54 protein-coding genes (1 of these 54 only partly in view) are annotated in these 56,276 nt (G+C 64.1%); 37 read left to right on the plus strand and 17 right to left on the minus strand.

The window, feature by feature from the left end; genetic code table 11:
* Positions 1-1,048: the 3' portion of a M6 family metalloprotease domain-containing protein gene (locus tag C7G41_RS07600; RefSeq protein ID WP_158267995.1), read on the plus strand. Its footprint begins 458 nt before the window's first position; only the last 1,048 of its 1,506 coding nucleotides appear in the window; the start codon falls outside the window, past its left edge; the stop codon is at positions 1,046-1,048.
* Positions 1,049-1,097: 49 nt separating this feature from the next.
* Here C7G41_RS07600 and C7G41_RS07605 read toward each other — a convergent pair whose 3' ends face one another.
* Positions 1,098-2,762: a PAS domain-containing methyl-accepting chemotaxis protein gene (locus C7G41_RS07605; protein WP_106941960.1), complete on the minus strand. Its 1,665-nt coding sequence runs from the start codon at positions 2,760-2,762 to the stop codon at positions 1,098-1,100.
* Between the two features lie 317 nt (positions 2,763-3,079).
* Between C7G41_RS07605 and C7G41_RS07610 the strand changes: the two genes are divergently transcribed.
* From C7G41_RS07610 to C7G41_RS07630, 5 genes are all read left to right on the plus strand, one after another.
* Complete coding sequence (locus tag C7G41_RS07610) at positions 3,080-3,442, plus strand: nuclear transport factor 2 family protein (protein ID WP_106941961.1); 363 nt, start codon at positions 3,080-3,082, stop codon at positions 3,440-3,442.
* Between the two features lie 161 nt (positions 3,443-3,603).
* Entirely contained in the window at positions 3,604-4,008 is a 405-nt protein-coding gene (locus C7G41_RS07615; protein ID WP_106942193.1) for a YciI family protein, read from the plus strand.
* A gap of 38 nt (positions 4,009-4,046) precedes the next feature.
* Positions 4,047-4,409, plus strand: a complete 363-nt coding sequence (locus tag C7G41_RS07620) for a hypothetical protein (protein ID WP_106941962.1) — start codon at positions 4,047-4,049, stop codon at positions 4,407-4,409.
* 95 nt (positions 4,410-4,504) lie between these two features.
* Positions 4,505-5,245: a TetR/AcrR family transcriptional regulator gene (locus C7G41_RS07625; protein WP_063994768.1), complete on the plus strand. Its 741-nt coding sequence runs from the start codon at positions 4,505-4,507 to the stop codon at positions 5,243-5,245.
* A 120-nt stretch (positions 5,246-5,365) separates the two neighbouring features.
* Entirely contained in the window at positions 5,366-5,851 is a 486-nt protein-coding gene (locus C7G41_RS07630; RefSeq protein WP_106941963.1) for a DUF2852 domain-containing protein, read from the plus strand.
* Between the two features lie 156 nt (positions 5,852-6,007).
* On the opposite strand, the gene C7G41_RS07635 is transcribed toward C7G41_RS07630, so the two are convergent.
* Positions 6,008-7,171: an acyl-CoA desaturase gene (locus C7G41_RS07635; protein WP_106941964.1), complete on the minus strand. Its 1,164-nt coding sequence runs from the start codon at positions 7,169-7,171 to the stop codon at positions 6,008-6,010.
* 313 nt (positions 7,172-7,484) lie between these two features.
* Here C7G41_RS07635 and C7G41_RS07640 point away from each other — a divergent pair, with 313 nt between their 5' ends.
* The 13 genes from C7G41_RS07640 to C7G41_RS07700 all read left to right on the plus strand — a co-directional run bounded on the left by C7G41_RS07640 (position 7,485) and on the right by C7G41_RS07700 (position 22,849).
* Positions 7,485-8,252, plus strand: a complete 768-nt coding sequence (locus tag C7G41_RS07640; RefSeq protein WP_106941965.1) for a serine acetyltransferase — start codon at positions 7,485-7,487, stop codon at positions 8,250-8,252.
* Positions 8,253-8,672: 420 nt separating this feature from the next.
* Complete coding sequence (gene tolQ / locus C7G41_RS07645; protein ID WP_007596319.1) at positions 8,673-9,389, plus strand: protein TolQ; 717 nt, start codon at positions 8,673-8,675, stop codon at positions 9,387-9,389.
* 43 nt (positions 9,390-9,432) lie between these two features.
* Entirely contained in the window at positions 9,433-9,882 is a 450-nt protein-coding gene (gene tolR, locus C7G41_RS07650) for a protein TolR (protein ID WP_018453789.1), read from the plus strand.
* A gap of 3 nt (positions 9,883-9,885) precedes the next feature.
* Entirely contained in the window at positions 9,886-10,857 is a 972-nt protein-coding gene (locus tag C7G41_RS07655) for a protein TolA (protein ID WP_106941966.1), read from the plus strand.
* Positions 10,858-10,898: 41 nt separating this feature from the next.
* Entirely contained in the window at positions 10,899-12,245 is a 1,347-nt protein-coding gene (gene tolB / locus C7G41_RS07660) for a Tol-Pal system beta propeller repeat protein TolB (RefSeq protein WP_106942194.1), read from the plus strand.
* A 243-nt stretch (positions 12,246-12,488) separates the two neighbouring features.
* Positions 12,489-14,819, plus strand: coding sequence for a bifunctional diguanylate cyclase/phosphodiesterase (locus C7G41_RS07665; RefSeq protein WP_106941967.1), 2,331 nt, complete (start codon positions 12,489-12,491; stop codon positions 14,817-14,819).
* Positions 14,820-14,979: 160 nt separating this feature from the next.
* A complete protein-coding gene (locus C7G41_RS07670) occupies positions 14,980-15,744 on the plus strand; it encodes a hypothetical protein (protein WP_007596306.1) in 765 nt (254 codons plus the stop codon).
* A gap of 271 nt (positions 15,745-16,015) precedes the next feature.
* Positions 16,016-16,504: a peptidoglycan-associated lipoprotein Pal gene (pal, locus tag C7G41_RS07675; RefSeq protein WP_026232595.1), complete on the plus strand. Its 489-nt coding sequence runs from the start codon at positions 16,016-16,018 to the stop codon at positions 16,502-16,504.
* 187 nt (positions 16,505-16,691) lie between these two features.
* Positions 16,692-17,750, plus strand: coding sequence for a tol-pal system protein YbgF (gene ybgF / locus C7G41_RS07680; RefSeq protein ID WP_199198242.1), 1,059 nt, complete (start codon positions 16,692-16,694; stop codon positions 17,748-17,750).
* Between the two features lie 76 nt (positions 17,751-17,826).
* A complete protein-coding gene (tilS, locus tag C7G41_RS07685) occupies positions 17,827-18,879 on the plus strand; it encodes a tRNA lysidine(34) synthetase TilS (RefSeq protein ID WP_106941969.1) in 1,053 nt (350 codons plus the stop codon).
* Positions 18,880-19,145: 266 nt separating this feature from the next.
* The gene (gene ftsH / locus C7G41_RS07690) at positions 19,146-21,068 is read left to right on the plus strand and encodes an ATP-dependent zinc metalloprotease FtsH (RefSeq protein ID WP_007596301.1); all 1,923 of its coding nucleotides are present in this window, start codon (positions 19,146-19,148) and stop codon (positions 21,066-21,068) included.
* A 13-nt stretch (positions 21,069-21,081) separates the two neighbouring features.
* Positions 21,082-21,501 carry a DUF3052 family protein gene (locus tag C7G41_RS07695; protein ID WP_106941970.1) on the plus strand — a complete coding sequence of 140 codons (420 nt, stop codon included), beginning with the start codon at positions 21,082-21,084 and terminating at the stop codon, positions 21,499-21,501.
* Positions 21,502-21,634: 133 nt separating this feature from the next.
* Positions 21,635-22,849 (plus strand): ABC transporter substrate-binding protein, encoded by a 1,215-nt coding sequence (locus C7G41_RS07700; protein ID WP_106941971.1) that lies wholly within the window; start codon positions 21,635-21,637, stop codon positions 22,847-22,849.
* Positions 22,850-22,904: 55 nt separating this feature from the next.
* Here the strand turns inward: C7G41_RS07700 and C7G41_RS07705 are convergent, their stop codons facing one another.
* Both C7G41_RS07705 and C7G41_RS07710 read right to left on the minus strand, forming a co-directional pair.
* The gene (locus C7G41_RS07705; RefSeq protein WP_146159753.1) at positions 22,905-23,183 is read right to left on the minus strand and encodes a hypothetical protein; all 279 of its coding nucleotides are present in this window, start codon (positions 23,181-23,183) and stop codon (positions 22,905-22,907) included.
* A 236-nt stretch (positions 23,184-23,419) separates the two neighbouring features.
* On the minus strand, positions 23,420-24,901 hold the full coding sequence (locus tag C7G41_RS07710; protein WP_106941973.1) for a hypothetical protein: 1,482 nt from the start codon (positions 24,899-24,901) through the stop codon (positions 23,420-23,422).
* 299 nt (positions 24,902-25,200) lie between these two features.
* Here C7G41_RS07710 and C7G41_RS07715 point away from each other — a divergent pair, with 299 nt between their 5' ends.
* Entirely contained in the window at positions 25,201-25,365 is a 165-nt protein-coding gene (locus C7G41_RS07715) for a Flp family type IVb pilin (RefSeq protein WP_106941974.1), read from the plus strand.
* A 236-nt stretch (positions 25,366-25,601) separates the two neighbouring features.
* Here C7G41_RS07715 and C7G41_RS07720 read toward each other — a convergent pair whose 3' ends face one another.
* On the minus strand, positions 25,602-26,585 hold the full coding sequence (locus C7G41_RS07720; protein ID WP_106941975.1) for a phosphatase PAP2 family protein: 984 nt from the start codon (positions 26,583-26,585) through the stop codon (positions 25,602-25,604).
* Between the two features lie 269 nt (positions 26,586-26,854).
* On the opposite strand from C7G41_RS07720, the gene C7G41_RS07725 reads away from it, so the two are divergent.
* Positions 26,855-27,535, plus strand: coding sequence for a TetR/AcrR family transcriptional regulator (locus C7G41_RS07725; protein WP_106941976.1), 681 nt, complete (start codon positions 26,855-26,857; stop codon positions 27,533-27,535).
* A 152-nt stretch (positions 27,536-27,687) separates the two neighbouring features.
* Here C7G41_RS07725 and pyk read toward each other — a convergent pair whose 3' ends face one another.
* Entirely contained in the window at positions 27,688-29,124 is a 1,437-nt protein-coding gene (gene pyk, locus C7G41_RS07730) for a pyruvate kinase (protein ID WP_106941977.1), read from the minus strand.
* Complete coding sequence (locus C7G41_RS07735) at positions 29,121-29,714, minus strand: DUF1036 domain-containing protein (protein ID WP_106941978.1); 594 nt, start codon at positions 29,712-29,714, stop codon at positions 29,121-29,123. Before C7G41_RS07735 ends, pyk begins: the two co-directional genes overlap by 4 nt.
* A 177-nt stretch (positions 29,715-29,891) precedes the next feature.
* On the opposite strand from C7G41_RS07735, the gene C7G41_RS07740 reads away from it, so the two are divergent.
* The 3 genes from C7G41_RS07740 (at position 29,892) to C7G41_RS07750 (ending at position 31,162) form a co-directional block, all read left to right on the plus strand.
* A complete protein-coding gene (locus C7G41_RS07740) occupies positions 29,892-30,194 on the plus strand; it encodes a DUF1244 domain-containing protein (RefSeq protein ID WP_007596287.1) in 303 nt (100 codons plus the stop codon).
* A 209-nt stretch (positions 30,195-30,403) separates the two neighbouring features.
* Positions 30,404-30,676, plus strand: coding sequence for a DUF2312 domain-containing protein (locus tag C7G41_RS07745; protein WP_007596286.1), 273 nt, complete (start codon positions 30,404-30,406; stop codon positions 30,674-30,676).
* A gap of 60 nt (positions 30,677-30,736) precedes the next feature.
* Positions 30,737-31,162: a hypothetical protein gene (locus C7G41_RS07750; RefSeq protein ID WP_106941979.1), complete on the plus strand. Its 426-nt coding sequence runs from the start codon at positions 30,737-30,739 to the stop codon at positions 31,160-31,162.
* 19 nt (positions 31,163-31,181) lie between these two features.
* Here C7G41_RS07750 and C7G41_RS07755 read toward each other — a convergent pair whose 3' ends face one another.
* The 3 genes from C7G41_RS07755 to C7G41_RS07765 form a co-directional block, all read right to left on the minus strand.
* On the minus strand, positions 31,182-32,804 hold the full coding sequence (locus C7G41_RS07755; protein ID WP_245446463.1) for a DUF882 domain-containing protein: 1,623 nt from the start codon (positions 32,802-32,804) through the stop codon (positions 31,182-31,184).
* 289 nt (positions 32,805-33,093) lie between these two features.
* A complete protein-coding gene (locus tag C7G41_RS07760; protein WP_106941981.1) occupies positions 33,094-35,250 on the minus strand; it encodes a murein L,D-transpeptidase in 2,157 nt (718 codons plus the stop codon).
* A 347-nt stretch (positions 35,251-35,597) separates the two neighbouring features.
* Entirely contained in the window at positions 35,598-37,091 is a 1,494-nt protein-coding gene (locus C7G41_RS07765; protein WP_106941982.1) for a sigma-54 dependent transcriptional regulator, read from the minus strand.
* 127 nt (positions 37,092-37,218) lie between these two features.
* Here C7G41_RS07765 and C7G41_RS07770 point away from each other — a divergent pair, with 127 nt between their 5' ends.
* The 11 genes from C7G41_RS07770 to C7G41_RS07820 all read left to right on the plus strand — a co-directional run bounded on the left by C7G41_RS07770 (position 37,219) and on the right by C7G41_RS07820 (position 50,665).
* Positions 37,219-39,141, plus strand: a complete 1,923-nt coding sequence (locus tag C7G41_RS07770) for a M3 family oligoendopeptidase (protein WP_106941983.1) — start codon at positions 37,219-37,221, stop codon at positions 39,139-39,141.
* 294 nt (positions 39,142-39,435) lie between these two features.
* Positions 39,436-42,402, plus strand: a complete 2,967-nt coding sequence (locus C7G41_RS07775; RefSeq protein WP_106941984.1) for a cell division protein — start codon at positions 39,436-39,438, stop codon at positions 42,400-42,402.
* A gap of 142 nt (positions 42,403-42,544) precedes the next feature.
* The gene (locus C7G41_RS07780) at positions 42,545-42,697 is read left to right on the plus strand and encodes an aa3-type cytochrome c oxidase subunit IV (RefSeq protein ID WP_007596280.1); all 153 of its coding nucleotides are present in this window, start codon (positions 42,545-42,547) and stop codon (positions 42,695-42,697) included.
* A gap of 137 nt (positions 42,698-42,834) precedes the next feature.
* Positions 42,835-43,962 (plus strand): Re/Si-specific NAD(P)(+) transhydrogenase subunit alpha, encoded by a 1,128-nt coding sequence (locus tag C7G41_RS07785; protein ID WP_106941985.1) that lies wholly within the window; start codon positions 42,835-42,837, stop codon positions 43,960-43,962.
* An 11-nt stretch (positions 43,963-43,973) separates the two neighbouring features.
* Entirely contained in the window at positions 43,974-44,291 is a 318-nt protein-coding gene (locus C7G41_RS07790; protein ID WP_018453812.1) for a proton-translocating transhydrogenase family protein, read from the plus strand.
* A 42-nt stretch (positions 44,292-44,333) separates the two neighbouring features.
* The gene (locus C7G41_RS07795; protein WP_106941986.1) at positions 44,334-45,731 is read left to right on the plus strand and encodes an NAD(P)(+) transhydrogenase (Re/Si-specific) subunit beta; all 1,398 of its coding nucleotides are present in this window, start codon (positions 44,334-44,336) and stop codon (positions 45,729-45,731) included.
* 162 nt (positions 45,732-45,893) lie between these two features.
* A complete protein-coding gene (locus C7G41_RS07800) occupies positions 45,894-46,691 on the plus strand; it encodes an alpha/beta hydrolase (RefSeq protein ID WP_106941987.1) in 798 nt (265 codons plus the stop codon).
* The gene (locus C7G41_RS07805; protein WP_106941988.1) at positions 46,645-48,126 is read left to right on the plus strand and encodes a sodium:proton antiporter; all 1,482 of its coding nucleotides are present in this window, start codon (positions 46,645-46,647) and stop codon (positions 48,124-48,126) included. The genes C7G41_RS07800 and C7G41_RS07805 overlap by 47 nt, the downstream gene beginning before the upstream one ends.
* 50 nt (positions 48,127-48,176) lie before the next feature.
* Entirely contained in the window at positions 48,177-49,274 is a 1,098-nt protein-coding gene (locus C7G41_RS07810) for a calcium:proton antiporter (RefSeq protein ID WP_106941989.1), read from the plus strand.
* A gap of 36 nt (positions 49,275-49,310) precedes the next feature.
* The gene (locus C7G41_RS07815; RefSeq protein ID WP_106941990.1) at positions 49,311-49,595 is read left to right on the plus strand and encodes a cupin domain-containing protein; all 285 of its coding nucleotides are present in this window, start codon (positions 49,311-49,313) and stop codon (positions 49,593-49,595) included.
* A 92-nt stretch (positions 49,596-49,687) separates the two neighbouring features.
* Complete coding sequence (locus C7G41_RS07820) at positions 49,688-50,665, plus strand: hypothetical protein (protein ID WP_106941991.1); 978 nt, start codon at positions 49,688-49,690, stop codon at positions 50,663-50,665.
* 27 nt (positions 50,666-50,692) lie between these two features.
* Here C7G41_RS07820 and C7G41_RS07825 read toward each other — a convergent pair whose 3' ends face one another.
* Entirely contained in the window at positions 50,693-51,343 is a 651-nt protein-coding gene (locus C7G41_RS07825; RefSeq protein WP_106941992.1) for a tetratricopeptide repeat protein, read from the minus strand.
* A 125-nt stretch (positions 51,344-51,468) separates the two neighbouring features.
* Positions 51,469-51,777, minus strand: coding sequence for a 30S ribosomal protein S21 (gene rpsU, locus C7G41_RS07830; protein ID WP_007596265.1), 309 nt, complete (start codon positions 51,775-51,777; stop codon positions 51,469-51,471).
* Positions 51,778-52,037: 260 nt separating this feature from the next.
* On the opposite strand from rpsU, the gene aqpZ reads away from it, so the two are divergent.
* Positions 52,038-52,760 carry an aquaporin Z gene (gene aqpZ, locus C7G41_RS07835; RefSeq protein ID WP_106941993.1) on the plus strand — a complete coding sequence of 241 codons (723 nt, stop codon included), beginning with the start codon at positions 52,038-52,040 and terminating at the stop codon, positions 52,758-52,760.
* Positions 52,761-52,796: 36 nt separating this feature from the next.
* On the opposite strand, the gene C7G41_RS07840 is transcribed toward aqpZ, so the two are convergent.
* Together C7G41_RS07840 and purE are read right to left on the minus strand one after the other, a co-directional pair.
* Complete coding sequence (locus C7G41_RS07840) at positions 52,797-53,903, minus strand: 5-(carboxyamino)imidazole ribonucleotide synthase (protein ID WP_106941994.1); 1,107 nt, start codon at positions 53,901-53,903, stop codon at positions 52,797-52,799.
* Positions 53,900-54,388: a 5-(carboxyamino)imidazole ribonucleotide mutase gene (gene purE, locus C7G41_RS07845; RefSeq protein WP_106941995.1), complete on the minus strand. Its 489-nt coding sequence runs from the start codon at positions 54,386-54,388 to the stop codon at positions 53,900-53,902. The genes C7G41_RS07840 and purE overlap by 4 nt, the downstream gene beginning before the upstream one ends.
* A 141-nt stretch (positions 54,389-54,529) precedes the next feature.
* Between purE and C7G41_RS07850 the strand changes: the two genes are divergently transcribed.
* Complete coding sequence (locus tag C7G41_RS07850) at positions 54,530-55,291, plus strand: GGDEF domain-containing protein (RefSeq protein ID WP_199198243.1); 762 nt, start codon at positions 54,530-54,532, stop codon at positions 55,289-55,291.
* Here C7G41_RS07850 and C7G41_RS07855 read toward each other — a convergent pair whose 3' ends face one another.
* The 3 genes from C7G41_RS07855 to C7G41_RS07865 form a co-directional block, all read right to left on the minus strand.
* On the minus strand, positions 55,292-55,543 hold the full coding sequence (locus C7G41_RS07855; RefSeq protein ID WP_106941997.1) for a hypothetical protein: 252 nt from the start codon (positions 55,541-55,543) through the stop codon (positions 55,292-55,294).
* Positions 55,544-55,566: 23 nt separating this feature from the next.
* Positions 55,567-55,785, minus strand: coding sequence for a hypothetical protein (locus tag C7G41_RS07860; RefSeq protein ID WP_106941998.1), 219 nt, complete (start codon positions 55,783-55,785; stop codon positions 55,567-55,569).
* 118 nt (positions 55,786-55,903) lie between these two features.
* A complete protein-coding gene (locus tag C7G41_RS07865) occupies positions 55,904-56,110 on the minus strand; it encodes a YdcH family protein (protein WP_027519980.1) in 207 nt (68 codons plus the stop codon).
* Positions 56,111-56,276 lie beyond the last annotated feature (166 nt).

The raw sequence follows: 56,276 nt of genomic DNA on the forward strand, positions 1-56,276 counted from the left end.
AGACGCGGTCAAGGTCGCGCTCGCCACTGGCGTGAAATTCGATTCATCGCTCGACAAGTTCAACCGCGGTATCATTACCGCGCTTTTTATCATTCATTCGGGTCGCGGCGCCGAGGAGATGCAGAGCGTCGCGCTCCAGGGCAAGCACATCTGGTCGCACAAATGGAATCTCAAGAATCCGATCGAGGTGGCGCAGGATTTATCCGCCACGATCTATTTGACGGTCCCCAACGATTGCAAGGTCGGGGTCTGCGCGCACGAGCTTGGGCACCTCGCCTTCGAATGGCAGGACTTCTACGATCCGAACTACAATGACGACGGAACCTATTGGGACGGGACCGGCATGTGGGATCTGATGGCGAGCGGATCCTATAACGGCAATGGGGCGCGTCCGGCGCATCCAGCGCCCCTGCATAAGTTGCAGCACGGATGGGTCAAGGCGTCGACCATTACTGCTTCGGCGAAGCTGACGATGAAGCCCTACACGGCGACAAGCGGAGAGATCGTCAAGGTCAAGAGCCCGAAGTTTCGGGACGAGCAATATCTGCTGCTCGAAAACAGGAAGAAGGTCGGCTTCGATTTTGACCTCCCCGGCGAAGGTCTGCTGGTCTGGAAGGTCGACGAGCGCAAGAAGATGAACAACAAGGATAAAGCCGGCCTTGTGCTCGTGCAGGCAGACGGCAGCAACGACCTCAACAATCCGAATGATGGAAATCAGGGTGATGCCGGCGATCCCTTTCCCGGTTCGGAGAACCACTTCGAGCTTTCCGACCTGGGCCTCGCCTCCACGTCTTTTCCCGGAACGCAATCCGGGATCAGTCTCAAGAACATCAAGTTGAACGATGACGGCGTGATCACGCTCGACATCAGCTTTGCCGGCGCTTCCAGCACGAAGAAGAAGCGTGTGAAGAAGACAAAGAAGTCAAAGAAGGCGAAGAAGTCAAAGAGCAAGCAGCCGAAGAAGTCCGGGGGAGTGAAGCCGGCAAGCGTGAGGGCAACCGCAAAGAAGGCGCGCGCCGGGAAAGCACGACGCGCACCAAAGCGGTAGGAGGGCGAGCCTCGGGGATGACGGAGATCGAGAAAGAGATGGACGGCGCCTAAGCCAGCTCCGCCGTGGCCCGCTGCATGTTGGCCGACATGTCGGCCGTCACGATGCTCTGTTCCTCGACCGCGGCGGCGGTGGAGGCGATGAATTCGTTGACGCCGGCGATCGCGACCTTGATTGCGGTCAGCGAGCTTGCAACGTCGCCGGAGATGGTGTTCAGCGCGTCGATTTCGGAGGTGATGGTGTCGGTCGCCTGCTTGGCCTGGTTGGCGAGGCTCTTTACCTCGGAGGCGACCACGGCGAAGCCGCGGCCGGCTTCGCCCGCGCGCGCCGATTCGATCGTGGCGTTGAGCGCGAGCAGGTTGATCTGGCCGGTGATGCCCGAGATCATCTCGACGATGCCGCTCATCGCCTGCGCCGCCGCGTTCAGCCGCTGCGCCTGGCCGTCGGCGGCCTCGACGCGGGTGGTCGCGACCTTCGAATTCTCGCGCGACTTCGCCATGGTCGCGGAGATCTCGCGAATCGAGGCGCTCATCTCTTCGCTGCCGGCCGCGACCGCTTCGATCAGACCGCGCGCGTTGTCGGCCTTCTTGCGGCCGATCGCCTGCGCGGTGATGTCGGTGGCATATTTCACCACCTTGTAGGGTTTTCCGTTGAGGTCGAGGATCGGGTTGTAGGACGCCTGGATCCAGATTTCGCGGCCGCCCTTGGCGATCCGCTTGTATTCGGCGGCCTGGTATTCACCGCGGTTGAGCGTCTCCCAGAACTGGCGGTAGGCCGCCGAATTCTTCTCGTTCGGCTCGACGAACATGGAGTGGTGCTGTCCCGTGATCTCCGCCAGCGAATATCCCATCGCCTTCAAGAAGTTCTCGTTGGCGGTGCGGATGGTGCCGTCCATATTGAACTCGATCACCGCCTGCGATTTCTGGATCGCGGCGAGCTGTCCGTCATTGTCGGCCGCCTTCATCTTCTGCGCGGTGACGTCGGTTGCGAACTTCACCACCTTGAACGGCTTGCCGGTCTCGTCGAGGATCGGGTTGTAGGTCGCGAGAATCCAGATTTCGCGTCCGCCCTTGCCGATTCGCTTGTATTCGGCGGCTTCGAACTGGCCGCGATTCAGCCGCGCCCAGAAGTCGGCATAGGCCGCGCTCGCACGATCTTCGGGCGTCACGAACATGCTGTGGTGCTTGCCCTGGATCTCGTCCAGCGCGTAGCCCACCGCGCCCAGGAAATTTTCGTTGGCGGTGACGATGGTGCCGTCCATGTTGAATTCAATCACGGCCTGAGCCCGGCTGATCGCGGCGATCTTGCCCGCATCCTCCATGGTCTTGACCTTGTATGCCGTGATGTCGGTGGCGAACTTGATGAAGCTGACCACCTTGCCGTTCTCGTCGCGCAGCGGCGCGTAGGAGGCGTGGACCCAGACTTCCTTGCCGTCCTTGCCGAAGCGCTTGTATTGCGTGGTCTGGAACTCGCCGCGGTTCAGGCTGGCCCAGAAGTCGCGGTAACGGGCGCTCTCGCGTTCAGTCGGGCTGACGAAGATGCTGTGATGCTTGCCCTTGATCTCCGAGAGCGCATATCCGCTCATCTTGAGGAGATTTTCGTTGGCATCGAGAATGGTGCCGTCGAGGCCGAATTCGATCACGGCCTGGGACCGGTCGAGCGCCTCGACCTCCGCGACCGCGTGCCTGACTTTCTTGCTCTGAAAATTGAACACGTAAGCTCCGCCTATTGCTGAGGGGCGAATCAGCCGAATTGTCATATCGTTTCGCTCAAGCCAAAAAGTTGCATGGTCTTCTTGAGCAACGGTAAATCCCTGCACGGGGTTGCACTCGTTCCGCCATTTCGACTCCGCGCGCCATGTTGCTCAAATTGCGTGCATTCTCGATCTATATGCACGGCGGAGTTCATAGAATGGGCCGTATTTGTACGGGCCGCCGCGTGCATTATTTTTCGCGTGGTTGCAACCGCGCCCGGTGTCGGCGGGGCCGTGCGTCAGTCGTCTTCAAGACGATGCTGACCACGGGACGTTCCATGACTGACCGCGAACACCTGATTCGAGACCTCTTCGCCGCCTATCTCGGCAACGACCGGCAACGGGTCGCCGACGCATTGGCCGATGATTTTCGCTTCACCAGCCCGTTCGACGACGACCTCGACAAGGCGGCCTATTTCGAGCGTTGCTGGAAGGACACCGGCTGGATCGCACGGCACGACATCGAGCGGATTTTCGTCCAAGGCGACGAGGCCTTCGTCACCTACCTCTGCCTGGCGACAGACGGCAGGAGCTTTCGCAACACCGAGTTCTTCACCTTCGCCGGCGGCAAGGTTCGCCGCATCGAGGTCTATTTCGGCGCTGCCCGGCAGGATGGGCGTTTCCTGCCGCAGCCGCGCTGACGCCAGCCAAGAATTTCCAGAATAATTTTCGTCACCTGTCGGTTCCGTCAGGGTTCCTTCGTCTTGGAGGTGAGGGCGGGCGGCCCGGCCGTCGCTCCCCGTCCTTCCGGAGTGGCGCCTCGCCGCGCAACCCGAACGACAGAAGCACGCAAGGAATGCTCATGCGATTCATGATGCTGATGATCCCGCTCGGCTACGATACCGCGCCGCCCGACGTTCAGCTCGATCCCGAGCGGGTCGCGGCGATGATGCGCTACAACGAAGCGCTGAAGGACGCCGGCGTGCTGATCACGCTCGATGGACTGCATCCGCCGTCGATGGGCGCGCGCGTCTCATTTGCGGCCGGCGAGGCTGTCGTGATCGATGGTCCCTTCGCCGAGGCCAAGGAAGTGCTCGGCGGGTACTGGATGATCGAGGTTGCCTCGCGCGCCGAGGCGATCGCCTGGGCCCGGCGATGTCCGGCCGCACCGAACGAAATCATCGAGATCCGTCAGGTGCAAGAGATCAGCGACTTTCCGCCTGACGTGCAGGAGGCCGCCGCCGGTTTCGGCGACCTAAAGATATAGCCGCAGCTTCGTCTATCCATCACCAAGGGAGAGAACCGATGAGCACCGACACCTATCTCGCCGTTTTCCTCGGCAGCAAGACCAGCTCCAAATGGGCCGCATGGAATGCGATGCCCGAGGCCGAGCGCAAGGCGAAGGAGCAGGAGGGCATGGCGGGTTGGAAAGGCTGGGTCGAAAAGCACCAGGGCGCGATTCAGGCCATGGGCGGCCCGCTCGGCAAGACCAAGAAGGTCGACGGCAAGGGCATCGCCGACATCACCAACGAGATGGGCGCATTCACCGTCGTGCGCGCAGCGTCCCATGAGGCCGCGGCGAAGATGTTCGAGAACCACCCGCACTTCACGATCTTCCCCGGCGAACGCGTCGAGATCATGCCGGTGCTGCCGATCCCCGGCGGCTAGCAGTTCGGCCGGCGCGCCGGACCGGGAAGAATACGGGCGATCGAACCCGTCGCGGCTAGTGACCTTCATGCCCGGCTCATGTAAAGGTCGTTCACATGAGCTGGCGCAAGGAGACGCGCCGCGCCGAGCGCGGCTATCATCACGGCAATCTGAAGGAAGCCCTGTTGCAGGCCGCCCTAGGGCTGATTGCCGAGAAGGGCGCGGCCGGCTTCACCTTTGCCGATGCCGCGCGGATGGCCGGCGTCAGTGCGGCGGCACCGTACCGGCATTTTCGCGACCGTGAAGAACTGCTGTCCTCGATCGCCCAGCGCGGCTTCGAGCAGTTCGAATCGCGCCTGACCGCGGCCTGGGACGACGGACGGCCTGACACCGTCACGGCGTTCGAGCGTGTCGGCAGGGCCTATCTCGCCTTCGCCCGCGAGGAGCCCGCGTTCTACAACGCGATGTTCGAATCGGGCGTGCCGGTGGATTCCAATCCGGCGCTCCAGGCTGCCAGCGAGCGTGCTTTCAACATCATTCGTGCCGCGGCGGAGCGGCTTGCCGCGCTGGCGCCGCCGGGCACGCCGCGGCCGCCGGCGATGATGATGGCACTGCACATCTGGTCGATGGCGCATGGCGTGGCCTCGCTGTTCTCCCGCGGCGACGCCGCGCGTCGAAAGCTGCCGATGTCGCCGGACGAGCTGCTCGAAGCTGAGGTGCTGATCTATCTGCGCGGTCTCGGCTTCCCCACCGATCGCCGTCCCCCGGCGAAAAGCGCCGAGCCGCCGCCCGTGCCCCCGGAGGCATCCTCCGGTTCTGGCGTGCCGCCCGGTGGTCCCTGGGGCAAGCCGAAATAAAGTTACCCAAATAATTCCCCCGCCCTGTCAGGCGGTCGGCTTGACAAAATCGCGGGATGATCTACCTATGTAAATGTTATTTACATTCACAACGGCGCTGATGCCGTCATGGAGAGGGAAATGGCCTACACCGCTGATGTCAATCGATGGCGCGGCCCTTCGGACCAACACTACGAGCGCCCCCATATGCTCAATACGCCCTGGCATCCCGGCTGGATCGCCGTGACCATCCTCGGTTTCATCTTCTGGTGGCCGATCGGACTTGCCCTTCTCTTTTTCACACTCGGGAGCAGAAGAATGTCGTGCTGGAGCAACCAGGATCGCTGGCAGAACAAGATGGAGCGGATGCAGTACAAGATGGACCGTATGCGCGGCCGCATGGAGCGCAGCGGTTTCGGCTTTGGCTTCGGCCCGCCCTCGAGCGGCAACCGCGCCTTTGACGAGTACCGCACCGAGACACTGCAGCGGCTCGAGGAGGAGCAGGTCGAGTTCAAGAACTTCCTCGACCGTCTGCGTCACGCCAAGGACAAGGAAGAGTTCGACCAGTTCATGGCGCAACACAAGACGCGCCCGACCCCGCCGCCGACCGACCAGCAGCAAGGTTGAGGTTGATCTCGGGATTGACGCCTCTCAAAGCCGTCAGGCGCATGCCCCCAAAGTCCTGATGGCCCCGAGCCGCCCGCCTGCGCAACCCGCAGGCGGGCGGTTTGGTTTCGGGAATGCGCGGCAGGCTGCCGCGACCGTCTGGATTGGATTGGTTGGTCAGCGCGCCGTGGCGAGCTGCGCGCGAACCGACTCCAGGAAGTGTTCGTAGGCGTAGTCCACGATCTCGTTGAGTGATCGCGTTCGCGCGAACATCGCCTTGGCCTCGGCGAGAAACTCGTCGCGGGTCGGAATCTTCGGCAAATGCAGATGCGTCAGCGCATCGACGCCTTCGTGCGCGCGACCCAGGATGTCGTGCAGCGTCGGCAGTTGCAACTGGGCCAAATCGGCTCGGCGGAGCGCCGACGAGATCGCGTGCGCCAGGGTCTGCGCATCGAAGCGTCCGGCAAGCTCGCGCGCCGCCCGGTTGATGACGCGTGCGCCGAGCGGCTGCTCGTTGCGCAGCACCTGCTCGGGCGGCGACTTCATGTTCCAGACGATTCCGAACCAGGACAGCATCTTCAGGATGTAATAGGTGACGTCGATTTCCCACCAGCGAAAACCTTGCCGCACGCTGCTCTGGTAGGCGTGGTGATTGTTGTGCCAGCCCTCACCGAGGGTGAACAAGGCCAGCAGCCAATTGTTGCGGGAATCATCGCCGGTCACGTACCGCTTGCGTCCGTGCACATGGGCGAGGGAGTTGATGCAGAAGGTCGCGTGATAGACCAGCACGGTGCTCCACAGGAAGCCGACGACGAGACCGGACCATCCGGCAACCAGGAAGCAGAGCGCAGCCAGCGTCACGGCCGGCAGAAGTTCCAGCCGATGCAGCCACATCAGCTCGGGATAGGCGGCGAAATCGCCGACTTTCACGAGATCGGTCCCATCGTGTTCCCGGTAGAAAATCCAGCCGAGATGACTGTAGAGGAAGCCTCGATGACGCGGCGAATGCACGTCGTCTTCGGTATCGGAATGCAGATGATGATGTCGATGCTTGGCCGCCCACCACAAAACGCTTTTCTGGGCGGTGCTTTGCGCGAGGCAGGCCAGGATGAACTGAAACACCCGGCCGGTCGCAAAGGCCCGATGGGAGAAATAGCGGTGGTAGCCTGCTCCGATTGCGAACATGCGCACGACATACAGTGAGGCGCAGATCGCGATGGCCTGCCAGGTAACGCCGGTCCAGATGGCCGCAATGCAGCCGAGATGGACCAGCAGGAACGGCAGTGCGGAGGGATACATGATGTCGTCGTGTTGGTCGTCGGCGGAGGCGTTGGGCGACATGTATTGGCGTGACCTTGGATGACGGGGATCCGGGCTTCGCTTCGGCAGCACTGAGGGCCGCTGTGTGCGACAAACCCGGGGATGGCGGACCACTGCGGGGCCTTGAACGAGATACTGCCTGAACAACCCGGGCCAGCGCGGCAGCACGAACCTGAGACCATAGCTTCGGCCGGGAACTCGACTGCCTCCATATATATGATCCGGGCCGCCTGGCATGCAAGCTCGTAGCCTCACGGGGCGCGTGGCGCGCGGGCCGCCGACGGTCTATATTCGACAGTGAAAAGGAAGCGTCAAAACACCGCAGGCGGCAACGATGACGGCAGCTGCGATCATGCCGAGCGAGAGCCTCTGGCAGACGATCCGCGACGAGGCGCAGCGCGCAGCGGCAGCCGACCCCATGTTCGGCAAGGCTCTTGTCGGTCTCATCCTCGCCCATGACGATTTTACCGCCGCACTGTCCGACCTGATCGGGCGCCGGCTTGGCGACGGCGCAGCCGAACGCGAGCGCTTCGCGACATTTTCCCGCGACGCCTTTGGTAGCCAGCCGGACCTGATCGAGACGGCCGGCCGCGACTTGCAAGCCATCGTGCTCCGCGATCCCGCCATCGCCGGAGTGCTGGCGCCGCTGCTGCATTTCAAGGGCTATGTCGCCTTGCAGGCCTGGCGTGTCTCGAACTGGCTCTGGCATCATGACCATCGCGACGCCGCGCTGCTGTTTCAGAACGAGGCGTCGAACGTCCTGCAGGTCAGCATTCATCCGGCGGCGAGCCTGGGATCGTCGGTGTATCTCGACCACGCCACCGGCATCGTGATCGGTGCCAATGTGGTGATCGGCGACGCGGCCACCATCCTTCAGAACGTCAGCATCGGTCGCGGCACGGAACTGCCGGCCCGCTCGCCTCGCATTGGTCGCGGCGTTTTCATCGGCTCCGGCGCGACCATTCTCGGCAACGTCCAGATCGGCGATTTTGCAAAGATCGGCGCCGACACCGTCGTGACGAGCGACGTGCCCCGGGGTTGCACCGCCATCGGTAATCCGGCGCGGCTGATCAATTGCCCCGAACCCGCCTCCGCGGCCTGACGCCCCTCGAAAAGGCGGGCGGCGTGGCGAACGCGGCGGGCAGCCGGTTCCGCGCGCTCAGTCTCCGCCGGCGGGGTCGGACCGCCGCGCCACCCATCCCCCTGCGCTGCCTACCTTTCCCGCACTCAAATTCGTCTGCGGTAACCTAGCATTAACCATCGCCGGGCTCTGGTAATTGCGGACAATCGCGCCCAAAGCCTGAAGTCTGAGCCTTGGGGTCGGGCCCATAGTTTTGACATCTTGGCAGGGAATGCAGGCGGCCGGCTTTGGACGAGCCCTGCACCCCAGAAAGACAAGGCTTTGAGCGGGCTTGCCGGCCGCGCCGGTTCTAGCGCGGCTATTGGGGAACCGGCGGCCATTTGCTGGCCGGGACATTAGGTCGGGACATCAGGTAACGATCGCCTTGAGAGGATACTGCTTATGAATCCGGCCGACGTGGCTCAGTCAGCCCTTCCGGTTGCCGCTTCCGCGGACGTGTCGCTGATCGCGCTGTTCTGGCAGGCTCACTGGATCGTGAAAGCGGTGATGCTGGGGCTTCTCGCCTGCTCGGTCTGGGTCTGGGCGATCGCCATCGACAAAATCTTCCTGTTTGCCCGCACCCGCCGCTCGATGGACCGTTTCGAGCAGGCCTTCTGGTCCGGCGAGTCGATCGAAGACCTCTATCGCACGCTCTCGGCCAAGCCGACGCATTCCATGGCGGCCTGCTTCGTCGCGGCGATGCGCGAATGGAAGCGTTCGTTCGAGAGCCAGGCCCGCTCGGTCGCAGGCCTTCAGATGCGCATCGACAAGGTCATGAATGTCTCGATCGCCCGCGAGGTCGAGCGGCTGGAACGCCGGCTGCTGGTGCTCGCCACCGTCGGCTCCGCAGGCCCCTTCGTCGGCCTGTTCGGCACCGTTTGGGGCATCATGTCGAGCTTCCAGTCGATCGCGGCGTCGAAAAATACCTCCCTGGCGGTGGTGGCCCCCGGTATCGCGGAGGCGCTGTTTGCGACCGCCGTCGGCCTTATCGCCGCCATTCCTGCCACTATTTTCTACAATAAGTTCACCTCCGAGGTGAACCGGCAGGCCCAGCGGCTCGAAGGCTTCGCCGATGAATTTTCAGCCATCCTGTCGCGCCAGATCGACGAGCGGGGCTGACGGACGGCATGTATAGTGTGAAGGGCAATTTGGGCACCAGACCATGGGCATGAACGTTGCGAGTTCGTCCGGAGGCGGTGGGCGCCGTGGCCGGCGCAAGCCGGTCGTGGCCGAGATCAACGTCACGCCGATGGTGGACGTGATGCTGGTGCTGCTCATCATCTTCATGGTGTCGGCGCCGATGCTGACGGTCGGCGTGCCGCTCGACCTGCCGCAGACCCAGGCCAAGAGCCTCGAAAACAACGACCAGAAGCCGATCCAGATGTCAGTGGACATCAAGGGCAAGGTGTTCATCAACGACGCCGAGATCGCGATCAACGAACTGATCCCGAAGCTGAAGGCGATCACGGACGCGCGCGGAGGGCTTGAGGAACGCATCTATCTGCGTGCCGACAAGAAGGCCGATTACGGGACGGTGGCCAAGGTGATGGGCCAGTTGTCCGGCGCAGGATTCAAGAAGCTGGCGCTCGTCACGGAAGCGGATCAGGGGTAGCCCGTGAAGGTGAAGGTCGACAAGACACTCGTTGCGTCGATTGCCCTCCACGTCCTCGTGCTGGGATGGGGGCTCGTCACCTTTAGCAGCAGGGCCTTCGTGCCGGCGGAAGAGTCGCTGCCGATCGACATCATCTCCACCGACCAGCTCGCGCAGATGATGTCGGGGCAGAAGACCGGCGACAAGAAAGAGCCGAAGCCGAAGGTCGAGAAGATCGCGGAAGCCAAGCCCGAGGAAGATGCCGTCGGCAAGGTCACCGAGAAGAAAGAGCTGATCAAGACCAACTCGACGCCTGAGCCGCCGCCGAAGCCGGTGGAGAAGCCGGTCGAGAAGAAGCCCGAGCCGCCGAAGCCCGTGGCTGAGGCGAAGCCCAAAGAAGAACCTAAGCAAGAGCCGAAGCCTCCGGAAAAGAAGCCTGATCCGGCCAAGGAAGATCCGATCGCCGAGCTCCAGAAGAAGCTGGAGACCAAGAAGCCGCCGCCCAAGCCGCCTGAGCAAAAGGTCGCGGCGGTGCAGCCGCCGCAGCAGCCGAAGCCCAAGGAGCGCAGCTTCGATCCCGCGCAGATCCAGCGTGATCTCGACAAGCGCGCCGCGACCCGGCACGAACTCGCCGGCTCGACGCTGAATGCGTCGGCCTCGCTGGGATCGACGACCGGAACGGCCGCCAACAACATTGCGACCTGGCGGGGGGCGTTCCAGGGGGCGGTGAAGCGCTGCTTCACGCCGACCTATAACGGGCAGGATGCAGATCAATACGAAGCCGACATCGACATTCCCATGAAGATCGACGGATCGCTCGCATCCGAGCCGATCGTCGTCGCGGTGAGGGGACCGTCGCGGTCGATCGCACAGGCGGTGGCGGAGAGTGCCAGACGCGCCATCGTGCAGTGTGCGGCCTATTCCTTCATGCCGAAGCAGCAATATGAGAGCTGGAAGCTCATTCCGATGACTTTCGGCCTGAAAGACATGTTGTGACATCCGAACAAAAGAATTTTGCGATGAATGACGTTCGATCGATGAACCGCCGCCGCTTCATGACCCTGACCGGATCGACGCTCGCGATGCTGGGGAGCGGACAGGCATTCGCCCAGCAGCCGCAGGGACGGCTCCGCATCGATCCCACCGAGTTTCGGCCGATTCCGATCGCGATCACCAATTTCGTGCCGGGCTCGCCGGCCGACGGCGAGGTCGGAAACGGCGTCACCCAGGTCATTACCAACAATCTGAAGCGCTCGGGCCTGTTCGCGCCCGTCGACCAGGCCGCCTTCATCGAGCGCATCAGCAACATCGACGTCGCGCCGCAATTCGAGAACTGGAAAACCCTCAACGCGCAGGCCCTCGTCACCGGCCGCATGACGCGGCAGCCGGACGGCCGCCTCAAGGCCGAATTCCGCTTGTGGGACGTGGTCACCGGCCAGCAGCTCGCCGGCCAACAATATTTCACCTCGCCGGAATATTGGCGCCGGATCGCCCACATCATCTCCGACCAAATCTATGAGAAGCTGACCGGCGAGAAGGGCTATTTCGACAGCCGCGTAGTGTTCGTGGACGAGACCGGGCCGAAGGAGCGCCGCGTCAAGCGGCTCGCGATGATGGACCAGGACGGCGCCAATGTGCGCTATCTGACCCGCGGCTCCGACCTCGTGCTGACGCCGCGCTTCTCGCCGAACTCGCAAGAGATCACCTACATGGAATTCGGCCAGGGCGATCCGAAGGTCTACCTGTTCAACATCGAGACCGGCCAGCGCGAGATCGTCGGCAACTTCCCGGGCATGACCTTTGCGCCGAGGTTCTCGCCGGACGGCCAGCGCGTCATCATGAGCCTGCAGCAGGGCGGCAATTCCAACCTGTTCGTGATGGATCTGCGCTCGCGCTCGACCACGCGCCTCACCGACACGCCCGCGATTGACACCTCTCCTTCCTACTCCCCGGACGGCACCCGCATCTGCTTCGAGTCCGATCGCGGCGGCAGATCGCAGATCTATGTCATGGCAGCGGGCGGCGGAGCGGCGCAGCGCATCTCCTTCTCGAAGGACGACAACAACGCCACCTATTCGACCCCGGTGTGGTCGCCGCGCGGCGATTACATCGCCTTCACCAGGCAAGGTGGCGGACAGTTCTCGATCGGCGTCATGAAGCCGGATGGCTCCGGCGAACGGCTTCTCACCTCCGGCTACCACAACGAAGGTCCGACCTTCTCGCCGAACGGCCGCGTGCTGATGTTCTTCCGCGATCCCGGCGGCAGCGGCGGGCCATCGCTGTTCTCCGTCGACATCTCGGGACGCAACGAGCTGAAGGTGCCGACGCCGGGCTTCGCCTCCGACCCGGCATGGTCGCCGCTCTTGTCCTCGACATCGGGCTAGCCCCCCGTCCTCGGTGCGCGATGATTTGACCGTGCGCCTTTTTCGAAAACTTGGCGCGATGTTTCCCCGCAATAATTGTTCTTTAAGGTTGCACTCGGCAAACTTTTCCCATGGGTTTGTTTCTATTGATGTATTTCGATTATTGGTCGCTCAAAACAACTCGACTTTAACGATGTTCCCTCAGAAAGACTTCATACCGGATCGGTAAAACTGCGCTCCAGACAGGACGCGCGTAAACACCAGATGCAGTTTGCAAGTCAGAGCGGAGAGCCGGAACAGCGGCCGCCGAAAACTTCGGCGGCGCAAATCGATTCGCTGTTCGAAGCGCCGGGTCCGTTGCTGGCCGGACTCATTTTCGTGTCGATCGGTGCGGCCCTCACCGCGCTGAGGACCGGCGAGCCGCTGATCTGGGCGTGTGTCGCGCTTCTTGTCCTGGCCGGGACCGCGCGGGCGATCGACCTGCGCCTCTATCAGGCACGTCAGGCGGTCATGACCGTCGGGGCGGCCGCACGCTGGCAGAAGCGCTATCAGATCGGGGCAAAGATCCAGGCGGCTGCGATCGGCATCTGGTGCGCCACTGCCCTGTTGGCCACGGACGACGCCGTAGCCCACATGATCGCCTTGTCGGTCACCACCGGAATCGCGGCGGGCGGCGCGGGCAGGGCATACGGCCGGCCTGCGATCTTCCACCTCCAGGCCGTGCTGATTTTCGGCCCGGCCGTGCTTGCCTTGGCGCTGCGTGGAACGCCCTACTATATCGCGATGGCGCTGGTCAGCGCCGCGTTCCTGATGGCAATCATGCAGCTCTCGGTGAATCTGCACCGAATCTTCATGGGAGCGGTCGTGGCGCGGGAGCGTGAAGCCGCGCTCGCCGGCCAGTTCGACACGGCGCTGAACAACATGCCGCACGGCCTCTGCATGTTCCGCGTCGACGGACAGCTGGCGGTCATGAACCACCGCTTCGGCGCAATGATGAATCTGCCGGAAGGCCTTGCGCAGCGCGGCATCAACGCCCGTGACATCGTCGCGGCGTGCGTGAGTGCCGGATCCATCTCAGCTGGGAGCGGCGAGCGGATCGTCGCGGACATCGAGAGTTCGCAAGCCACGGAGATCATCACCGCCGATCCCGATACGCAGCGAAACCGGTCGTTGTCCTGGACTGTCCAGCCGATGGCTGACGGTGGCGCGGTCGTGCTGCTCGAGGACATTACCGACCGTCGCAGCGCCGAAGCCAAAATTACGCATCTGGCGCGCTACGACGACCTCACAGCGCTCCCCAACCGCGTTCATTTCCGCGATGAGATCGAAAGGCTGCTGGCGATCTCGCACGACGCCGAGCGCCTGTCCGCGCTGCTGTTCGTCGACCTCGACCAGTTCAAGCAGGTGAACGATACGCTCGGCCATCCCTGCGGCGACCAGCTCCTGTGCGCGGTCGCCAACCGCCTGCGCGAGATGCTGCGCCCTGAGGATTTCGTCGCCCGCTTCGGCGGCGACGAATTCGTCGTGTTCCAGCAGAACATCAGTTCGGCCGAGGACGCCGCAAGTCTCGCCCGCCGCATCGTCGAGCGGCTGAGCGAGCGCTACCGCATCGATAATCATCTGGTCGAGATCGGCGCCAGCGTCGGCATCGCGTTGACCGCGCCGGAGGGCGTCAGCGCGGACACGCTGCTCAAGAACGCCGACATGGCGCTGTACCGGGCCAAGGCCGACGGTCGCGGCACCTTCTGCTTCTTCCGCGACGAGATGGCGGCCACCGTCGAGGCGCGCCGCATCCTCGAGCTCGATCTGCGCAAGGCGCTCGCCAACGAGGAGTTCGAGCTGTTTTACCAGCCGCTGGTCAATCTGAAGTCCGGCAAGATCACGACGTGCGAGGCGCTGCTGCGCTGGAATCATCCGGTGCGGGGCACGGTTTCGCCGGTCGACATCATCCCGGTCGCCGAGGACATGGGGCTGATCGTCGATCTCGGCCGCTGGATTCTGCGCCGCGCCTGCATGGAATGCATGAAATGGCCGGAGGGCGTCAGCGTCGCCGTGAACTTCTCGCCGCAGCAATTCCACCAGCGCGACGTCTTGAGCGAAATCCGCTATGCGCTCGAGGTTTCGGGGCTGCCGGCGCATCGGCTGGAGATCGAGATCACGGAATCCTCGCTGTTGCGCAACACCCAGCTCACGCACGACATCCTGTCGCAATTGCATGCGATCGGCGTGCGCATTTCGCTGGATGATTTCGGCACCGGCTATTCGAGCCTCAGCTACCTGCACAATTTCCCGATGCAGAAGGTGAAGATCGACCGCTCCTTCCTCGAAGGCATCGATGCCGATCGGCCGCTGACGCTGCTGCGCGGCGTGGCGCGGCTGTCGGCCGATCTCGGCATGGCGGTCGTGGTCGAGGGCATCGAGACCAATGATCAGCTCGAGCTGATCAGCGCCGACGGCACCGTGACCGAAGGGCAGGGCTATCTGTTCAGCCGGCCGGTGCCGGCAGTCCGGATTCGCCAGTTGCTCAATGCCTCGCATGGCCGTCGCGGGGCTGAGGACCAGCTCGTCATAGTGTCCTCGCGATCGATCGCCTGATCTTTCACCGCCCGCTTCTTCAACGCCTTTGGCTCTTGTTCGCCCGTGTTTTTGCGGGCCGCAAAGGTTAACCCTAACGTTTCTAAGCCTTTGCAATTCCGTTAATGAACCATTAATCTTGCTGCACTCGCAGAAGTTGCTTGGAGTGTAGGGATACTGGATGACGTCTGGAGCCGAACCGCAAACGGTGCTCCTTCCGCGGGGAGCCGCTCTGTTTGACCGCATCGATTACCGCCTCATCGAAACTCCTGAGGACCGAGACAACCTCTATCTGATGCGGTACCGGGCCTACCTGCACGCTGGGCTGATCGAGCCGTCCGAGTCGCGGCGCGTGACCGATCGCTTCGACGATGCGCCAAACACCTGGAATTTCGGGGTCTATGTCGATGGAGAGCTCTGCAGCTCCGTTCGCATTCACGTCCTGACGTCGGACTGGCGGATGTCCTACACCACCGAAGTGTTTGGCGACGTCCTGCATCCCCGCCTCGACCGCGGCGAAGTTCTCATCGATCCATGCCGGTTTGTTGCCGATCCCGAAAAGCACCAGCGTTTTCCGGAGCTGCCCTATCTGACGGTGCGGCTTGCTTTTGTGGCTTGCGATCATTTCAACGCCGACACCGGGCTGGCCATGATCCGGACCGACCATCAGGCGTTTTATCGCCGCATCTTCCTGCACGAGACCATTTCGCCGGAGCCCCGCGGGTTTCCGGGCTGGCCTACCAAGAAGGCCGTGCTGATGGCGTCCGATTTCCGGAACCAGCGGGAAAAGGTCCTGACGCGCTTTCCGATCATGCGCTCCAGCGCTTTTGAGCGGCGCATGTTGTTTCAACGCAGCGGCCCGCGCCAGGCGGCCCCGCGGCCGGTGTCGCTAGCCACCCAGCGGACCCCGGACGTAGCCGCCTCGGCAACGGGTTCTGCCCGCTAGGCCCCAGGGTCTGGCCTCAGGATCTGGTCCCAGGGTCTCCACGCCACGAGCCTAAAATTCCAGCAAAGGCCGCGGTTTTTGCCGGTCGGCGGCGCTTGCCTTCACCATCGCGCCACATTTACAACCCATTAACCATGACGTTTGCTTTTCGCTGGTTGGGGGCATTTGACCGGCTGTGGCAAGGTTCCATCAAGGTTGACGGAACGTTCGCTTAACCAACCCCCTGTAGACCGGACAGCAGTGGACGAAACGTGAGCGTGGAGGCTCCGGAATGAAACATCCTATGCGCATCCTCCAGGGATTGAAGCTGGCCGCGGTGCTTGCCGTCGCGTTGTCGATGGGTGCCTGCGCCAACAAGAACTCTGCCACGGATGCGATGGCCAACGCGGCGACGCCGGGCAGCCAGCAAGACTTCGTCGTCAATGTCGGCGACCGCGTGTTCTTCGAAAGCGACCAGACCGATCTGACCCCGCAAGCGATCGTGACCCTGGAGAAGCAGGCGCAGTGGCTCCAGAGCTATCCGCGCTACAGCTTCACCGTCGAAGGTCATGCCGACGAACGCGGCACCCGCGAATACAACATCGCGCTCGGTGCCCGCCGCGCCCAATCGGTGCGTTCGTTCCTCGCCTCGCGCGGCATCGATCCGAACCGCATGCGCACGATTTCGTACGGCAAGGAGCGGCCGGTGGCCGTTTGTAACGACATCTCCTGCTGGTCGCAGAATCGCCGCGCCGTCACCGTGCTGAACGCGAGCTCCTGACGATCGGTCAGGCGCCGTTCATCTTCAGAAACCGATTATGCCGGCGCCCTCTCGGGCGCCGGTTTCGTTTCAGCGATCTGTGACAGAAACCCCTTTGTTACAGTCACAGTTTTGGCGTACTCCCCTTCAATGTGTGGCGCGTCGAATGTTCGGTCGCAGGCCATTTCGCTTTCGTCGTCAGGGCAAGATGTCATCCAGCTTTAAGGTCTTCACCGGCACCGCGGCGATCGCCGCGCTGCTCTCGTTGTGCTCTCCCGCCCTCGCACAGACGGACGATGCAGATCCCGAGATGCGGATCGAGCGGCTGGAGAACCAGCTGCGCCAGCTCACCGGCCAGAACGAAGAGCTGCAATACCGCAACCGCCAGCTCGAAGAGCGGCTGCGAGCGATCGAGGGCGGCGCGCAAGGTGCGCCCGGCCAGGCGCCGGTCCAGCCCAATGTCGCGGCCATGCCGCCGGCCCAAGCCGCGCCGGCCTATCGCCAGCAGCCGCCGCACCAGCAAGCGGCCCAGCCGAATTACGAGCAGCCGCAGATCGCCTCTCCCGCGCCGATCGTTCAGGAGCAGCCTGCGCCCGGCGCGCCGGGCACGCGCCGCCGCGGCGATGCTTTTGACCCGAACCAGAGTCCGAATGCGCCGGGTGCGCCGCGTGCGCTCGGCGGCGGGCAGCAACCGATGCCTGCAGGTGCCCCGAGCGGTGCGCCCGGCGGCCGTGGCGCCGGCGAACCGCTTGATCTCGCCAACAGCGGCACCCGCTATCCGCAAGCGGCCGCGCCTCAGGCTGCGCAGCCCGGCTATCCGCCGGCCCCATCCGGCTCTCCCGCGCCATCAGGCGGCACGGGCCTTGCGACCCTTCCGCCTTCGGCAACGCCGCGCGACGAATTCGACCTCGGCATCGGCTACATGCAGCGCAAGGACTATGCGCTGGCCGAGCAGACCATGAAGAATTTCTCGCAGAAATATCCGAGCGACCCGCTGCTCGGCGACGCGCAATACTGGCTCGGCGAGAGCTTTTTCCAGCGCCAGCAATATCGCGACTCCGCGGAAGCCTTCCTCGCCGTCACCACCAAATACGACAAATCCGCCAAGGCGCCGGATGCCCTGCTGCGGCTCGGCCAGTCGCTGGCCGCGCTGAAGGAGAAGGAGGCCGCGTGTGCCGCCTTCGGCGAGGTCGGCCGCAAATATCCGCGCGCTTCTGCCGGTGTCAAAGCCGCGGTCGACCGCGAGCAGAAGCGGGTGAAGTGCTGACCCGCCGCGATTGATCCAGACAAGACGGATGGCGCTGCGCTAAACAGTCGGTCCATCCGCGGACGATTGCAGCGTCATGTCAGAGGACAATTCACCGATCTCGGCGCGTGAGGCCAAGCGCCTGTTCGCAGGCCTGAAAGGCGCGCAGGGACTGTTGCTCGCGGTCTCCGGCGGGCCCGACTCGGTTGCGCTGATGTGGCTTGCGGCGCGCTGGCACCGCAGCCTCGCGCGCGGCCCGCGTCTCACCGTCGTCACCATCGACCACGGCTTGCGGCCGGAGGCGGCGCGCGAGGCGCGCGAGGTCAAGCGTCTGGCGACCGGGCTTGGCTTGCCGCACCGGACCGTGCGCTGGCGCGGGGCAAAGCCGAAAACGGGACTGCCGGCCGCCGCGCGCGAAGCCCGCTACCGCCTGCTCGCGCAGGCCGCGCGTGTCGCCGGTGCGAGCCATGTGCTGACCGCCCACACCCGCGACGACCAGGCAGAGACCTTGCTGATGCGTCTTGTCCGCGGCAGCGGACTTGCCGGGCTGTCGGCGATGGCACGTCTCACCGAGCGCGACGGCGTCGTCCTTGCGCGTCCACTGCTCGATGTTCCGAAGTCGCAGCTGATCGCGACCTTGAAGCGGGCGAAGATCAGCTTTGCCGACGATCCCACCAACCACGACGCTGCCTTCACCCGGCCGCGGCTGCGTGTGCTGCTGCCGCAGCTCGCGGCGGAGGGCGGTGATGCCCGCAGCCTGGCTCGGCTCGCGGCAAGGCTGGCGCGCGCCAATGCGGCCGTCGAGGTGCTGACCGATGGAGCCGAGCGCTTCCTCCGTTTGCGGGATCGCGGCGATGCGCCGCAGGCCGGCGTTCGGAGCCTCGAGGCCTCCGCGTTTGCCGCCCTGCCGGAGGAGGTCCGGCTGCGGCTCTTGCTGCGGGCCATCAACGCGTGCGGGCATGAGGGACCGGCGGAACTCGGCAAGGTCGAATCCCTCCTGGCCGCACTCGATCAGGCCATTGCCGCACATCCCCGCGCCCCCGCAAATGGCCGGCCAGCCCTGAAGCAGACGCTTGCAGGAGCCTTGATCAGCCTTGCCGGGGCGCGTATCCGCGTCGGTCCGGCGCCGGCCCGGCGCAAGGGGGGATAAGGGCGGATCATGGCACCGGCTCGTTCGCGACCGCGCCGTGAGGACACCTTAACCAGGCAGGAAAAACCCCGATCCGGGCGCCATTATTTCAGCGGGAATCGGACTAAGATGGGCTAAATAGTCCCATCTCGTTCCCTTGGCAGCGACCGGAGCGACACCTAGATTGTATCCGTCTAACCGAGAGGATTCCTTGGGGATTTCCTCGCGCTGCCCAAATAACTGCCCAAGGCTCAGGCCGCGATCCGCGCGACCACGAAGGAAGATCGATGAACGCCAATCTGCGCAATTTCGCCCTCTGGGTCATCATTGTCCTGCTGCTGTTGGCGTTGTTCACGCTCTTCCAGAATCCGGGTCAGCGCGCCTCCTCGCAGGACATCGCCTTCTCCCAGCTCTTGAGCGAGGTTGACCGCGGCAATGTGCGCGACGTCGTGATCCAGGGGCCGGACATTCACGGCACCTTCACCAACGGCTCGAGCTTCCAGACCTATGCGCCGAGCGATCCGACGCTCGTGAAGCGCCTCTATGACAGCAAGGTGCAGATCACCGCGAAGCCGCCCGGCGACAACGTGCCGTGGTTCGTTTCGCTGCTTGTCTCCTGGCTGCCCTTCATCGCGCTGATCGGCGTCTGGATCTTCCTGTCGCGGCAGATGCAGGGCGGCGCCGGCAAGGCGATGGGCTTCGGCAAGTCGCGTGCGAAGATGCTGACCGAAGCGCACGGCCGCGTCACCTTCGAGGACGTCGCCGGCGTCGACGAAGCCAAGCAGGATCTGCAGGAGATCGTCGAATTCCTGCGCGACCCCGGCAAATTCCAGCGCCTCGGCGGCCGCATTCCGCGCGGTGTGCTGCTGGTCGGCCCTCCCGGCACCGGCAAGACCCTGATCGCGCGTGCGGTTGCGGGTGAAGCCAACGTGCCATTCTTCACCATTTCGGGTTCCGACTTCGTCGAGATGTTCGTCGGCGTCGGCGCCAGCCGCGTCCGCGATATGTTCGAGCAGGCCAAGAAGAACGCGCCCTGCATCATCTTCATCGACGAAATCGACGCCGTCGGTCGTCACCGTGGCGCTGGCCTCGGCGGCGGCAATGACGAGCGCGAGCAGACGCTGAACCAGTTGCTGGTCGAGATGGACGGCTTCGAGGCCAACGAGGGCGTGATCCTGATCGCGGCGACCAACCGTCCCGACGTGCTCGATCCCGCGCTGCTGCGTCCCGGTCGCTTCGACCGTCAGGTCGTGGTGCCCAATCCCGACGTCGTCGGCCGCGAACAGATCCTCAAGGTCCACGTCCGCAAGGTGCCCCTGGCGCCGGATATCAACCTCAAGACCATCGCGCGCGGCACCCCGGGTTTCTCCGGCGCCGACCTGATGAACCTCGTCAACGAAGCCGCGCTGACCGCCGCCCGCCGCAACAAGCGCATGGTGACCCAGGCCGAGTTCGAGGAAGCCAAGGACAAGGTGATGATGGGCGCCGAGCGCAAGTCGCTCGTCATGACCGAGGAAGAGAAGCTGCTGACGGCCTATCACGAGGGCGGCCACGCCATCGTCGGCCTCAACGTCGTCGCGACCGACCCGATCCACAAGGCGACCATCATTCCGCGCGGTCGTGCGCTGGGTATGGTCATGCAGCTGCCCGAGCGTGACAAGCTGTCGATGTCGCTGGAGCAGATGACATCGCGCCTAGCCATCATGATGGGTGGCCGCGTCGCCGAAGAGCTGATCTTCGGCCGCGAGAAGGTGACTTCGGGTGCGTCGTCCGACATCGAGCAGGCGACGCGTCTGGCGCGCATGATGGTGACGCGCTGGGGCCTGTCCGAGGCGCTCGGCACCGTGTCCTATGGCGAGAACCAGGACGAGGTTTTCCTCGGCATGTCGGTGTCGCGCACCCAGAACGCATCGGAAGCGACGGTTCAGAAGATCGATACCGAGATCCGGCGCTTCGTCGAAGAAGGCTACAACGAGGCGACGCGTATTCTCACCGAGAAGCGCGCCGATCTCGAAGCTCTCGCCAAGGGCCTGCTCGAATTCGAGACGCTCTCCGGCGACGAGATCATCGACCTGCTCAAGGGCAAGAAGCCGAACCGCGAATCGGTGCTCGAACCGACCACCCCGCGCGCCTCGGCCGTGCCGCCGGCCGGCAAGTCGCGCCCGCGACCCGATCCGGATCCCGGCCTGGAGCCGCAGCCGCAGGCGTAAAGCCTTTCGCGCCATGGCCGGCTATTCCGGCAAACCGCTAGTGCAAAAGCTCGGCATCAAGCCGGGCTTTTGTATTTTTGTGGACGGTCTCTCCGTCGGTTATGGCGACATCGTCGGCGACCTGCCCGACGGTGTGCGGATTATGCGCGTGGCCAAGGCGCCGCTCGACCTCGTGCATCTGTTCGCGACCGAGGCCAAAGCCCTCGCCGCCAGGCTGCGGAGCTACCGTAAGGCTATCGCACCTGATGGAATGATCTGGGCGTCGTGGCCGAAGAAGGCTTCGGGTGTCGCAACGGACGTGACGGAAACCGTGGTGCGCGCGACCGCGCTCGCCAATGGCCTCGTCGATATCAAGGTCTGCGCGGTCGACGATGTCTGGTCAGGCCTCAAGCTCGTGATCCCCGTGAAGGAGCGGGGCAAGCTCGCGAAATAGCCGCAAGGCCGGACCATCATAATTGCGGTTGGCGCTCGCCACGGCGCCATGTCATCCTCCCGTCCAGCCGGACAACGGCACGGTCGCGCCCTTTAAGGCGCGCGGCACGACAACAAAGAGGGAGGGGAAGTCGATGCGCTTGACGGCGGCATTGGGCGCGCTTGGCGCCGTTTCGCTCCTGACATTTTCGTTCCTGACCGCTCCATCCGCCGCCGCCGAAATGCGCGGCGTTACTGCGACCGAGATCAGGATTGGCCAGACCATGCCCTACAGCGGGCCCGTGTCGGCCTTCGGTGCGCTCGGCAAGGGCGAGGTCGGCTACTTCAAGATGCTGAACGAGAAGGGCGGCATCAACGGCCGCAAGATCAATCTGATCTCGCTCGACGACAGCTATGCGCCGCCGAAATCGGTCGAGCAGACGCGCAGGCTGGTGGAGAGCGACGAAGTCGCGCTGATCTTCTCCTCGATCGGCACCGCCCACAACACGGCGATCGCGAAATACCTCCAGTCCAAGAACGTGCCGCAGCTCTTCATCGGCTCCGGTGCCTCGAAATTCGCCGATGTCGCGCAATATCCACAGGCGACGATGGGCGTGCAGGCGCCGTTCCGCTACGAGGCGCGGCTCTATGCGCGCTATGCGCTGGCGAAGAATCCGAACGCGAAGTTCGCCGTGATCTCGCAGAACGACGATTACGGCCGCGACTATCTCGCCGGGCTGAAGGACGTGCTCGGCGAGAAATACGATAGCGTCGTCACCGGCGCGACCTACGAGATCCAGGACCCAACCATCGATTCCCAGATCGTGAAGCTCAAGGCGTCGGGCGCCGATGTCTTCGTGATCGCGGCGACGCCGAAATTCGCGGCACAGGCGATCCGCAAATCCTTCGAGATCGGCTGGCGGCCGATGACTTTCCTCTCCAACGTTGCGGTGTGGGTCTCGACGGTGATGGAGCCAGCAGGACTGGAAGCCGGCATCGGCATTCTCTCCACCGCTTACGTAAAGGACCCCGACGATCCCGCCTGGAAGGACGATTCCGGCGTCAAGGGCTGGCGCGAGTTCATGACCAAATATTTGCCGGAGGCCGACCAGCACGACACCAATTACGTCAACGCCTATAACAGCGCGATGGCGCTGGAGGCGGTGCTGAAAGCCTGCGGCGACGATCTGTCGACCGAGAACATCCTGAAGCAGGCTTTCGCGATCCGCGATCTCGAATTGCCGATGCTGCTGCCCGGCATCAAGGTCAATACCGGCACGACCGACCATGTCCCGGTCGACCAGATGCAGTTCATGCGCTTCAATGGCAGGAGCTGGGAGCGCTTCGGCGAACTGCAGACGGGCAATTGATGATTGATGAGGGATCGGCTTTTTGATCCCCAGCGCCTTCGCGGTCTTGCGGAAATTAGCGTGCGAATTTGTAGTGAGAGAACACCGCCGAAGCGACCGTAAGCAATGCCGAAGCAAACCAAATCGGGCCCAGCACAAAGATGGCTATCGCGCCCTGCCCACAGGCACCGCATGCAACCCAAAACAATGTTGGGCAGACACATAGTGGGATGACGACGGCAAATCCCGTACTGAGCCAAACTCCTCTCGCTCCCCATCGCGCACCAAACAACCATGGCACGGCGGGAAAGCCGAAAGAGAGAATAACCAAGAGGTTCATCAGAACGTCGAACATGATTGGCTCTTGGTCGTTGACACGCGGCAGATGGTTCAAACTCAAGCGAAACCGCGCGAGCCCTTTGTCCTCGCTGCTATCCTGACTGCGGGCGCATAAGTCGAATACCAACAATTGACATTGCCACTTGAGGACTGGTTCGGGTCAAACGGCGAAATCGCCGTAGCGGCTGCTCAAGTCTGCTTCACATTTGGAAGCGACATCTCATTCATGCCGCACGCCCTGGAGCTCCGTCCTCACTTTGACGGCGTTGCAGCCGCATCGTCCCGCACATGGATCACGGCGATGTTGTCGGCATAGAGCCGCTTCCAGCCCTTGATATGGTCCAGCACCTGGGCGGCCGGCGCATCCGCGACCATGAGCGTGGCGTCGATCTTGTACGCCTCGAGGAGCCGCGTCAGACTGTCGAGCTTCTTGAGCTCTACGGCCTTGAAGACGTCCATGGCGAAGGTTTCGCCGTAGAGCTCGGCGCGGCCGTCGATGAAGACAGGGATGTCGCGCGAGATCAGATAGCCGCCGAACTGGTAGGCGTTGAAGATGCGCTGGGCTTTTCGTTTCTCGAGCAGATCGACGGCGGCAACCGGTGTCTGATCCATCGTGAAGGTGAAGCGGTGATGCGACATGTAGAGCGAGGTCGAGGTCCAGCCGGCGGCCACGATCATCAGCGCGCCGGTCGCGGTGACGTAGCGGGCAGCCCAACTCGCGCTGCCTTGCATGCCAGGCCCCGGCAGCACAGACCGTTCGCCGAGGGGCTTGGCCAGCACCAGCGGCACCAGGAAGGCAAAGGCCTCGATGCTCCTGACGTGGGTGAGCGCCATCCAGGTCAGAAGCAGGATCAGAAGAATACGCGGTGGTGAGAGCGTCAGGCCGCGATACAGCCCGATTGCGATCAGGCCGAACAGCGCGCCTTCGAATGCGTTGAAGGACGCGAAGCTCGCGGGCGACCATTCGGAGATGATCGTCAGCAACTCGCCGAGATTGAGGATGTTGATCGCGCCGAGCAATGTGCGCCAGCCATAGGGCGTGACGCAGCTTGCAGCGAGTGCCGCAATACCGAACAGGAACCAGCGAGACAGCAGCCGGACCTGCTTGCCGGACTCCATGCCCCAGAGCGCCACAAACGACATAGGGCCGATCAGCGCCAGGCCCAGCACGAAGCCGCCATGCAGGTTCGACCACAGGGACATCAGCGGCAGCCAGTACCATGACGGGGCGCCCTTGCGGTCGGCTGCGGCCATCAACATGCCGACCCACGCGATCATCACGGGCAGCGCCAGGATGTGCGGTCGCGCCAGAATGTGGTGCAGCGACAGCAAGATCGCGAACATCGCGAACAGGACTGCACGCGGAATTTCCAGATGGGCCTCGAGCAGGTCGACCAGGATCGCCGCCGACAATGCGACCGCAAGCGCGGTGAGGATCACCGGGCCGGCCCAGTCCCATTGCGCATAGGAGAGAGCGAACAGCACCTGCGACAGCCACGACGTTGAAATCCACGGCGCGCCCGTCCGCGTGAAGGAATAGATGTCCGTGTACGGCATAGCGCCGTGATCGAGGATCCATTGTCCGATCTTGATCTGCCAGAACGAGTCGGAGTCCTGAAGCAGCGTGTTGCCGACATGCACGAAGAAGAGATAGGCGCCCGCACCGACGCACAGCGGCACCAGGGCTCGCGCACGCCTCTGCACCACGATGCTGTTGGCAAAGGAAAGGGACATGCCGCCTCGTCGTCCTGTTGTTTTTGTCGGGTTGCCGAGCGGACGGCATTGGACCACGGGTGGTCATAACTTCGGGTAAACCGGCATTGCCGGGCCGGCTTGATGTCTCGACAATTTAACGGGTTGTTTTAGATTTCGGTTTACCATCGGCGAATACACGCAAACCGCTCTGTGTTTCCGCAGTCGAATTAACTGCGGCGCAATTCTTTGCCACTACGTTCGATTCCATGGTCAAGCGGCGCTGGGAAGCCAAAAAGACCAGATCAGTTGTAGCCTCGTGTACTCATTTGGAGCTCTTTATGAAGAACCTCGTTGCGCGTTTCGCGAAGGATGAATCCGGCGCCACCGCCATTGAATACGGTCTGATTGCCGCCGGTATCGCGCTGGCGATCATCACTGTCGTCAATAACCTGGGCACCACGTTGAACGCCAAGTTCACCTCGATCTCGACCAGCCTCAAGTAAGGCCGGACGGATCACGAATTTAAAAGAGCCCCGTCCTTGACGGGGCTCTTTGCTTTTGCACGACGATTTCCGGATCTGGAAGGTCGTGAAGCTGTAGCAAGTTTGTGGGGCGGTAAAGCGTCTGCCGCAACTCCAGGAGCGCAGGCGAAAGCGCTCACACCGTCGAGAACATTGAACATTGAAAGTTGCTGGTGGGGACAGCGCTACGCGCGGACCCTAGGGCAACTTGCCGCCCGTCATTCCGCAAGGCCGGGTTGCCAGACCGCCGACGTAGCAGGCGCGGCAGACGTTTGCTGCGCGCGGCGGTGCGATTCGAGATAGAATTTCGCCGCCCAGATCGCCGCTGCGGCGACTGCGATGCCGCCGGCGACGTCGATGACGTAATGCGCGCCGATCACCGGTGTCGCCGCGATCATCAGCAAATTGAGCGCGGCCGCGATGCCGCCGAGGCCGCGCACCGGCCACAGCGCCCACATGTAGAGCACGGCGGATGCGGCGTGGAAGCTCGGAAACGAGACGATGCCGGCGAGGAAGAACAGCCGGAGCTCGTGCAGGCTACCGTCGCGAAGCGCGAGGATGTCGCGCAGCTGCCCGGCATAGATCGCGGTGTTGATTTCGGGAAAATGCGCGGCGGACAGCTGCAGCCCCCAATATGTACCGATCGCAGGCACGACGGCGGAGATCGCGATGGTGACCGCGAGCGCGAGGCTCATCGCGAGCATGAACAATTGCAGCCGCATATAGTGCGCCGTCAGTGCCAGCACGACGGGGATGCCGAGCAGCGGCAATTTGATCAGCCCGTATCCGCGAGCCAGACAGTCCGCGAGCCAGGGATGGTCGTTGACGTATCGCGCAATCGGTTCGGGATCGAGGCCGAGGGCACGGTCGATCGCAAGCAGCGCTTGGTCCTGCAACGGCCAGTTCAGCTTGGCCGCGACATAGCTGAGCGGTCCGACGATGGCGCACGTGAGAATGATCTGTCCGATCGTGCCGAGCGAAAACAGCAGCTTCGGGTCGGCAAGCTCCCCTTTGACGATGCGGTGGCCATAGGCGAGCGCGAGCAAGAGTGCAGCGACTGCCAGCGTCACGCCATAGGCGACCGGTTCGAGACTCAGGCCGGTGAAGGGGAGGCCCAGCGCCAGCAGGCTGCCCATGGCTGCGATGGGAAGCCAGTTCAGGTGGAAGAGCTGCCAGGCGGTCCGGGCGTCCGTGTCGACCATGCTGCACCGAGGTGGGATCGCAATACCGCAGCACAGTCGCGGAGCAGGTTTAAGATGGCGGTAACGATCGTGGTTACCCCTTCACCAAAGCAGTTCGCGAGGTTTTTAGCTGTTTGAGCTCACGCTTTTTTTGGCGTGACGCTTCATGCATTTGCACCTTGTCATCCACTCTGAATAGTTGTTCAGTCCTTGCGGGGCGATTTGCGACATCAGCGACGAAGCGTTCGGCCGCAGGGCGTGCGGCCGGCGTGTGGGACAGGAAGCGCGCCATGGTTTATCGGCGAACGCATCAAGTGGTGAAGCGCCTTGCGGCCCGGCGCAGTGCGATACTGGCGGCGGCGCGGGAGGCGGCGGCGGAAGGCGGGATGGCGGCGGTGCAGATTGCGCCGGTCGCGGTTCGCGCCAGCGTCGCGGCGGGTACGGTCTACCGCTACTTCCCCTCCAAGGCCGATTTGATCTCCGAATTGATTGCCGAAGTCTCCCGCGACGAACTCACGGCGATCCGGCGAGCAGCCGATGCCGCGCCGGGGCCGTCCTCGGCGCTGGCGGCGGCGGTGACCACCGTGGCGGTGCATACCCTGTCACAGCGCAGACTGGCCTGGGGCATCTTGGCCGAGCCGGTCGATGTCGATGTCAGCGCTTCACGCCTCGCCAGCCGGCGCGAGATCGCGGGCGAGATGGCCTCGCGGATCGACGCCGCCGTGCGCGCCGGCCACCTGCCGGTGCAGGACACCGCTCTTGCCGCCACCGCGCTGCTCGGCGCGCTGCATGAAGCCCTGGTCGGACCACTCGCGCCGGACAATCTCGACGATCCCGCCAGGATGCGCGATGCCGTGCAGACCGTGACGCTGCTGGCGCTCCGCGCCGTCGGCGTCATGGACGCCCGCGCCAGGGGTCTCGTCGTACAGCAGACGCTGCTGCCGGCAGCGAAAGCGCTGGTTGGGGCCTAAAACGTCAGCCTGATCGGCCGGCGGACCTGATCGCGCCCAGGCCATTGCCAGAGCTCGCCTTTGCGAAAAACCCCAGCACATTCGCCGGTCCCGCCGGCTACTGTGCATGGGGTTGTTTTCGACATTTTTTGTTTGCCGCGTGCCTGGCGAACCTAGATATTCGCTTCGCCCTCGGGGCCGACCGAGGCGATGCGCACCATGTTGGTGGTGCCGGGGATGCCGAGCGGCACGCCGGCGACGATGATCACGCGTTGGCCGGCCCGGACGAAGCCGTCCCGGAACGCGATCTGGCCGGCGCGGCTCACCATGTCGTCCTGGTCGCGCGCATCTTCCGCCACCACGCAATGTATGCCCCAGACCACCGACAGCCGGCGTCCCGCCGCGACGTTCGGTGTGATCGCGACGATCGGTGGCTTCGGCCGCTCGCGCGCCACGCGCACGGCGGTCGATCCCGAGCTGGTCCAGCAGATCAGGGCCGGTAGGTCGAGCGTCTCGGCGATCTGCCGCGCGGCGTCCGCGATGGCATCGCCGGCGGTGGCTTCCGGGGCGGGGCGCTGTGCGGTGATGACGGAGCGATAGATCGGGTCGCGCTCGACCTCCTCGCCGATGCGGTTCATGGTCGCGACGGCCTCGACCGGGAATTTGCCGGCCGCCGATTCCGCCGACAGCATGATGGCGTCGGCGCCTTCGTAGACGGCGGTGGCGACGTCGGAGACTTCGGCGCGGGTCGGCACCGGCGACTGGATCATCGATTCCAGCATCTGGGTTGCGATCACCACCGGCTTGCCGGCGCGCCGCGCCATGCGCGTCATCTGCTTCTGCAGGCTCGGCACGCGTTCCAGCGGCAGCTCGACGCCGAGGTCGCCGCGCGCCACCATCAGGGCGTCGGAGGCGTCGATGATGTCGGCGAGGCGATCGATCGCCTGCGGCTTCTCGATCTTCGCCATCACCGCGGCGCGGCCGCGGATCAACTTCTTGGCCTCGTTCACGTCGTCGGCGCGCTGCACGAAGGACAGCGCGATCCAGTCGACGCCGGTGACCAGCGCCGCTTCGAGATCGGCGCGGTCTTTCGGCGTCATCGCCGAGACCGGCAGATCGGTGTCGGGCAGGCTGACGCCCTTGCGGTCGGACATCCGTCCGCCGACCACGACGCGCGTCACCGCGTGATCTTTCGAGGTCTCCTCCGCGATCAGCCGCACCTTGCCGTCGTCGAGCAGCAGCGAATGGCCCGGCCGCAGCGCCGCCAGGATCTCCGGATGCGGAAGCTGGACGCGGGTGGAGTCGCCCGGCGTCTTGTCGGAATCCAGCGTGAAGGTCTGGCCGTTCTGGAGCTGGACCGCGCCTTCGGCGAAGGCGCCGAGCCGAAGCTTTGGTCCCTGGAGGTCGACCAGAATGCCAATCGGCCTTCCGTAGCTGCTCTCGACGTTGCGGATCGTTGCCACCAGCTCCCGCATCTTGTCGTGCGAGGTGTGGCTCATGTTGATGCGGAATAGGTCGGCGCCGGCCTCGAACAGGCGGCGGATCATCGCGAGGTCCGAAGAGGCGGGTCCCAGGGTCGCGAGAATCTTGATACGGCGAAGACGCCTCATGGCTTATTTCCAGACGGGGGCGAGGGAGCTGGCGGGAGGCCAGGCGCGGCGGGGGGCGTACCACCGGGCGGGCCATTGGGCAAACCGGGAACCCCCGGGCCAACCGGGCCGGGGAGACCGGGCACGCGCTGCTGTTTTGACGGCTGTTCGTTGGCATCGGTGAGCTGCACCGTCCAGGCCCGCTGCTCGCCGGTATCGACCTCGAAATAGCCGGTCCGGTCATAGCCGCGCGCGAGGCAGTCCTCGGTGCCGCGGATGGTGAACTCCTTGTCGCGCGAGCACATGAAGGCCTGGCCCGACCATTCGCCGCCGCGGTCATAGTCGATGGCGTAAATGTAATAGAAGCGGGCCACCAACGTTCCCCGCAGCAGGGTCTCGCAGGAACGGGAGGAGATGTTCCACCAACCCTCGGTGGTCCAGCCCTCGGCATCCTTGTAGCCGAGCGCGATGCCGACCCGGCTCGATGTATTGTTGCAAAGCCGGAAATCGGCCGAAGCCGGGTTGGCCCAGAAGCATAGCAAGCCAACCACCAGCACCGGGACCAACCGGGCGAGCAGGCGAAAGGGGGAGCGGGGAGATTCGGCGATCATTGTCGCGGAAGCTATATCAGATCATTGACGATTTGGCGTAGGCCCCGGGAACTGCCCGAAGCCGGCTTCGCGCCCGTTTGCGCCGCGATATGGCATAATCTGTGACAGGCCCCACCTGATCTCGTAAGGGTGACCCATCCAGGTCACACCAATTTCGCAAAGCCGAGGGATCCAGCCATGGCAATCGACGACAAAACCAGAACGGAACTCGAGGCTGCCGCTTTCCGGCGCCTAGTCGATCATTTGAAGACGCGGACAGACGTGCAGAACATCGACCTGATGAATCTCGCAGGCTTCTGCCGCAACTGCCTCTCCAACTGGCTCAAGGACGCCGCCGACGCCCAAGGCGTCGCCTTGAGCAAGGATGAGAGCCGGGAAGCCGTCTATGGCATGCCCTACGAGGCCTGGAAGTCGAAATACCAGGGCGCGGCCACGCCTGAGCAGCTCGATGCCATGAAGAAGGTCCATCCCGGGCACTGAACGGCTTGGCCAGCAGCCCGATATGCGGTGCCGTTGAGTCGCATCACGCAACGGCTTTCTTCGACACGTCGCAGGAAGGTGTGGGCGCGCTGTGGACGAGCGCGATGCTGCCTTGAACGCGAGAGGTACGAACCCTAAGGGTCTAACCAGCACGCGCGGTGAGGATGCCGGCGTCACCTCGTTTTGCCAGTTCCATTGGGAGTACCAAGATGGCCACCTCCGCCGCCGTCCGCGACGACGAGCCCGCGACGAAATTTGCCAAGGACCAGCTCAAGTCCATCATCGAGCGCATCGAGCGGCTGGAGGAAGAGAAGAAGGCGATCTCCGACGACATCCGCGACGTCTTCGCCGAGGCCAAGGGCAACGGCTACGACGTCAAGGCGCTGCGCACCATCGTGCGCATGCGCAAGCAGGACCCGAACGAGCGCGCCGAGGCCGAGACGATCCTCGAGACCTACATGCAGGCACTGGGGATGATCTGAGGTATCGCGGTCGTCCTGGCGAAAGCCAGGACGGCACCATGTCGATCGAAGGAGACCGCGGTGACTGCGCCGCTGCTGCCGCGCGAGGTAAGGCGTGCCTACGACGCTTTTCCGGCGTCGATCGGCAAGCGGCTGCTTTGGGTGCGCGAGCTGATCTTCGCGACCGCTGCGGCACATGAAGGCATCGGCCCTCTCACCGAAACGTTGAAATGGGGCGAGCCTGCTTATCTGACCGAAGAGACCGGCAGCGGCAGCACGATCCGGCTCGGCCGCCTGAAGGACTCCGCGCACGCCGCGATTCTGTTCAACTGCAAGACGACGCTGGTCGATACCTTTCGCGAACGCTTTCCCGATCGGTTCGAATATCGGCAGACGAGGGCGTTGCTGTTGCCCGTGTCCGGCAGACTGCCGAAGCAGGACCTATCGGTCTGCCTGTCGCTGGCGCTGACATATCACCGGGATCGGCGGGCTCGGAAGGCGCGGTAGCGGATTTAGGCTATCAGCCTCAGCGCAGCGAAGCCGTCCGCACGACGAAGGACGTCGTATCGAGCTTGGCGGTGGCGCTGCCCGAGAAACTGTCGCAGGACAGGCCCTGCATCGGATCGTCAGCAAACCCCATGGCGATCACGGACTGCGGCTTGACGAAGTAGGCGCGCATTGCGGCCGTGTCGAGCTCGCCCATCAGCGTGACCGACATCGCGCGGCTGGCGCTCGGCGACAGCATCACGATCTTGAGCCAGATGCTTTCGCCCTTGGCTGCGGAGAGCCGGGTCGCGGTTGCGACCATGCCGTCGACGCGCTTGCCGACCACCGTGTTGATCTCGGTCGCGGGCGCAACGTTGCGCGACGCGGAGGCGGGACGGGCGGAGCGCGGGATCGGCGCGGAGGCGGCGACGACATTGGCGCGATCGACCGGCGAGGCGGACGCCGGCGCGTAGGCCAGCGCCTGATAGGCGGCGCTGGACACGCTCGCGGTCGGCTGCGGATCGGTGGCGGCGGCAAGCGCCTGTCGTGCCTTCAGCGCAGCAATTTGGGCCGGCGTCGCCTGCTGCGGTGCAGCCGGGGCATCCCAGAAGCCACGGGCATTGATGATGTCGGCGGGGGTCTCGGGCCTAGCGTCAGCAGATTTACCGGCGGCCGGCTTGTCAGCCACGGGCGCCGGCTTCGGCTTGGGCAGCGCGACGATCTGCGCATCGGCCGAGGCGAGCTGAATCGTCGCCGCGACTGACGGCTTGGCGCGCGGCGTCGGCACCGGATCGGCCGGCTTGGTTGCGGCGGCGACCACGGTCGGCGCGACAGTCTTCGCGGCCGGGGCGGGCGCGCCCTCGTCATCCTCGTCGTTGCTCGTGGCGGCCGGAGCCGGCTTGCCCTTGAACAGGGCGGTAAAGAAATTCGACTTGCTGCCGGAATCCTCGCCGCTGCCGCGCCGCTCGATCTCGGCCTTGGCGAGCTCATAGCCCTTCAGCGGCGTGCCGTCGGTCGGGACGTGGACGGTGCGTCCGTCAGGGAAGACCCGGGCGAGCTGATCATGCGTCATGCGCGGCCAATGCCGGATGCTGCCGGTGTCCAGATGCACGAACGGCGAGCCGGAGGTCGGGTAGAAGCCGACGCCGCCGCGCTGGAGGCGCAGGCCCGCGAAGCGGATCTGCTCCAGCGGCACGTTCGGAATGTAGAAGTCCATCGCATGCCCCAGCATGTGCTGGCTGAAGCGCGCCACGCCGGAGGAGCGGCGGCGGAGCATGGAGTTGGTGGCGGGCGAGCGGTAGGCGGAGATGATCTGGATCGGCTGCTTGCCGTCGACGTCGCGGTAGACTTCCCAGAGGATATCGAAGAGGTGACGGTCCATGACCGTCTCGTCCTGGCTGCGCCAGTCGCGCAGGAAGTGGTTGATCTGCTTCAGCGCCGCTTCGTCGTAGCGCCCGTCGCGCTTGAAGGTGACGGTGAGGTCTTCGCCGGAATGGGTGTGGTGGAAGGAGAGCGTCTTGGTCTCGTTGAGCGCGGCGGCGTTATGAACCGAACCTGCGGCAGCAAGCAGCAATACGGCAGCGAGGCCGATTCTGGATCCGGCCTTCACTCCCGCATGGGACAACGACAGCACCGCGAATTGGCGTGCGATTCCAGTCAGCACGTTAGAGCCCACCCAGTCGACGAGCGTTCAAAATGGACTCTCCCGCTAACCCCGTTAGCGCGCGAAAGAGGATGAACGCTTTGTTAAAGCGAGAAGGTTAATTCGAGGTTGACCTTCCCGCCCCCAAACCAAGTCAGAGCGCGAACCTAACCGGGTGAGTGTGGCAAAAAAAGGCCCGCTGCCCGAGGTCAGGTGGAGAATGGTTAACGTTAAGCGACCCCATCCAGAGGATGAGGTCGCTGATCTTGTTGCAGAATTTCAGGAAATCAGGCGTCGGGGCGGGCCTGGCTCAGCGGGTGAATACCCGCTGCTGCTGCGGCCGGCGGCCGACCGGAGCCGGCGGCGGGGTCGGGGCTCCGAACAGCCGCTCGAAGAAATTCGGGCCGGACGAGCCGCCATTGTTGGCTGCCAACACGCCGTTCGGCAATGTCGTTGCCGGGCGTGAATAGCTCGGCTGGGAATGCGCGACGACGTTCTCGAGATCCTTGCCGCGGCCGTTCTTCAGGATGTTGATCATGGTCGCGTCGCGGCCATAGACGTCCTTGCGGAATTGCAGCTTGCCGCCATCGTCCACGAATGCGGTCTGATAGGTGATGTTGACCGGGATCGGGGTCGGGAATTTCAGGTCGATCTCGCTCTTGCCGTACATGCTGCGGATGCGTTCCGGCGTGTACTTCTCGTTCGGCATCGCGATGTTGAGCAGGACCGACGCATACTGATCCGGGTTCTGCACGCGCATGCAGCCGTGGCTGAAGGCGCGCTCGTCCCGGGCGAACAGGTTCTTGTCCGGCGTGTCGTGCTGATAGACCAGGAACTTGTTCGGGAAGTTGAAGCGGATGCGGCCGAGTGCGTTGGCCTCACCGGGCGGCTGCGAGATGTGCACTGAACCATCGCGGTTCTGTTCGAGCTTGAGGCCCATGCGCTGGAGCACGGTCGGGTCCTGCTGAAGTGCCGGCAGATATTCGTTGTAGACGATCGACGGCGGCACGTTCCAGGTCGGATTGACCGTGATGTACTTCATCGTCTCGGTGAGCAGCGGGGTCGCATGCGTGCCGGGCTTGCCGGTGACGACGCGGGTGGTCCAGACCTGCTGGCCGCGCTGCATCACCTTCAGCGTGTAATCGGGAATGTTGAGGATGACATAGGCATCGCCCAGCGAGGGCACGCCCAGGTCGCGCGGCAGCCAGCGCCAGCGCTCCATGTTCACCAGCACCACGTCGATCTGCTTGTCGCGCTTCGGGGTGTTGATCGCCTTGACCGTCTTATCGTCGAGGATGCCGGTCGGCTTGAGCTCGGCGCTGTTCTGGAATTTGCGCACGGCTTCGGCGACCGCCGCGTCATAGCGGGTGTCGCTGGCGTTCTCGGCGATGCCGAGCTTGACACGCAGCTGCGGCACACGCGGATCCTCAACGACGATTTCAGCCTGCTTCTTGCCGGCCGGGGTGTATTTCAACGCCGGACCGTCGGCGATCTCGATCGCCGGGCCGTTGCCCTGGCCGCGGAGCTCCGCGAGCTTCGCCTTCAGCTCCTTGTAGAGCTTCTGCGGCGGATTGTAGCTGTCGAGCGCCGCCGAGGCGTCCGCCGCGGTCGTGACCTTGGCGAGGACCTCGCTCGGGTCGACCGGATGCTCGGGATAGAGGATGTCGCCGCTGACCTGCGACCAGTGCATGCGGCCGCTCTGGGCCTGGCGCGCATAGTCGAACATGCTGGCGGTGAGCTTGAGCTCGGCATCGGCGAGCGCATCGGGTGTCGTGGCGGCGGCGAAGTCCGGCGCCGGGTAATCGGCGGGATTGAGGCCGTCGGACGCCGCATCCTTCAGCCGCGCGATCACGCCCTTGGCAGCCGTGGTCAGGCTGCCGGCCTGGGTCCAGACCGGTGCGAAATCGCGTGCACCGTAAAACTTCTCGATCGCCGCGCGCTCGTTCTTGCGGTCGAAATGGCGCGAGGACTTGGCGCCGATGATGTCCTTGAGCCTGTCGGCGACCGGCTGGTCGGCGGCGGGAACGTTGCTCGCGGCCTTCACCGGTTCCGAGGCCGGAGCAGCAGCGGTGGCGGGCGCGGCCGGCTCAGCCTTCGCAGGTTCAGTCTTCGCCGTCTCGCTCTTCGGCGCCTCGTTGGCGGGCGTGGTGGCGACGTCGGAAGGCTTGGTCTCGACCTTGTCCGGCGCGGGAGCGGGAGCGGCTTCGGCCTTCAGAGGTTCCTTCGCGGGCTCCTTGGCTGGGTCCACCACCGTGGCGGTGGTGTCGAGCTTGATGTCGGATGCGGTCGGGGGCGGGACGTTTGCGGGTTCGGGGCGCGGGATCGCGGCTTCGATCGCAAGTTCTGCAGCGCTGCTGCGCGCCTGATCCTGCGCCAAGGCCGAGCTGGCCGATACCGTGAGGAAGGTCGCCGCGACCGTCATCAAGACACGGTCAAAGCCTGCACGGTGGTTCAAACAGTCACGCATGGTGTCGCACCCCTCGGGTGAACTGTCCCCCATGGAACAGCTTCGTTATCGCCTATTGAGCTTCGGCTAAACCGCGCCGGCCTCTCGAAAGTTGCACGCCTGCACGCAACGATTCCTACGCAGACGATATACAGGCCCCGATTTCGCGGCCAGCGCTACCCGGGACAACTCACGACAAACTGACTTCAAGCAAGCCGCTTGGCAACGGATTGTGCGCTTCTGCCACGCGCTTTTCCCTGTGTCTGTCACTTCCAAGTCACGGTTCACGTCGCAGTCGAATTCCGTCGTCATGCGAACGGCTTACAGTCGTATCGCACCGCTGGTACGAACCTCCGTTCGCGTCAGGCTCAGTGCGTCTCCTCACCGCTTTTGCCGCCATGGCCGGGAACCCCGGCTTCGTCGAGTTTGCGGTAGAGGGTGGACCGGCCGATTTTGAGGCGGCGGGCGACCTCCGACATCTGCCCGCGGTAATGCGAGATCGCGAAACGGATGATCTCGTTCTCGATCTCCTCCAGCGGCCGGACGTCGCCGGTCGAGGTCAGCATGGAGAGGGCACCCGCCACGGACAGCGGCGCGATCGGTATTTCATTACCCGACACGACGGAGGGGGCCGCGATCGGCTCCAGCATCAGTGGCGCGGTCGGAATGTCTGTTCCTGGATGCGGCTGCGAGGCGATCAGGGGAAAGTCGTCGAGGCCAAGCTGGTCGCCGTCGCTCATCACCACGGCGCGGTAGACCGCGTTTTCGAGCTGGCGGATGTTGCCGGGCCAATCGAGCTGGGCGAGGTGAGCAACAGCCTCGCCGCTGATGCCGGTGATGGGGCGGTTCTCCTCGGCGGCAAAGCGCGCCAGGAAATGCCTGAGCAGATGCGGGATGTCCTCGCGCCGGGTGCGCAGCGATGGGATCGTCAGCGGCAGCACGTGCAGGCGATAGAACAAATCCTCCCGGAAGTGGCCTTGCTTGACCCGCTCCAGCAGCCTGCGGTTGGTCGCCGAGATGATGCGGACGTCGACCTTCACCGGTTTGCGGCCGCCGACCGCCTCGACCGCCCCTTCCTGGAGCGCGCGAAGCAGCTTGACCTGCGCGCTCAGCGGCAGCTCGCTGACCTCGTCCAGAAACAGCGTGCCGCCATGGGCTTCGACGAACTTGCCGGTGTGGCGTTCGGTGGCGCCGGTGAAGGCGCCCTTCTCGTGACCGAACAGGATGGACTCGACGAGGTTGTCGGGGATCGCGCCGCAATTGACCGCGACGAAGGGTTTTGCCTTGCGCTCGCCGCTGCCATGTATGGCACGCGCGAACATCTCCTTGCCGACGCCGGACTCGCCCTCGATCAGCACGGGGATCGAGGAGTTTGTTGCTTTCTGCGCCGCGCGCATCACGCCCGCCATCGCCTCGGCGCGGGTGATGATGTCGGAGAAGGTCAGCCGGCCCTCGCGGCTGTGACGGATGCGCTGCAATTCGCCCTTGAGCGCGGACGAATTGAGCGCGTTGCGAAGAGAGACCTGAAGTCGCTCCAGGCCGACCGGCTTGACCACGAAATCGGCCGCGCCCGCGCGCATCGCCGAGATCACATTGTCGATGCCGCCATGGGCCGTCTGCACGATGACGGGGATGCTGAGACCCGCTTCGCGGATTTTCGCCAGGACGCCCATGCCGTCGAGGCCGGGCATCACGAGATCGAGGATTACGCCGTCGATGGCCGCGTCAGGGGCGGTGAGGGCGGCGATCGCCGCGTCGCCGGAGTCCACCACGATCGTCTCATAGCCGCATTTCTGCACCATGTTTTCGACCAGCCGGCGGGCTACAGCGTCGTCGTCGGCGATCAAAATACTGGCAGCCATGGTGTTCCCCGCACGCTACTACTATCTGTCTCGAATCGGGGCACTCTGGCCGAAGCCGATTAACGCACTGTTAAATCCTGATGCCCCCGCCCGCCGTCGCGATTGTTGAACACAGGTTTCCCACACAATGAATTCGCGCTCCAAATCTGCTCCCGAAAAGCCTGCACTCAAAAAGCCTGCTCTCAAAAAGTCTGCTCTCCGCAAGCCAGCCACCAAGAAATCGGTCATCAAGGCAAAGTCCTCCAAGTCTTCGCCCGCAAAGCCTGCGAGCAAGACCGGCAAGCTTCCGGAGTGGAACCTCGCCGACCTCTATTCCGGGATCGATGCGCCGGAAGTGACGCGCGATCTCGCAAAGATGGATGCCGATTGCGTCGCGTTCGAGACGGACTACAAGGGCAAGCTCGCAACAGGAACAGCAAAGGAAGATGGCGGAAAATGGCTCGCTGAAGCTGTGCGACGCTATGAGGCGATCGACGATCTTGCCGGCCGGCTCGGCTCGTACGCCGGCCTCGTTCATGCCGGCGACAGCGTGGACCCTGCGATTTCAAAGTTTTACGGCGACGTTTCCGAGCGCCTGACGGCTGCATCGACGCACCTGCTGTTCTTCGCGCTCGAGCTCAATCGCGTCGATGACGATATTTTGAACCGCGCGATGCAGGCCGCCGAGCTCGCGCACTACCGACCCTGGATCGAGGATCTGCGCAAGGAGAAGCCGTACCAGCTCGACGACAAGCTCGAGCAGCTCTTCCTGGAGAAGGCGCAGACCGGATATTCCGCCTTCAACCGGCTGTTCGACCAGACCATCTCGGGCCTGCGCTTCAAGGTCGGGCCCAAGGAGCTCGCGATCGAGCCAACGCTCAATCTGTTGCAGGACCGCGACGGCGCCAAGCGCAAGGCCGCGGCAGAGGCGCTCGCAAAGACCTTCAAGGCCAATGAGCGCACCTTTGCGCTGATCACGAACACTCTGGCCAAGGACAAGGACATCTCCGACAGCTGGCGCGGCTTCAAGGACGTCGCGGATTCCCGACATCTGAACAACCGCGTCGAGCGCGAGGTGGTGGATGCGCTGGTCGCCTCGGTGCGCGCGGCCTATCCAAAATTGTCGCATCGCTACTACGCGCTGAAGGCACGCTGGTTCGGCAGGAAGCGCCTGGCCTATTGGGACCGCAACGCGCCGCTGCCTTTTGCTGCGACCGACGTGATCGGCTGGCCCGACGCGCGAAGCATGGTGCTCTCGGCCTATCGCGGCTTCTCGCCAAAGATGGCTGATATCGCCGAGCGCTTCTTCACGGACCGCTGGATCGATGCGCCGGTGCGCCCGGGCAAGGCGCCGGGTGCCTTCTCGCATCCGACCACGCCGTCCGCGCACCCCTACGTGCTGATGAACTACCAAGGCAAGCCGCGCGACGTGATGACGCTCGCCCACGAGCTCGGCCACGGCGTGCATCAGGTGCTGGCGGCCAGGAACGGCGCGTTGATGGCGCCCACGCCGCTGACGCTGGCGGAGACCGCGAGCGTGTTCGGCGAGATGCTGACCTTCCGGCGGCTGCTGACGCAGACCAGGAGCGCGAAGCAGCGCCAGGCGCTGCTCGCCGGCAAGGTCGAGGACATGATCAACACCGTGGTGCGGCAGATCGCGTTCTATTCCTTCGAGCGCGCGGTCCACACCGAACGCAAGAACGGCGAGCTCACCGCGACGCGGCTCGGCGAGATCTGGCTCTCGGTGCAGGGCGAGAGCCTCGGGCCCGCAATCGAGATCAAGGCGGGCTACGAGAACTACTGGATGTACATCCCGCACTTCATCCATTCGCCGTTCTACGTCTACGCCTATGCGTTCGGCGATTGTCTGGTGAACTCGCTCTACGCCGTCTACGAGAGCGCGGCCGAAGGCTTTGCCGAGCGCTATCTCGACATGCTCGCCGCCGGCGGTACCAAGCATTATTCCGAACTGCTGCGGCCGTTCGGGCTCGATGCCAAGGATCCAAAGTTCTGGGACGGCGGCCTGAGCGTCATCGCCGGCATGATCGACGAGCTGGAAGCGATGGGCTGAGCCAGGTGGACGAACTCGGCTGCGACCTCAGTTCGGAACTCGATCAGCCAGCGGGCTGCGAAGCGGTCCGTGGCGGAACCGGTCTCGACTGAAACGATCGCCGCGAACTTCATGCATCTTTCGGCGGGGCGCCATATTTTTCGGCCGGCGCATTTCTCCGCGGCGACCTGGCCTCGAGATCCTGCTTGGCAGTATTGAACGTTCGGGCCCGAGGCGAGACTAACCCTCTAGATACCTGTTGTATTTTTACAATTATTGATTGCAGATCGCCCTATTGCCGCTGGGGAGGCTCGTATGCCCGATCAGGGACAGGTTCCGCCACCTGGAGCGCGGAACGCCGCTGCCTTCGAAGAGGAAACGCCTTGGTGCGAGAAGCACCAGCAGATTGTCCGCGACGAGATCGAGGCGATCAACACACGCCGCGAAGCTGCGCGGCAAGTCGATCCGGACGGCACAGAGGCGTGCCAGATGCTCGACGTCGTCGGGCTCGCCCTCTCTGGCGGCGGCATCCGCTCCTCGGCGATGTGTCTGGGCGTGCTCCAGGCGCTGAACCATCATGATTTAATCGGACGGATCGATTATCTTTCCACCGTGTCGGGCGGCGGCTACATCGGCACCTCGCTCAGCACGACCATGACGGTGACAGGGCGTTTTGTGTTCGGCCAGCGGTCGGCCGGGAGAACGGCGACCGCCAGCGAGATCAGCGATACGCCGTCGGTCGGACATATCAGGAATTATTCCAACTATCTGATCCCGGCCGGCTTCCGCGATCTCTTGACCGGGATCGCAATCGTGGTGCGGGGCCTGATTGCCAATATCGGATTGACGCTGCCCGTCGTGCTGCTGCTCGCAGCCGTCACGATCTGGTCGACGCCGCTGCGGAGCTGCCTGACGGTCGCAAATTTCTTCGGCGTCGATATTGCCGAAGGCGCTTTGCCGCAGTGTGAGCTGCACCATTTCGGCTGGATCGCGGACCGCTTCGGGTTCACCGCGATCGGAGCGATGGTCGCACTGGCACTGCTTGCTGTCGGCGGAATCGCTTATCTGAGGTCCCGCGCGGAGCGGGGCATCGGCCCGACCATCTTCCTGACGTATGCTGCGGCCATCGCGTTCCTGCTGGGCATCGCATGCGACTTCGCGCGCGTGCTTCAGATCGCGCATTTCGCGCTGACGCTGGCAACGGCGATCATCGGCGTCGCCCTGTTCTTCGGCTGGGCGCTCAAGCAGTCATTTGCAAGTCCCGAAAAGCGTCAGGAGTTCCGCTCGCATTGGCCGACCGCCGGCGCGACTTTCCTGGTCCTGCTTGCCGCGATTGCGTTCTTCGAATTCCAGCCCTTCATGCTGTCGCAGATGTTCGATGTCGCCGACAGCAGCGCGATCGGCGGGCCGGTCGGCGGTGTCGCCGTCACCTGGATTCAGTCGCTGGCTGCGATTGCCGCGCCGATCGGTGTGTTCGTTACTGCTTTCAGGCAGCAGTTCGCCGAATTCCTGAAGGGCGACAGCGTATCCTCGCAATGGGGCTCGCTGGTGCTCGCGATCATTGCCAAGGTCGCGTTGTGGATCGCCGGATTGGCGCTGCCACTGATCATCTGGGTCGCCTTTCTCTACTTGTCTTATTGGGGCATCGCCAACGATCCGATCGAAAAATGCCAGGCGCCTCTGACCGTCCTTGCGCAGAAGGGTTGCCTTGCGGCCAACAAATCAACCGTGCCCGCGTCGGGCAATCTGTCGGGCAAGATCGAGTTCGACGCGAGCGCCGGCACCTTCTCGGCCGAGATCACGCCGACGGCTGCCGCAACGACCGCGACCAAGGACTGGCTGACGCCGACGTCGCACGTTCCGGCCTGGCTCAGGTTTGCCGCGAGCAATGTCGCACGACAATTCCACTGGTCGGATAAAGGCTCCGGCTATGCGCACAGCCTGCCCGTGGTGATCCTGTATACGCTCGTCGGTCTGCTGCTGTTTGCGATCTCGTGGTCGCTGACGCCCAACGCGAACTCGCTCCACCGGCTGTACCGCGACCGGCTGAGCAAGGCTTTCCTGTTCGATCCCGGTCGGTCGGCAGACGGCAATATCGCGCGCGCCGAAGCGAGCCTCGATCAGGGGCGCGATTTCAAGCCGCTCGATCGCATGAGGTTGAGCGAGCTCTATGCGATCGCGAATGATGAGGTCGCGACGGGCGACCGGCCTGCCGCGCGGAAGCTGGGGGCGCCCTATCATCTCATCAACACGGCGCTCAACATCCAGGGGTCGGACTTCGCCAACCGGCGCGGCCGCAATGCCGATTTCTTCGTGTTCTCGCCGCTCTATGTCGGCAGCGAGGCGACGCGCTACGCCAAGACCCCGGCGGTCGAGCACCTTGAGCAAAGCCTCGACCTCGCCACCGCAATGGCGATCTCGGGGGCGGCGGCGTCGTCAAACATGGGTTCGAACTCAATCAGGGCGCTGACGCCGACGCTCGCGCTGTTGAACGTGCGGCTAGGCTACTGGCTGAGCAATCCGCGCTATGTCGAGGCCACTGTCCGGCCGCAGCGCCGCTCCACGCCACTCTTCCTGTGGTCGGAAATCTCGGGCCGTCTCTACGAGAACAGCGACGGCGTCTACCTCACCGACGGCGGTCACATCGAAAACCTCGGCGTCTACGAGCTGCTGCGCCGGCGCTGCAGGGTGATCGTCGTGGTCGACGCGGAAGCCGACGCCGCGATGAATTTCTCCTCGCTGATGAAGCTCCAGCGCTACGCCCGCATCGATCTCGGCGTCCGGATCGATCTGCCGTGGATGCCGATCCGCGACCGCACGCGCACCATCATGGCGGAGAACGCCGACAAGAAGTCCACACGAGCCTCTCCTGAGACGCCGGACGAGGCCGGCGAGCACGTTCATGTGGCCATCGGCACCATCGACTATGGCGGCGATGACAGGGGCTATCTCGTCTACATCAAGTCCTCGCTCTCCAGCGACGAGAACGACTACATCCGCGACTACGCGCGGCGTAACGACACGTTCCCCCACGAGACCACCGGCGATCAGTTCTTCTCGGAGGAGCAGTTCGAGGTCTATCGCGCGCTCGGTTTCCATATGACCCATGGCTTCCTGGCCGGAGACCATGCGGTGGCGGTCGGTCCGGGGACGGCCCCGCGGATGGCTCGATTCACCGAACCAGGTGAGCCGGCGATCGACGCGGTCCGCGAGGCGCTCGGTCTTCCGGGACCCCAGCGAGCGGCCGTGAGCATCACCGGCACGATGATCGATCAGGGTTGAGAGGCGCTCGCGCCGGGCTTTCCCGCCAATCGGAATTCCAAATGACCTGATTTGCCGGGAAACCGCGCCTCCGTGCCGTTGCTCTGCCCGGAAGTTTGCGGTATCCCAGCCATGAAATTCGACTTTCGACTGGGGACAATTCATGGCTGACCATAGCGAAGTGGCGTACAGCACCGCCGACGGCAACGACTACGTTGCCCACGAGCAGACCTACGAGGGCTTCATCAAGCTGGTGAAGTACGGCACGGTCTCGGTCGCGCTTATCGTGATCCTGATGGCGATCTTCCTGACCTGATCCATCGCCTGCAGCACCGCCAGCGTCGTCGGTGCCCATAAAATTTGCAATGAAGCCGGATTGAAAACCGGTATCCAACGTTGCGGGAGTAACGCTAAGTTCGCGTGCGCGCTTCTTCCCGCGTCGCCGGAGGGCCCATGAAGATCGCCGTTGCCAAGGAAATCGATCCGTCGGAGCCGCGTGTCGCCGCTTCGCCGGATACGGTGAAGAAGTTCAAGGCGTTGGGCGCCGAGATCGCCGTCGAGCCGGGCGCCGGCCTCAAGTCGGGCCTGCCGGACTCCGAATTCACCGCCGTGGGCGCCACCGTCAGCGCCGACGCGCTGAAGGATGCCGACATCATCATCAAGGTGAGGCGCCCGGAAGCCTCCGAGCTGGCGCAGTACAAGCGCGGCGCGCTCGTCATCGCCATCATGGACCCCTACGGCAACGAGGCCGCGCTGAAGACGATCGCCGATGCCGGCGTCTCCGCCTTCGCGATGGAATTGATGCCGCGCATCACGCGCGCGCAGGTGATGGACGTGCTGTCCTCGCAGGCCAACCTTGCCGGCTACCGCGCCGTGATCGAGGGCGCCGAGGCCTTCGGACGCGCCTTCCCGATGATGATGACCGCGGCCGGCACCGTGCCTGCCGCCAAGGTTTTCGTGATGGGCGTCGGCGTCGCCGGCCTCCAGGCGATCGCGACCGCGCGCCGTCTCGGCGCCGTCGTGACCGCAACCGACGTCCGGCCCGCGACCAAGGAGCAGGTCGAATCGCTCGGCGCGAAATTCCTCGCCGTCGAGGACGAGGAATTCAAGAACGCGCAGACCGCCGGCGGCTACGCCAAGGAAATGTCCAAGGAGTACCAGGCCAAGCAGGCCGCGCTCACCGCCGAGCACATCAAGAAGCAGGACATCGTGATCACCACCGCGCTGATTCCGGGCCGGCCTGCGCCGAAGCTCGTCACGGCCGACATGGTCAGATCGATGAAGCCGGGGTCGGTGCTGGTCGATCTCGCCGTCGAGCGTGGCGGCAATGTCGAAGGCGTCAAGGCGGGCGAGGTCGCCGAGGTCGATGGCATCAAGATCGTCGGCTACACCAACGTCGCCGGCCGCGTCGCGGCGTCGGCCTCCAGCCTTTACGCGCGCAATTTGTTCAACTTCATCGAGACGATGGTCGACAAGACCACCAAATCGCTGGCGGTGAACTGGGAGGACGAACTGGTCAAGGCCACCGCGCTGACCAAGGACGGCGCCGTCATCCATCCGAACTTCCAGCCGAAGGTTTAAGGAGAGCCGTCATGGAGCATGTTGCACAGGTCGTCGACCCCTTCGTCTTCAGGCTGTCGATTTTCGTTCTCGCCGTCTTCGTCGGCTATTTCGTGGTGTGGTCGGTGACCCCTGCGCTGCATACGCCGCTGATGAGCGTGACCAATGCGATCTCCTCCGTGATCGTGGTCGGCGCGCTGCTGGCGGTCGGCGTCGGCATGATCTCGAGCGGCTCGGGCTGGGCGCGCGGCTTCGGCTTCATCGCGCTCATTTTCGCCTGCGTGAATATCTTCGGCGGCTTCCTTGTCACCCAGCGCATGCTGGCGATGTACAAGAAGAAGGTGAAGTAAGCGGCGTGCACCTCGGGGTGACGAAGACAAAGGGGACCTGAGATGAACGCCAATCTGGCTGCAGTTCTGTATCTCGTGGCGGGAGTGCTGTTCATCCTGTCGCTGCGCGGGCTGTCCAGCCCCGCCACATCGCGGCAGGGCAATTTCTTTGGCATGATCGGTATGGCGATCGCGGTCGCCACCACGCTGGCCAGTCATCCGCCGGCGGACGGCCTCGCCTGGATCCTCGTGATCCTTGGCATAGCGATCGGCGGCAGCGTCGGCGCGGTGATCGCCCGCCGCGTGCCGATGACCTCGATGCCGGAACTGGTCGCCGCCTTCCATTCGCTGGTCGGCATGGCCGCGGTGCTGGTCGCCGCCGGTGCGTTCTACGCGCCGGAGGCCTTCGACATCGGCAGCCCCGGCAACATCCATCCGCAGAGCCTAGTCGAGATGTCGCTCGGCGTCGCCATCGGCGCGTTGACCTTCACCGGATCGGTGATCGCGTTCCTGAAGCTGTCCGCGCGCATGAGCGGCGCGCCGATCATCCTGCCGTTCAGACACATCATCAACATCGCGCTGGCGATCGCGCTCGTCGTCTTCATCGTCGGGCTGGTGATGTCGGGCAGCGCGCTCGACTTCTGGCTGATCGTCATCATCGCGCTGGCGCTCGGCGTGCTCATGATCATCCCGATCGGCGGCGCCGACATGCCGGTCGTGATTTCGATGCTGAACTCGTACTCGGGCTGGGCTGCGGCCGGCATCGGCTTCACTCTCGGCAATTCCGCGCTGATCATCACCGGCGCGCTGGTGGGATCGAGCGGCGCGATCCTGTCCTACATCATGTGCCACGCGATGAACCGCTCCTTCATCTCGGTCATCCTCGGCGGCTTCGGCGGCGAGACCGCGGCGGCGGGCGGTGGCGGCGGCGAGCAGAAGCCGGCCAAGCTCGGCTCGGCCGACGACGCCGCTTTCATCATGAAGAACGCGCAGAAGGTCATCATTGTGCCCGGCTACGGCATGGCGGTGGCGCAGGCTCAGCATGCGCTGCGCGAAATGGGCGACATCCTGAAGAAGGAAGGCGTCGAGGTGAAATACGCCATCCATCCGGTCGCCGGCCGCATGCCCGGCCACATGAACGTGCTGCTGGCCGAAGCCAACGTGCCCTATGACGAGGTGTTCGAGCTCGAGGACATCAACTCCGAATTCGCGCAGGCCGACATCGCCTTCGTGATCGGGGCCAACGACGTCACCAATCCGGCGGCCGAAGAGGACAAGACCTCGCCGATCTACGGCATGCCAGTGCTCCAGGTCTGGAAGGCCGGCACCGTGATGTTCATCAAGCGCTCGCTCGCTTCGGGCTATGCCGGCATCGACAATCCGCTGTTCTATCGCGACAACACCATGATGCTGCTCGGCGACGCCAAGAAGGTCACCGAGAACATCGTCAAGGCGATGTAACGCGGAAGCAACCGGGCCATTGCCGAAGCGACGCGCGAACTGCGCGTCGCTTGGTACACCGCTCCCATGCGGCTGCCGCGACGTTCCGGCGCGCCTCGGGCGTGGTCATGAAATTGCTGCGGAGCCGGTTCAAGCCCTGAACGGGGGCCGGGCCGCGTCATCATGACCATCATCAAGTGGATCGCCATCCTGCTCGTGACCGTCTATTGCGCCGGTCTCCTCGTGCTGTATCTCAGGCAGCGCGAGATGCTGTTTCCGATCCCGCCCGTCGGCCGCACCGGGCCGGACGCCGCAGGCCTCCCTGAGGCCGAAGAGCACGTCCTGACCACCTCTGATGGCGAGAAGGTCATCGTCTGGCACGTGCCGGCGAAGCCGGGTCGTCCCATGATCCTGTATTTTCCGGGCAATGGCGACTATCTCGCCGGTCGCATCAGCCGTTTCAAGGCCATGACGGCGGACGGCACCGGCCTCGTCGCGTTGTCCTATCGCGGCTATGCCGGCTCGAGCGGGGCGCCGAGCGAAGCGGGCCTGCTGCGCGATGCCGCGGCCGCCTACGCCTTCACCACTGCGCGCTACGCGGCGGAGCGAATCGTCCCCTGGGGCTTTTCGCTCGGGACCGGCGTGGCGGTCGCGGTCGCCTCGGAGCATCGTGTTGGAAAACTCATCCTGGAAGCTCCCTATACATCGACCGCCGACATTGCAGCTTCATCGTTCTGGTTCGTTCCGGTGCGGCTGCTGATGCGCGATCCATTTCATTCCGACGAGCGCATCCCGCGCGTCACTGTGCCGCTATTGGTGATGCATGGCACCAATGACCTTGCCATTTCGATCGTGTTCGGAGAGCGTCTGTTCGCGCTCGCGCGTGAACCGAAGCAGTTCGTTCGCTTTGCGGGCGGCGGACATGACAATCTCGATGCGTTCGGTGCGATCGAAACGGCGAGGCGCTTCATTGTTTTCTAGACGGCTTGTCGTTCGGCGCGGGAGCGGGTTCATCGCCGCGATCCTCGTCGTGTTGTTGCCACAGCACGCATGGGCGGCGACCGGGCTCGACGGCGCGGCGATGCGCTGGCCCTATGCGCTGCCCTTTGCCGGCCTGCTGCTGTCGATCGCGCTCGGGCCGCTGCTGTTTGCACGATTCTGGCACCATCATTACGGCAAGATCGCCGCCGTCTGGTCGCTGCTGGCACTCGCCTCGCTCGTCATCTTGGCCGGGGGCATGGCGACGTTGGCGGCGCTCGTTCACGCCATGCTCGCCGAATATCTTGGCTTCATCGTGCTGCTGTTCTCGCTCTATGTCGTCGCCGGGGGGATTCTCGTGACGGGCGACATCAGGGCGACGCCGGCGACCAACGCCGGCATCCTCGCGCTCGGTACGGTGATGGCGAGCGTCGTCGGCACCACGGGGGCGGCCATGATCCTGATCCGCCCTCTGATCCGCGCCAACCGGCCGCGGCGCTACAACGCCCATGTCGTCATCTTCTTCATCATCCTGGTCGCCAATGTCGGCGGCGCGCTGAGCCCGCTCGGCGATCCCCCGCTGTTCGTCGGCTTCCTGCATGGCGTCGACTTCTTCTGGACCACGCGGACCATCTGGCTGCAGACCGCGATCGTTGCCGGACTGCTGCTCGCGATCTTCGTCGTCATCGACGTCTGGCGCTTCCGTAGCGAACCCTTGCTCGGCGCCGCCGGCGCCGCGAAGCCGGTCCGTATCCGCGGCCTCGTCAACTTGGTGCTGATCGCAGCCGTCGTCGCGAGCCTGCTGGCCTCGGCGATGTGGAAGCCCGGCATCGCCTTCGACATCCTCGGAACCAGGCTGGAGCTGGAAGACATCGCCCGCAACGCGGCTTTGCTGGCCATAGCGGCCCTGTCGGTGTGGTTGACGCCGGACGAGCACAGGCAGGCCAACGGCTTCACCTGGGAGCCGATTCGCGAAGTCGCAAAGCTGTTCGCCGGCATTTTCATCGCGATCATCCCCGTCATCGCCATGCTCGATGCCGGCCACCACGGTGCGTTCGCCTGGCTGTTGTCGGCCGTGACGGCGCCGGACGGCACGCCGCGCGAGGTTGCCTATTTCTGGTTCACCGGCCTGATGTCGGCGTTCCTCGACAATGCGCCGACCTATCTGTTGTTCTTCGAGCTCGCCGGCGGCGACCCGCAGGTGCTGATGCACGAGCTCTCGGGCACGCTCGCCTCCATCTCCATGGGCGCAGTCTACATGGGCGCGCTCACCTATATCGGCAATGCGCCGAACTTCATGGTGAGCAGCATCGCCAGCGAGAACGGCATCGAGATGCCGAGCTTCTTCGGCTATTTCGCGCGCGCCAGCGCGGTGCTGATCCCGCTGTTCGTGCTGCTGACGTTGCTGCCGTTCGCTCCGATCCTGCGCTGGCATTGAATCTGCCGCCCGATTTGCTACTGCTCGACCGAGACAATTGGAGCCGATGGATGAGCGCGCATAATCCGATGCCTCGGTCGGCCTGGATCTTTCCGGCGCTGGCCGTGCTGCTGTTCGCGGCCGTCAGCGCGACGGCCTATGAGTTCACGCTGTCGTTCGGCGGGCTCGTCTTCGCCATCGTGCTCCTCGTCATCCTGTTCGGCACGGTGTTTGCCGCGGTCCATCATGCCGAAGTCATCGCCGAGCGGGTCGGCGAACCCTACGGCACTCTGGTGCTGACGCTCTCGGTGACCATCATCGAGGTTGCGCTGATCACCACGATCATGCTGGGCGACAAGCCGGCCCCGGAACTGGCGCGCGATACCGTGTTCGCCGTGGTCATGATCGTCTGCAATGGCCTCGTCGGGCTCTGCATCTTCATCGGCGGCCTGCGCTATCGCGAGCAGGGCTTTCAGCTCTCCGGCGCCAACGTTTATCTCAGCGTGCTGTTCGCGCTCGCGACCATCACCCTGATCATGCCGAACTACACGACCACCACGCCGGGTCCGGTCTATTCGGCGGTTCAACTCGGCTTCGTCGACGTGGTCACGCTCGCGCTGTACGGGGTGTTTCTCTACACCCAGACCGTGCTGCACAAGGATTACTTCGTTCACGAACGGGCGGGCGGCGGGAGCGGCGAGGCGCATCTCGCGGGCCGGACCTTGGTGCTCAGCGTCGTGCTGCTGCTGATTGCGCTGCTGGCGGTTGTGCTGCTGTCCAAGAAATTTTCGCTGGTGGTCGACGCCGTCGGGGCCAGGATCGGTGCGCCGCCTGCCTTTGCCGGACTTCTGGTCGCGCTCCTGATCCTGCTGCCGGAAGGCGTTGCGGCGGTCTCGGCGGCCCGCAAGAACGACCTCCAGAAGAGCATCAACCTTGCGCTCGGCTCGTCGCTCGCCACCATCGGGCTGACCATCCCGGCCGTCGGTGTCGCCACCTATGCGCTCGACAAGGAACTCACGCTCGGCCTCAGCGAGCAGGGCAGCGTGCTTTTGCTCCTGACCTTCTTTTTGAGCATGCTGACCTTCGGTACGGGCAGGACCAATGTCCTGTTCGGGCTGGTCCATATGGTGGTATTTGCCGTCTACGTGTTCATGGTTTTCGTGCCCTGAACCGGTTTTCCGGATGATTGCCCCAGGAGAGTTCCGATGCTTGCCGCCAAGTCCGAAGTTCAGATCGACAATGAGCAGGTTCGGGTGACCGAGTGGCGGCTCGCGCCAAACAGCGCCACGGGGCATCACACCCACGGCATGGACTACGTCATTGTTCCCGTGGTCGCAGGGGAAATGACCATCGTGGCGCCCGATGGCGAGCGGTCCAAGGCACAGCTCGCGGCCGGAAAATCCTATTTTCGCAAGGCCGGCGTCCAGCACGACGTGCTTAACGAAACCGCAACCGAGATCGTGTTCCTTGAGGTCGAGCTGAAGCCGTAATTCCGGCGTACCCCTTTGCCATTGATCCGTCGCAGTTGATCCCTCACTATGCCTCAAAGTTCCCGCATCAGATCGCGCGGGGAGTGGCCGGAATGCTGAAATACATCGCTAAAATCTCGATGGACATCTTCCCCTCGGTGCTCGCAACGATCATCGGGGCGTATATCGTTAATCATTACATCAACGCGAAGCCGGCGGCGGATGCACCCGCGGCCGTGATGGCGCCTGCCGAGGCTGGCAAGAACGGCAAGCCCGCCGATCTGGCCAACCTGCCCGCGCCCGGCGTCAAGGCCAAGGGCATTTCCGAGAAGAAGGTGGCGGACAAGCCGGCGGCCGAGAAGGCGGCCGATCAGCCCGCCGCGGAATCGAAGACTTCTACGGCGGACGTGGCGCCGGCCGAGGCCGCCCCGCGCGGCAAGCCGTCCGCGCGCGAGAAGGCAGTCGCCAAGTCCTCCCCGGCCGTCAGTGCACCCGCTCCCGCCACCCCGGTGGTGGAGGCCAATTCGGCGCCGGCTGCCGCCGCGCCGGCCGCAAGCCCCGACGCCAACGATCTCGTGCGCGCCGCCATCGAGCGCCTGCGCAAGTCGCCTGAGAGCAAGGCGGCTGAGGCCAAGGCTTCCGACACAAAGGCTTCCGACAACAAGTCTTCCGAGACCAAGTCTTTGGAGGCCAAGTCTTTGGAGGCCAGGTCGCCCGAGAAGACTCAGGAGCCTGCAGTGCGCGAAGCCGCCCGCACGCCGGAGGCCCCGCGTATCGTCCCCGTGGATTCGTCCACGGTGCGCCCGTTGCCGCCGCCCATCACGGTCTCGACACCCGCAGCCGAGGCCTATGGCAATGGCGGCTCGTCGCAGGCGAGCCCGCCCTATACAGCCTCGGTCGGCAATGAGAACCCGAATCGGCTGACCCCCCCGGCTGATATTCCGGTCCCGATGATTGCGCCCCCGCTCGATCTGCGCGCAGATGCCGGCGCGTCCATGCCGCGGCCGAAGACCAATGTCGCCGACGACATGCTGTCGGGCGTCAAGTCCATGTTCCATTCCGTTCTGCCGAAGAGCGTCACCCCGGATTAAGACGGCGCCTGCGCTGCGCCAGAATCGTCAGCCGCCGACGCGGGCGAGGCCGCTGCGGGCGGCGTCGTCGCGTGGCCGAAGCGAGACCGCCTTGGTGTAGGACGCCGCCGCCTTGGTCCTGTCGCCCAGCCGTTCATAGGCTTGCCCGCGTATGGTCCAGACCTGGGCATTGTGGGGATCGGCCTCGGAAGCCTCATCCAGGTCGGCCGCGGCCTCCTTGACCTTGCCGAGGGCGAGATAACTGGTGGCGCGGCCGAGCAGCGGCTCGACCTTCTGCGGGTTAAGGCCACTCGCGGCACTGAAATCGGCGATCGCGACATCGTGCTGGTTCTTGCCCTGGTAGATCAGGGCGCGGCCATAGAGCGCCTGCACATTGTAGGGATCGAGTCCGACCGCGTGATTGAATTCATCGAGCGCGGCCGCCGTCTCGCCGGACTTTGCCAGGGCCTGGGCCTTTGCCGTATGGGCCTGGGATTCGCTGACATTGACGGCGCTGACCACGTTTTCGGTGGTCACGGCTGTCTTGGGTGCCTCCTGCGGCTTGTCCTTCTCCGGCGTCAGCGACCCCAGGTCGAAGGAGCAGCCGCACAGCGAAATCCCCACAACCGCAAGCGCAAACGGCTGCTGCAAGATCCGGCGTAGCCGCGCCAAGCCGCGCTTGGGGAAAGGGGAGGCCATCTACGGTTCGCTCGCGCTCGTGCCGCATCGGTAGTGCCCCATCCCAGAAAGGCACCGCTCACAAAACAATAACGCGGGCCAGGGGCCCGCGTCATCGAAAACTGAAGTGTCTCAAGTCCGGTAAATCAGCGCGGTCCGCGCGGACCAGCACTTGCACCTGCACCCGGGCCGCCGCGACCGCCACGATCACCGCCGGGGCCAGCGCCGAACACCGGCTTCGGCTTCATCGGCAGCAGGCCTTCGCGCTGCAGCTTCTTGCGGGCCAGCTTGCGTGCGCGACGCACGGCTTCGGCCTTTTCACGGGCCTTCTTCTCGGAGGGCTTTTCGTAGTGACCGCGGAGCTTCATCTCGCGGAAAATACCCTCGCGCTGCATCTTCTTCTTCAGCGCCTTGAGGGCTTGGTCGACATTGTTATCGCGAACGAGAACCTGCACGCGGCATCCTCTTCAGTGGATCGGATTTGAATTCTGGTAAGTCAAAGGGGATGGCGAAACGCACAAGCCCTTAACCTTGAGGGCGCGGATGTATCAGACAAAACTTGGGATGTCCACCGGCCAAGCGGGTTTTCGGGCCTAGTTCAGCCATTAAATGAGGCGAAATACCTCTGTGCGGCCCTGATTCGGGAGATTTGACGCCAAGGGTGGGGCCGTTTCCGGAGCTTTGGTCCGGAATCTTTGAAAGCAGGGGACGACACATGGATATGAAGAAATACGCGGCCGAGGCTATCGGCACCTTTTGGCTCACATTCGCAGGTTGCGGGAGCGCGGTGATCGCAGCCGGCTTTCCGCAGGTTGGCATCGGTCTGGTCGGTGTCTCGCTCGCATTCGGGCTGAGCGTGGTCACCATGGCCTATGCGATCGGCCACATCTCCGGCTGCCATCTCAACCCGGCCGTCACCGTGGGTCTTGCTGCCGGCGGGCGTTTTCCGGCCGGGCAGATCCTGCCTTATGTGATTGCGCAGGTCGCCGGCGCGATCGTGGCCGCGTGGCTTCTCTACGTCATCGCAAGTGGAGCTCCCGGCTTCGACGTCAGTAAAGGCTTCGCGTCCAACGGCTACGACGCTCATTCTCCCGGCCAGTACAGCATGATCGTGTGCTTTCTCACCGAGGTGGTCATGACCATGATGTTCCTGTTCATCATCATGGGCGCCACCCACGGCCGCGCACCCGTGGGCTTTGCGCCGCTGGCGATCGGGCTCGCGCTGGTGATGATCCATCTCGTCAGCATCCCCGTCACCAACACCTCGGTGAACCCGGCGCGCAGCACGGGTCCCGCATTGTTCGTCGGCGGCTGGGCGTTGTCGCAGCTCTGGCTGTTCTGGATTGCGCCACTGATCGGGGGCGCGCTGGGCGGGGTGGTCTATCGCTGGCTCAGCGACGAACCCACCGGCGTCATCGCCGGCGCAAAGACGGCGTAATCGCAAAGCGGGATCGCGGCATGCGCCGCGGTCCCGTTATTTGCCGGTCGTGGGTCGCACTTCGGTGACGTGGCCCATCTTGCGGCCCGGACGCGGCGCGCCCTTGCCGTAGATGTGCACGGTTGCGCCCGGCACGCTCAGCCACTTGTCATATTCGTTGATCTCGTCGCCGATCAGATTGGTCATAGTGACGACCTCGCCGTGGCGCACGGGCTTGCCGAGAGGCCAGCCGGCAATGGCGCGGATGTGCTGCTCGAACTGCGAGACGGACGCACCGTCGAGCGTCCAGTGTCCGGAATTGTGCACGCGCGGAGCGATCTCATTGACCAGCACCTTGGGTCCGGTGCCGTTGGCGAGCACGAACATCTCGACGGCAAGCACGCCGACATAATCGAGCGCGCCCGCGATCTTTTCGGCGATGCTGCGCGCTTCCTCGGCGAGCGCGTCCGGGATCCGGGCGGGCGCACGGGAGATCTTCAGGATGTGGTCGCGGTGCTCGTTTTCGGTGACGTCGAAACACTCGACCTGGCCTGTGGCCGAGCGGGCGGCGATCACGGAAATCTCACGCTCGTACGGCACGAAGGCTTCCAGGATCGCCGATTTGGTGGCGAGACTGGTCCACACTTTCGCGATGTCGTCGCCCTCGCGGATGATGGCCTGGCCCTTGCCGTCATAGCCGAAGCGGCGGGTCTTCAGCACCGCCGGAAGGCCGATCCTGGCGATCGCCTCGCGCAATGACGGGACCGAGGTGACGTCGGCATAAGCCGCGGTGCCGATGCCGAGCCGCGTCACGAAATCCTTCTCGGCGAGCCGGTCCTGGGTGGTCTCGAGGATCTTGCGGTTGGGCAGCACCGGGCGGCGAGCATCCAGCACCATCGCGGCCGCGGACGGCACGTTCTCGAATTCGTAGGTGATGACGTCGACGTCGTTGGCGAACAGCTCGAGTGCTTCGACATCGGCATATTCGGCGCAGGTCGCATTCAGGACGACGTCGAAGGCCGGTGAGTCCGGATCGGGCGAGAACACCTGGCAGCGCAGGCCGAGCCGTGCCGCCGCCATGGCCAGCATCCGCCCTAATTGTCCGCCGCCGAGGATACCAATGGTGTCGCCGGGCTTCAGCTTCACCTGCTTTGTGTCAGTCACGCCTTGTCCTCCGGGCGCTCGGCCACGGCCTCGGTCTGCGCCTTGCGCCAGGCGGCGAGGCGGTCGGACAAGGCCGGGTCGGACAAGGCCAGCACGGCGGCGGCCAGCAGCGCCGCATTGATGGCGCCGGCCTTGCCGATGGCGAGGGTGCCGACCGGGATGCCTGCGGGCATCTGGACGATCGAATAGAGCGAATCGATGCCCTTGAGCGTCCTGGATTCGACGGGGACGCCGAACACGGGCAGTTCCGTCAGCGCCGCCGCCATGCCGGGCAGGTGGGCTGCGCCACCCGCACCGGCGATGATGACCTTGTAACCGGCCGTCTTGGCGCCTTTGGCGAACGTAAACAGCCGGTCGGGGGTGCGGTGGGCCGAAACGATGCGGGTGTCGGCGGCAACGCCGAGCGCTGCAAGCGTGTCGGCGGCATGCCGCATCGTGTCCCAGTCCGACTGGCTTCCCATGATGATGGCGATCGGCGCGGTCATGACGTCAATTGTGCTCGAAAAACAGAAAGATAGGCCAGATTAAAGGTTCCGGCCGGTGGCTCGCAAGGCGGTGGCAAGGAGAAGGGAATGAACTATCCTGTCTTGGTGAATCCCCGCAAGCCTTCATTGAGCAGGATGCCCATGAAGAAACCAAAAAGGGCGAGTGCTGCGAAGGCCAAAAAGGGCCCGAAGACCAGTGCCGTCGGCTCCAAAGTTGCTCTCAAGCGTCCGGCCAAGCGTGTGGCCAAGGGTGTGGCCAAGGGTGTGGCCAAGCATCCGGTCAAGACGGCGCGGCGCGGAGCGTCTGCCGCTGACGGCGCAAAAGGGGCCATCAAGGCGACCATCCGCGACCTCCGGAGCAAGCTCAAGGGGGCGCTGCGGCGGGTCGCGGAGCTCGAGGCCGCCGCCGACACCGACTTCCTGCTCGAAATTCCGAACCGGCGCGGCTTCGAACGCGAGCTCGCACGCGCCGTCGCCTACATGAAGCGCTACCGTGCCAGCGGTGCGCTGATCGTGCTCGACGTTGATCGGCTGAAGCCGATCAACGATTCCTTCGGCCATGCGGCCGGCGACGAGGTGCTGAAGGCGATTGCCACCACGCTCACACGGCAGATCCGCGCCTCGGACGTGGTCGGCCGGCTCGGCGGCGATGAGTTCGCGCTGCTGCTCTGGAATCTCAGCGAGACCGACGCCAAGGCGAAGGCCGCGGCTTTCGAGCAGGCCATCGACGAATTGTCCTTTGTCTTTCGCGGCCAGCACGTGAGCGCGGGCGCTTCCGCCGGCGTCGCCCTGCTTGGAGTGCAGTCCGACGCCGCGCGCGCTCTGGAGGAGGCCGATGCCGCGATGTATGTGCGCAAGGCGCACCGGCGGCATGAGCCGCGCATCAGGCTCGTCAGCAGCTAGTTAAAGCGTGCCGAGGTCTTTCGGTACGTTGCCGAAGCCGCGGAGCAGTTTGGCGTCCCCGAATTCGCCGGTCATGGGATCGCCGCTGCGGCTGAACGCGACCGCGCCGGTGTGGCCGGCGCCGTGCGACATAATCTCGGCGCGGCGCAACGCGGCAGCCGCGCTCTGACATTCCTCGGCCGCACCCGCCACCGGCGATCCGTCCTCGTCGGTCAGGAAGGGTAATGCAACGTAATAGGTGACATCGGACATGGTCGACTCCGATAGCTGACAGCTCAGGCGGCGCTGCCCTTGCTCCGCATCTTGCTGCGCGAGGTCTCCGGAATGCAGCCGGCGGAAATCGCCGCCTGCAATTCCTCCAGCTCGGCCTCCAGATATTCATTGGCCATGATCAGCGCCTTGATGGTGCTGCGCAGATTGCCGTCGCACATCGCGATCGCCTGATCGCAGGCCTGTTCATAATGGCTGTTGTCGAGGAGGGCGGTTGCCGACATCTGCGTTTTCCTTGGCGGTTTCCCCGGGCGCGTTGGGGTGCTCAAATGTTCTTATTTTGTTCCTTTCGAGTCAAGCAGATTCACGTGCGGCGGGCCCGGAAGGCTCTCCTCCTGTGGATCAGGCGATGATGTCCGGCGTGATCTGGTCTTCGATGAACGCGATACGGTCACGCAACAACAGCTTGCGTTTCTTCAACCGCTGTAACCGCAACAGGTCGGGGGCGGGCGATTGATGCAGTGCATCGATCGCCGCATCGAGATCTCGGTGTTCCTGGTGCAACCGGGCGAGCTCGGATTCGAGTTCGCGCGCATCTTCATTGGTCATGTCTGCGGTGGCCGAAAAACCGATAGGCGTGAGATTAAGGCTGTGGATGCCCTGTGGAAATTATCGTCCTTGCGCGGCGTGATCGCAAGCGATCTGCGACCGTCGCGCGCCGATCTCCCGCAACATATTTCTGCGGCTCGTGACGGCGTTGCGCAAGAGCATTGAT

It is taken from the genome of Bradyrhizobium sp. MOS002 (genome assembly GCF_003020115.1).
Taxonomy (GTDB): domain Bacteria; phylum Pseudomonadota; class Alphaproteobacteria; order Rhizobiales; family Xanthobacteraceae; genus Bradyrhizobium.

Coding starts and splice junctions, on each gene's coding strand:
- C7G41_RS07610 (WP_106941961.1), top strand. CDS start 3,080: ATGACTGACCGCGAACACCTGATTCGAGACCTCTTCGCCGCCTATCTC.
- C7G41_RS07615 (WP_106942193.1), top strand. CDS start 3,604: ATGCGATTCATGATGCTGATGATCCCGCTCGGCTACGATACCGCGCCG.
- C7G41_RS07620 (WP_106941962.1), top strand. CDS start 4,047: ATGAGCACCGACACCTATCTCGCCGTTTTCCTCGGCAGCAAGACCAGC.
- C7G41_RS07625 (WP_063994768.1), top strand. CDS start 4,505: ATGAGCTGGCGCAAGGAGACGCGCCGCGCCGAGCGCGGCTATCATCAC.
- C7G41_RS07630 (WP_106941963.1), top strand. CDS start 5,366: ATGGCCTACACCGCTGATGTCAATCGATGGCGCGGCCCTTCGGACCAA.
- C7G41_RS07635 (WP_106941964.1), bottom strand. CDS start 7,171: ATGTCGCCCAACGCCTCCGCCGACGACCAACACGACGACATCATGTAT.
- C7G41_RS07640 (WP_106941965.1), top strand. CDS start 7,485: ATGACGGCAGCTGCGATCATGCCGAGCGAGAGCCTCTGGCAGACGATC.
- tolQ (WP_007596319.1), top strand. CDS start 8,673: ATGAATCCGGCCGACGTGGCTCAGTCAGCCCTTCCGGTTGCCGCTTCC.
- tolR (WP_018453789.1), top strand. CDS start 9,433: ATGGGCATGAACGTTGCGAGTTCGTCCGGAGGCGGTGGGCGCCGTGGC.
- tolB (WP_106942194.1), top strand. CDS start 10,899: ATGAACCGCCGCCGCTTCATGACCCTGACCGGATCGACGCTCGCGATG.
- C7G41_RS07665 (WP_106941967.1), top strand. CDS start 12,489: ATGCAGTTTGCAAGTCAGAGCGGAGAGCCGGAACAGCGGCCGCCGAAA.
- C7G41_RS07670 (WP_007596306.1), top strand. CDS start 14,980: ATGACGTCTGGAGCCGAACCGCAAACGGTGCTCCTTCCGCGGGGAGCC.
- pal (WP_026232595.1), top strand. CDS start 16,016: ATGAAACATCCTATGCGCATCCTCCAGGGATTGAAGCTGGCCGCGGTG.
- ybgF (WP_199198242.1), top strand. CDS start 16,692: ATGTCATCCAGCTTTAAGGTCTTCACCGGCACCGCGGCGATCGCCGCG.
- tilS (WP_106941969.1), top strand. CDS start 17,827: ATGTCAGAGGACAATTCACCGATCTCGGCGCGTGAGGCCAAGCGCCTG.
- ftsH (WP_007596301.1), top strand. CDS start 19,146: ATGAACGCCAATCTGCGCAATTTCGCCCTCTGGGTCATCATTGTCCTG.
- C7G41_RS07695 (WP_106941970.1), top strand. CDS start 21,082: ATGGCCGGCTATTCCGGCAAACCGCTAGTGCAAAAGCTCGGCATCAAG.
- C7G41_RS07700 (WP_106941971.1), top strand. CDS start 21,635: ATGCGCTTGACGGCGGCATTGGGCGCGCTTGGCGCCGTTTCGCTCCTG.
- C7G41_RS07705 (WP_146159753.1), bottom strand. CDS start 23,183: ATGTTCGACGTTCTGATGAACCTCTTGGTTATTCTCTCTTTCGGCTTT.
- C7G41_RS07710 (WP_106941973.1), bottom strand. CDS start 24,901: ATGTCCCTTTCCTTTGCCAACAGCATCGTGGTGCAGAGGCGTGCGCGA.
- C7G41_RS07715 (WP_106941974.1), top strand. CDS start 25,201: ATGAAGAACCTCGTTGCGCGTTTCGCGAAGGATGAATCCGGCGCCACC.
- C7G41_RS07720 (WP_106941975.1), bottom strand. CDS start 26,585: ATGGTCGACACGGACGCCCGGACCGCCTGGCAGCTCTTCCACCTGAAC.
- C7G41_RS07725 (WP_106941976.1), top strand. CDS start 26,855: ATGGTTTATCGGCGAACGCATCAAGTGGTGAAGCGCCTTGCGGCCCGG.
- pyk (WP_106941977.1), bottom strand. CDS start 29,124: ATGAGGCGTCTTCGCCGTATCAAGATTCTCGCGACCCTGGGACCCGCC.
- C7G41_RS07735 (WP_106941978.1), bottom strand. CDS start 29,714: ATGATCGCCGAATCTCCCCGCTCCCCCTTTCGCCTGCTCGCCCGGTTG.
- C7G41_RS07740 (WP_007596287.1), top strand. CDS start 29,892: ATGGCAATCGACGACAAAACCAGAACGGAACTCGAGGCTGCCGCTTTC.
- C7G41_RS07745 (WP_007596286.1), top strand. CDS start 30,404: ATGGCCACCTCCGCCGCCGTCCGCGACGACGAGCCCGCGACGAAATTT.
- C7G41_RS07760 (WP_106941981.1), bottom strand. CDS start 35,250: ATGCGTGACTGTTTGAACCACCGTGCAGGCTTTGACCGTGTCTTGATG.
- C7G41_RS07765 (WP_106941982.1), bottom strand. CDS start 37,091: ATGGCTGCCAGTATTTTGATCGCCGACGACGACGCTGTAGCCCGCCGG.
- C7G41_RS07770 (WP_106941983.1), top strand. CDS start 37,219: ATGAATTCGCGCTCCAAATCTGCTCCCGAAAAGCCTGCACTCAAAAAG.
- C7G41_RS07775 (WP_106941984.1), top strand. CDS start 39,436: ATGCCCGATCAGGGACAGGTTCCGCCACCTGGAGCGCGGAACGCCGCT.
- C7G41_RS07780 (WP_007596280.1), top strand. CDS start 42,545: ATGGCTGACCATAGCGAAGTGGCGTACAGCACCGCCGACGGCAACGAC.
- C7G41_RS07785 (WP_106941985.1), top strand. CDS start 42,835: ATGAAGATCGCCGTTGCCAAGGAAATCGATCCGTCGGAGCCGCGTGTC.
- C7G41_RS07790 (WP_018453812.1), top strand. CDS start 43,974: ATGGAGCATGTTGCACAGGTCGTCGACCCCTTCGTCTTCAGGCTGTCG.
- C7G41_RS07795 (WP_106941986.1), top strand. CDS start 44,334: ATGAACGCCAATCTGGCTGCAGTTCTGTATCTCGTGGCGGGAGTGCTG.
- C7G41_RS07800 (WP_106941987.1), top strand. CDS start 45,894: ATGACCATCATCAAGTGGATCGCCATCCTGCTCGTGACCGTCTATTGC.
- C7G41_RS07805 (WP_106941988.1), top strand. CDS start 46,645: ATGCGTTCGGTGCGATCGAAACGGCGAGGCGCTTCATTGTTTTCTAGA.
- C7G41_RS07810 (WP_106941989.1), top strand. CDS start 48,177: ATGAGCGCGCATAATCCGATGCCTCGGTCGGCCTGGATCTTTCCGGCG.
- C7G41_RS07815 (WP_106941990.1), top strand. CDS start 49,311: ATGCTTGCCGCCAAGTCCGAAGTTCAGATCGACAATGAGCAGGTTCGG.
- C7G41_RS07820 (WP_106941991.1), top strand. CDS start 49,688: ATGCTGAAATACATCGCTAAAATCTCGATGGACATCTTCCCCTCGGTG.
- C7G41_RS07825 (WP_106941992.1), bottom strand. CDS start 51,343: ATGGCCTCCCCTTTCCCCAAGCGCGGCTTGGCGCGGCTACGCCGGATC.
- aqpZ (WP_106941993.1), top strand. CDS start 52,038: ATGGATATGAAGAAATACGCGGCCGAGGCTATCGGCACCTTTTGGCTC.
- purE (WP_106941995.1), bottom strand. CDS start 54,388: ATGACCGCGCCGATCGCCATCATCATGGGAAGCCAGTCGGACTGGGAC.
- C7G41_RS07850 (WP_199198243.1), top strand. CDS start 54,530: ATGAAGAAACCAAAAAGGGCGAGTGCTGCGAAGGCCAAAAAGGGCCCG.
- C7G41_RS07855 (WP_106941997.1), bottom strand. CDS start 55,543: ATGTCCGATGTCACCTATTACGTTGCATTACCCTTCCTGACCGACGAG.
- C7G41_RS07860 (WP_106941998.1), bottom strand. CDS start 55,785: ATGTCGGCAACCGCCCTCCTCGACAACAGCCATTATGAACAGGCCTGC.
- C7G41_RS07865 (WP_027519980.1), bottom strand. CDS start 56,110: ATGACCAATGAAGATGCGCGCGAACTCGAATCCGAGCTCGCCCGGTTG.